Annotated in this window: 57 protein-coding genes and 6 pseudogenes (2 of these 63 cut by a window edge); 49 read left to right on the top strand and 14 right to left on the bottom strand. The window is 40.3% G+C overall.

All coding sequences use genetic code 11. The features are described from left to right. From NDM98_RS17995 to ald, 23 genes and pseudogenes are all read left to right on the top strand, one after another. Positions 1-122 carry the 3' portion of an AAA family ATPase gene (locus NDM98_RS17995; protein WP_251610615.1) on the top strand. It extends 997 nt beyond the left edge of the window, so only the last 122 of its 1,119 coding nucleotides appear in the window; the start codon falls outside the window, past its left edge; the stop codon is at positions 120-122. Continuing rightward, positions 115-1,365, top strand: a complete 1,251-nt coding sequence (locus NDM98_RS17990) for a TadA family conjugal transfer-associated ATPase (RefSeq protein WP_251610614.1) — start codon at positions 115-117, stop codon at positions 1,363-1,365. Before NDM98_RS17995 ends, NDM98_RS17990 begins: the two co-directional genes overlap by 8 nt. Next, positions 1,362-2,309: a type II secretion system F family protein gene (locus tag NDM98_RS17985; RefSeq protein ID WP_251610613.1), complete on the top strand. Its 948-nt coding sequence runs from the start codon at positions 1,362-1,364 to the stop codon at positions 2,307-2,309. Before NDM98_RS17990 ends, NDM98_RS17985 begins: the two co-directional genes overlap by 4 nt. A gap of 6 nt (positions 2,310-2,315) precedes the next feature. Then, positions 2,316-3,176, top strand: a complete 861-nt coding sequence (locus NDM98_RS17980) for a type II secretion system F family protein (RefSeq protein WP_251610611.1) — start codon at positions 2,316-2,318, stop codon at positions 3,174-3,176. Between the two features lie 26 nt (positions 3,177-3,202). Then, complete coding sequence (locus tag NDM98_RS17975) at positions 3,203-3,397, top strand: Flp1 family type IVb pilin (protein ID WP_251610609.1); 195 nt, start codon at positions 3,203-3,205, stop codon at positions 3,395-3,397. Continuing rightward, positions 3,398-4,024 (top strand): TadE/TadG family type IV pilus assembly protein, encoded by a 627-nt coding sequence (locus tag NDM98_RS17970; RefSeq protein WP_251610608.1) that lies wholly within the window; start codon positions 3,398-3,400, stop codon positions 4,022-4,024. Positions 4,025-4,045: 21 nt separating this feature from the next. Then, positions 4,046-4,729, top strand: coding sequence for a TadE/TadG family type IV pilus assembly protein (locus NDM98_RS17965; RefSeq protein ID WP_251610606.1), 684 nt, complete (start codon positions 4,046-4,048; stop codon positions 4,727-4,729). Between the two features lie 287 nt (positions 4,730-5,016). Beyond that, positions 5,017-6,237, top strand: coding sequence for a DUF5702 domain-containing protein (locus NDM98_RS17960; RefSeq protein ID WP_251610604.1), 1,221 nt, complete (start codon positions 5,017-5,019; stop codon positions 6,235-6,237). 12 nt (positions 6,238-6,249) lie between these two features. Then, positions 6,250-6,996: a hypothetical protein gene (locus NDM98_RS17955; protein ID WP_251610602.1), complete on the top strand. Its 747-nt coding sequence runs from the start codon at positions 6,250-6,252 to the stop codon at positions 6,994-6,996. Positions 6,997-7,095: 99 nt separating this feature from the next. Next, positions 7,096-7,668, top strand: coding sequence for a TadE/TadG family type IV pilus assembly protein (locus NDM98_RS17950; RefSeq protein ID WP_251610600.1), 573 nt, complete (start codon positions 7,096-7,098; stop codon positions 7,666-7,668). A gap of 134 nt (positions 7,669-7,802) precedes the next feature. Continuing rightward, positions 7,803-8,480, top strand: coding sequence for a hypothetical protein (locus NDM98_RS17945; RefSeq protein WP_251610598.1), 678 nt, complete (start codon positions 7,803-7,805; stop codon positions 8,478-8,480). A 43-nt stretch (positions 8,481-8,523) separates the two neighbouring features. Next, entirely contained in the window at positions 8,524-8,661 is a 138-nt protein-coding gene (locus tag NDM98_RS17940) for a hypothetical protein (protein ID WP_251610596.1), read from the top strand. Between the two features lie 294 nt (positions 8,662-8,955). Continuing rightward, positions 8,956-9,189: a hypothetical protein gene (locus NDM98_RS17935; protein ID WP_251610594.1), complete on the top strand. Its 234-nt coding sequence runs from the start codon at positions 8,956-8,958 to the stop codon at positions 9,187-9,189. Between the two features lie 217 nt (positions 9,190-9,406). Then, positions 9,407-9,928, top strand: coding sequence for an A24 family peptidase (locus NDM98_RS17930; RefSeq protein WP_251610592.1), 522 nt, complete (start codon positions 9,407-9,409; stop codon positions 9,926-9,928). Between the two features lie 32 nt (positions 9,929-9,960). Further along, a complete protein-coding gene (locus NDM98_RS17925; RefSeq protein ID WP_251610590.1) occupies positions 9,961-11,613 on the top strand; it encodes a DUF6382 domain-containing protein in 1,653 nt (550 codons plus the stop codon). Positions 11,614-11,619: 6 nt separating this feature from the next. Then, positions 11,620-12,558 carry a PP2C family protein-serine/threonine phosphatase gene (locus NDM98_RS17920; RefSeq protein ID WP_251610588.1) on the top strand — a complete coding sequence of 313 codons (939 nt, stop codon included), beginning with the start codon at positions 11,620-11,622 and terminating at the stop codon, positions 12,556-12,558. Between the two features lie 4 nt (positions 12,559-12,562). Next, positions 12,563-12,883, top strand: a complete 321-nt coding sequence (locus tag NDM98_RS17915; RefSeq protein WP_251610586.1) for a protein kinase domain-containing protein — start codon at positions 12,563-12,565, stop codon at positions 12,881-12,883. After that, entirely contained in the window at positions 12,855-13,304 is a 450-nt protein-coding gene (locus tag NDM98_RS17910) for a serine/threonine protein kinase (protein ID WP_251610584.1), read from the top strand. The genes NDM98_RS17915 and NDM98_RS17910 overlap by 29 nt, the downstream gene beginning before the upstream one ends. 203 nt (positions 13,305-13,507) lie before the next feature. After that, a complete protein-coding gene (locus tag NDM98_RS17905) occupies positions 13,508-14,989 on the top strand; it encodes a type VII secretion protein EssB/YukC (protein ID WP_251610582.1) in 1,482 nt (493 codons plus the stop codon). Positions 14,990-15,088: 99 nt separating this feature from the next. After that, a pseudogene (locus NDM98_RS17900) lies at positions 15,089-16,304 on the top strand (threonine synthase). 299 nt (positions 16,305-16,603) lie between these two features. Then, positions 16,604-18,031 carry a cryptochrome/photolyase family protein gene (locus NDM98_RS17895; RefSeq protein WP_251610580.1) on the top strand — a complete coding sequence of 476 codons (1,428 nt, stop codon included), beginning with the start codon at positions 16,604-16,606 and terminating at the stop codon, positions 18,029-18,031. 74 nt (positions 18,032-18,105) lie between these two features. After that, positions 18,106-19,302, top strand: coding sequence for a PucR family transcriptional regulator (locus NDM98_RS17890; RefSeq protein ID WP_251610578.1), 1,197 nt, complete (start codon positions 18,106-18,108; stop codon positions 19,300-19,302). A 123-nt stretch (positions 19,303-19,425) separates the two neighbouring features. Further along, positions 19,426-20,542: pseudogene (gene ald / locus NDM98_RS17885) on the top strand (alanine dehydrogenase). A gap of 82 nt (positions 20,543-20,624) precedes the next feature. Here ald and NDM98_RS17880 read toward each other — a convergent pair. From NDM98_RS17880 to rarD, 3 genes are all read right to left on the bottom strand, one after another. Next, positions 20,625-21,839, bottom strand: coding sequence for a CynX/NimT family MFS transporter (locus NDM98_RS17880; RefSeq protein ID WP_251610576.1), 1,215 nt, complete (start codon positions 21,837-21,839; stop codon positions 20,625-20,627). Positions 21,840-21,918: 79 nt separating this feature from the next. Continuing rightward, the gene (locus NDM98_RS17875; protein WP_251610574.1) at positions 21,919-22,956 is read right to left on the bottom strand and encodes a lactonase family protein; all 1,038 of its coding nucleotides are present in this window, start codon (positions 22,954-22,956) and stop codon (positions 21,919-21,921) included. Between the two features lie 19 nt (positions 22,957-22,975). Beyond that, on the bottom strand, positions 22,976-23,881 hold the full coding sequence (rarD, locus tag NDM98_RS17870) for an EamA family transporter RarD (RefSeq protein ID WP_251610573.1): 906 nt from the start codon (positions 23,879-23,881) through the stop codon (positions 22,976-22,978). Positions 23,882-24,542: 661 nt separating this feature from the next. On the opposite strand from rarD, the gene solA reads away from it, so the two are divergent. The 10 genes and pseudogenes from solA (at position 24,543) to NDM98_RS17820 (ending at position 34,217) form a co-directional block, all read left to right on the top strand. Further along, positions 24,543-25,676 carry an N-methyl-L-tryptophan oxidase gene (gene solA / locus NDM98_RS17865; protein WP_251610571.1) on the top strand — a complete coding sequence of 378 codons (1,134 nt, stop codon included), beginning with the start codon at positions 24,543-24,545 and terminating at the stop codon, positions 25,674-25,676. 179 nt (positions 25,677-25,855) lie between these two features. Beyond that, positions 25,856-26,680: a D-aminopeptidase DppA gene (gene dppA, locus NDM98_RS17860; RefSeq protein WP_251610569.1), complete on the top strand. Its 825-nt coding sequence runs from the start codon at positions 25,856-25,858 to the stop codon at positions 26,678-26,680. Between the two features lie 16 nt (positions 26,681-26,696). Further along, positions 26,697-27,626 carry an ABC transporter permease gene (locus tag NDM98_RS17855; RefSeq protein WP_251610567.1) on the top strand — a complete coding sequence of 310 codons (930 nt, stop codon included), beginning with the start codon at positions 26,697-26,699 and terminating at the stop codon, positions 27,624-27,626. 4 nt (positions 27,627-27,630) lie between these two features. After that, a complete protein-coding gene (locus tag NDM98_RS17850) occupies positions 27,631-28,563 on the top strand; it encodes an ABC transporter permease (RefSeq protein WP_251610565.1) in 933 nt (310 codons plus the stop codon). 6 nt (positions 28,564-28,569) lie between these two features. Further along, positions 28,570-29,598 carry an ABC transporter ATP-binding protein gene (locus tag NDM98_RS17845; protein ID WP_251610563.1) on the top strand — a complete coding sequence of 343 codons (1,029 nt, stop codon included), beginning with the start codon at positions 28,570-28,572 and terminating at the stop codon, positions 29,596-29,598. Positions 29,599-29,627: 29 nt separating this feature from the next. Further along, a complete protein-coding gene (locus tag NDM98_RS17840; RefSeq protein ID WP_251610561.1) occupies positions 29,628-31,283 on the top strand; it encodes a peptide ABC transporter substrate-binding protein in 1,656 nt (551 codons plus the stop codon). 61 nt (positions 31,284-31,344) lie between these two features. Continuing rightward, positions 31,345-32,272 (top strand): annotated as a pseudogene (locus NDM98_RS17835) (S66 peptidase family protein). Positions 32,273-32,275: 3 nt separating this feature from the next. Then, entirely contained in the window at positions 32,276-32,518 is a 243-nt protein-coding gene (locus tag NDM98_RS17830; protein WP_251610559.1) for a hypothetical protein, read from the top strand. Continuing rightward, positions 32,490-33,179 (top strand): C40 family peptidase, encoded by a 690-nt coding sequence (locus NDM98_RS17825; protein ID WP_251610557.1) that lies wholly within the window; start codon positions 32,490-32,492, stop codon positions 33,177-33,179. Before NDM98_RS17830 ends, NDM98_RS17825 begins: the two co-directional genes overlap by 29 nt. Positions 33,180-33,203: 24 nt before the next feature. Beyond that, on the top strand, positions 33,204-34,217 hold the full coding sequence (locus NDM98_RS17820; protein ID WP_251610555.1) for an ABC transporter ATP-binding protein: 1,014 nt from the start codon (positions 33,204-33,206) through the stop codon (positions 34,215-34,217). On the opposite strand, the gene NDM98_RS17815 is transcribed toward NDM98_RS17820, so the two are convergent. After that, positions 34,208-34,846, bottom strand: coding sequence for an NUDIX hydrolase (locus tag NDM98_RS17815; protein WP_251610553.1), 639 nt, complete (start codon positions 34,844-34,846; stop codon positions 34,208-34,210). The two genes, NDM98_RS17820 and NDM98_RS17815, sit on opposite strands and share 10 nt — an antisense overlap. A 423-nt stretch (positions 34,847-35,269) precedes the next feature. Here NDM98_RS17815 and rsgA (NDM98_RS24270) point away from each other — a divergent pair, with 423 nt between their 5' ends. From rsgA (NDM98_RS24270) to NDM98_RS17795, 6 genes are all read left to right on the top strand, one after another. Beyond that, entirely contained in the window at positions 35,270-35,842 is a 573-nt protein-coding gene (rsgA, locus tag NDM98_RS24270) for a GTPase RsgA (protein ID WP_307728889.1), read from the top strand. Next, entirely contained in the window at positions 35,808-36,206 is a 399-nt protein-coding gene (gene rsgA, locus NDM98_RS24265) for a GTPase RsgA (protein ID WP_308807766.1), read from the top strand. The genes rsgA (NDM98_RS24270) and rsgA (NDM98_RS24265) overlap by 35 nt, the downstream gene beginning before the upstream one ends. Before the next feature lie 40 nt (positions 36,207-36,246). Then, entirely contained in the window at positions 36,247-36,840 is a 594-nt protein-coding gene (locus tag NDM98_RS24260; protein WP_307728887.1) for an MFS transporter, read from the top strand. Beyond that, positions 36,755-37,720 carry an MFS transporter gene (locus tag NDM98_RS24255; RefSeq protein ID WP_308807780.1) on the top strand — a complete coding sequence of 322 codons (966 nt, stop codon included), beginning with the start codon at positions 36,755-36,757 and terminating at the stop codon, positions 37,718-37,720. The genes NDM98_RS24260 and NDM98_RS24255 overlap by 86 nt, the downstream gene beginning before the upstream one ends. A 24-nt stretch (positions 37,721-37,744) precedes the next feature. Continuing rightward, positions 37,745-38,119 (top strand): DoxX family protein, encoded by a 375-nt coding sequence (locus tag NDM98_RS17800; protein ID WP_251610551.1) that lies wholly within the window; start codon positions 37,745-37,747, stop codon positions 38,117-38,119. A 191-nt stretch (positions 38,120-38,310) separates the two neighbouring features. Beyond that, complete coding sequence (locus NDM98_RS17795) at positions 38,311-39,648, top strand: DUF5068 domain-containing protein (RefSeq protein WP_251610549.1); 1,338 nt, start codon at positions 38,311-38,313, stop codon at positions 39,646-39,648. Positions 39,649-39,709: 61 nt separating this feature from the next. Here the strand turns inward: NDM98_RS17795 and NDM98_RS17790 are convergent. Together NDM98_RS17790 and NDM98_RS17785 are read right to left on the bottom strand one after the other, a co-directional pair. Next, positions 39,710-40,715: pseudogene (locus tag NDM98_RS17790) on the bottom strand (Gfo/Idh/MocA family protein). Between the two features lie 161 nt (positions 40,716-40,876). Continuing rightward, entirely contained in the window at positions 40,877-41,227 is a 351-nt protein-coding gene (locus tag NDM98_RS17785) for a winged helix-turn-helix transcriptional regulator (RefSeq protein ID WP_251610541.1), read from the bottom strand. Positions 41,228-41,347: 120 nt separating this feature from the next. Between NDM98_RS17785 and NDM98_RS17780 the strand changes: the two genes are divergently transcribed. Together NDM98_RS17780 and NDM98_RS17775 are read left to right on the top strand one after the other, a co-directional pair. Beyond that, positions 41,348-42,196 carry a VOC family protein gene (locus NDM98_RS17780; RefSeq protein WP_251610539.1) on the top strand — a complete coding sequence of 283 codons (849 nt, stop codon included), beginning with the start codon at positions 41,348-41,350 and terminating at the stop codon, positions 42,194-42,196. Positions 42,197-42,336: 140 nt separating this feature from the next. Next, positions 42,337-42,936, top strand: a complete 600-nt coding sequence (locus NDM98_RS17775; RefSeq protein ID WP_251610537.1) for a nitroreductase family protein — start codon at positions 42,337-42,339, stop codon at positions 42,934-42,936. 549 nt (positions 42,937-43,485) lie between these two features. Here the strand turns inward: NDM98_RS17775 and NDM98_RS17770 are convergent. Further along, positions 43,486-44,184, bottom strand: a complete 699-nt coding sequence (locus tag NDM98_RS17770; RefSeq protein WP_251610535.1) for a universal stress protein — start codon at positions 44,182-44,184, stop codon at positions 43,486-43,488. A gap of 664 nt (positions 44,185-44,848) precedes the next feature. Here NDM98_RS17770 and NDM98_RS17765 point away from each other — a divergent pair. The 7 genes and pseudogenes from NDM98_RS17765 (at position 44,849) to NDM98_RS17735 (ending at position 50,641) form a co-directional block, all read left to right on the top strand. After that, a pseudogene (locus tag NDM98_RS17765) lies at positions 44,849-47,261 on the top strand (Na+/H+ antiporter subunit A). Beyond that, the gene (locus tag NDM98_RS17760; protein WP_251610533.1) at positions 47,248-47,673 is read left to right on the top strand and encodes a Na(+)/H(+) antiporter subunit B; all 426 of its coding nucleotides are present in this window, start codon (positions 47,248-47,250) and stop codon (positions 47,671-47,673) included. Before NDM98_RS17765 ends, NDM98_RS17760 begins: the two are co-directional and overlap by 14 nt. After that, the gene (locus NDM98_RS17755) at positions 47,673-48,011 is read left to right on the top strand and encodes a Na(+)/H(+) antiporter subunit C (protein WP_251610532.1); all 339 of its coding nucleotides are present in this window, start codon (positions 47,673-47,675) and stop codon (positions 48,009-48,011) included. Before NDM98_RS17760 ends, NDM98_RS17755 begins: the two co-directional genes overlap by 1 nt. Continuing rightward, complete coding sequence (locus NDM98_RS17750; RefSeq protein WP_251610530.1) at positions 48,004-49,485, top strand: Na+/H+ antiporter subunit D; 1,482 nt, start codon at positions 48,004-48,006, stop codon at positions 49,483-49,485. Before NDM98_RS17755 ends, NDM98_RS17750 begins: the two co-directional genes overlap by 8 nt. A gap of 31 nt (positions 49,486-49,516) precedes the next feature. Continuing rightward, complete coding sequence (locus NDM98_RS17745) at positions 49,517-49,999, top strand: Na+/H+ antiporter subunit E (RefSeq protein ID WP_251610528.1); 483 nt, start codon at positions 49,517-49,519, stop codon at positions 49,997-49,999. Then, positions 49,999-50,283, top strand: coding sequence for a Na(+)/H(+) antiporter subunit F1 (locus NDM98_RS17740; RefSeq protein ID WP_251610527.1), 285 nt, complete (start codon positions 49,999-50,001; stop codon positions 50,281-50,283). The genes NDM98_RS17745 and NDM98_RS17740 overlap by 1 nt, the downstream gene beginning before the upstream one ends. Next, positions 50,261-50,641, top strand: a complete 381-nt coding sequence (locus NDM98_RS17735; RefSeq protein ID WP_251610525.1) for a Na+/H+ antiporter subunit G — start codon at positions 50,261-50,263, stop codon at positions 50,639-50,641. Before NDM98_RS17740 ends, NDM98_RS17735 begins: the two co-directional genes overlap by 23 nt. Before the next feature lie 40 nt (positions 50,642-50,681). Here the strand turns inward: NDM98_RS17735 and NDM98_RS17730 are convergent, their stop codons facing one another. After that, positions 50,682-51,491, bottom strand: coding sequence for a PRC-barrel domain-containing protein (locus tag NDM98_RS17730; RefSeq protein WP_251610523.1), 810 nt, complete (start codon positions 51,489-51,491; stop codon positions 50,682-50,684). A gap of 187 nt (positions 51,492-51,678) precedes the next feature. On the opposite strand from NDM98_RS17730, the gene NDM98_RS17725 reads away from it, so the two are divergent. Then, positions 51,679-54,474, top strand: coding sequence for a rhamnogalacturonan lyase family protein (locus NDM98_RS17725; protein ID WP_251610521.1), 2,796 nt, complete (start codon positions 51,679-51,681; stop codon positions 54,472-54,474). A 52-nt stretch (positions 54,475-54,526) separates the two neighbouring features. Here NDM98_RS17725 and NDM98_RS24250 read toward each other — a convergent pair whose 3' ends face one another. From NDM98_RS24250 to NDM98_RS17710, 6 genes and pseudogenes are all read right to left on the bottom strand, one after another. Continuing rightward, entirely contained in the window at positions 54,527-54,796 is a 270-nt protein-coding gene (locus NDM98_RS24250; RefSeq protein WP_307728886.1) for a hypothetical protein, read from the bottom strand. Positions 54,797-54,889: 93 nt separating this feature from the next. After that, the gene (locus NDM98_RS17720; RefSeq protein ID WP_307728885.1) at positions 54,890-56,275 is read right to left on the bottom strand and encodes a glycoside hydrolase family 2 protein; all 1,386 of its coding nucleotides are present in this window, start codon (positions 56,273-56,275) and stop codon (positions 54,890-54,892) included. A 25-nt stretch (positions 56,276-56,300) separates the two neighbouring features. Further along, a complete protein-coding gene (locus tag NDM98_RS17715; protein ID WP_251610519.1) occupies positions 56,301-56,615 on the bottom strand; it encodes a hypothetical protein in 315 nt (104 codons plus the stop codon). A gap of 96 nt (positions 56,616-56,711) precedes the next feature. Beyond that, positions 56,712-56,804, bottom strand: a pseudogene (locus NDM98_RS24735) (hypothetical protein); the annotation flags it as partial. A gap of 2 nt (positions 56,805-56,806) precedes the next feature. Then, on the bottom strand, positions 56,807-56,935 hold the full coding sequence (locus tag NDM98_RS23610) for a hypothetical protein (protein ID WP_285804060.1): 129 nt from the start codon (positions 56,933-56,935) through the stop codon (positions 56,807-56,809). 28 nt (positions 56,936-56,963) lie between these two features. Continuing rightward, positions 56,964-57,671: the 3' portion of a carbohydrate ABC transporter permease gene (locus tag NDM98_RS17710; RefSeq protein WP_251610517.1), read on the bottom strand. 141 nt of this gene lie beyond the right edge of the window; only the last 708 of its 849 coding nucleotides appear in the window; its start codon lies beyond the right edge, outside the window; it ends in the stop codon at positions 56,964-56,966.

Below are 57,671 nucleotides of genomic sequence, written 5' to 3'. Positions count from 1 at the left end.
AAGAATGGAATCCATTGGTAGACCGGGATCAGATGCTCTCTCATCCACATTACACACAAGAGTTACTTGCCATTATCCGTGGACTTGTGGAAACGAGTAAAGAAGGTGCTTCCAATGGTTGATGATAAAGTCATACGCGAGTTAATTAGTAGACTCAGAGAAACACTTGATCTGATGCACTCCATTCCAAATGATAAGTTGATGGAGCACGTGGAGAACGCTGTTTTTGAATATGCACAGGAGCATAGCTTAAAGTCTGCAGAAATGAAATGGCTTGTTGATCGCATTTATCATTCCTTCCGAGGGTATGACGTCTTACAGCCCCTAATCGAAGACAAGTCGATTACGGAGATTATGGTGAACAGCCACAAAGAAGTCTTTATTGAGCGCAACGGGAAGGTCTCCCAGATGGAAGTGGAATTTGAGAGTCAGCAAAAGCTTGAGGATATTATCCAGGCGATTGTTTCAAAAGTCGACCGAGTGGTTAATGAATCCTCACCCATAGTAGATGCGAGACTACAAGATGGCTCCAGGGTAAACGTTGTACTCCCACCGATTGCCTTAAAGGGACCGGTTATCACCATTCGGAAATTCCCAGAGCGTCCGCTGATGATTGAAGACTTAATTGCCTATGAAGCGATCACGCAGGAAGCAGCTGATTTCCTCAACAATCTCGTTAAGGCTAAGTACAACATCTTTATCGGTGGCGGGACAGGATCAGGGAAAACAACATTTCTTAACGTGCTGTCTAATTTCATTCCGCCGAATGAGCGCATTATTACTCTGGAAGATTCAGCCGAATTACAAATTCACAAAATTCCAAACTTGGTTAGTCTCGAAACCCGAAACGCCAACACAGAAGGTAAAGGTGAAATCTCCATACGAGAACTCATCAAAACATCCCTGCGGATGCGCCCTAACCGAATCATCGTTGGGGAGGTACGTGGAGCAGAAGCACTTGATATGCTTCAAGCCATGAACACTGGACATGACGGCTCCTTATCAACAGGTCACGCCAACTCGACAACAGATATGCTCAGTCGTTTAGAAACAATGGTCTTAAGTGGAGCAAACCTACCAGTTGAGGTGATTCGAAAACAAATCAGCTCAGCCATTGAAATTATGGTTCACCTTTCAAGACTACGAGATCACTCACGTAAAGTCGTTTCAATTAGTGAGTTACTCGACCTGGAAAACGGCGAGATCCAAGTCAATCCACTCTTTGAATTTGTAGAAGAAGAGGAAGGGCCAAAAGGAGAAGTCATTGGAAGACTAAAACCAACCGGCAACAAGCTCCAATCCGTTGCCAAGCTAAAACAAGCCGGAATCTACGAGGAAACGATTAAAGTAGGTGAGACGAATTGAATGCGGATTTGCTACCTTTAATACTCGTTCCGATATTAGTGGGGTTTTATATTTACGTTGTGGTTAGTCGGAAGAAAAAAGAGAAGGAAGAAGCAGCTAAGATCGATACCATACCCGAACCCAGTGCCTTTGCAAAACGAGTAAAAGCGCTCAGGTCTTTGTCTCCTAAGGAATTTAGAAATGCAACAGAGAGTCATTTGACTAACTATGGTGATTATAGGTTAAGCCTCAAGCAATATTTATTTTATGCGATTTTAGCTGGAGCTGTTCTATATTTTATTGGCTTTCTATTCTACGAGAATATTATTCTAGCTGGAATAGTAGCATCAGGTGGACTATTCTATCCAAAAATTCAACGGAAGATCTTACTGTCTAAACGAAAAGAAAAGCTATCTCTACAGTTTAAAGAAGCCATTGCCTCATTGTCCTCTTCTTTAGCAGCTGGACGATCAATTGAAAATAGTTTTCGTGAAGTAGTTAACGATTTAAAGCTTCTATATCCAGATCCAAATACGTACATCATCAAGGAATTTGAGATCATTAACCGTCGCGTTGAGAATGGCGAAACCATTGAACGAGCTATAGAAGATTTTGCGATTCGTTCAGATATTGAGGACGTCATTAATTTTGCTGATGTATTCCTTACGTGTAAGCGAACGGGTGGAAATCTAGTTGAGGTTATCAGAAGAACATCTGATGTTATTAGTGAAAAAATTGAAATTCAGCAGGAAGTACAAGTAATGATTGCGCAAAAGAAATTCGAATCGAGAATCTTAGCTGTTGCTCCTTTAGGGATGATTGCTTTGCTTAAATATTCTGCAGCGGATTATCTTAATCCTATGTACACATGGCCAGGTGCAGGACCGCTAATAATGACCATCTGTTTAGGAATTCTTGTGTTCTCATTTTGGCTCAGTCAAAAAATAATGAATGTAAAGGTGTGATGACCTTTGATTGTTTATGGTGCATTTCTTGCGGTTCTAATTGTGACCTACTTTTTATTATCGATTGCCTCAAGAAATAAGTACACTCACTTGGTTGAGGAGTTTGACGGCAAATACTCGTTAATGTTTATGGCACCTGTCTCACTACATGTTTTATTTAAGTTGCAGGTAATGGAGAGATTTCACAGCCAGGTAGCTCATATCCAGCAAAAAATGATTAGTTTATATGGTACAAAAGATGCTCTGCAGCATACGCGAATGTTTATTGCACAATTAGTTTCAATTGTGTTGGTTGGTCTTCTTGGATCTTTTTTACTTGCTATGTTGCAAAACGATCATGTCATGCTAATGGTAGGATTAATGTTTTCTATTCTTTTGCCAACCGTCATGATCAATCAGTTGAACAACAAAGAGAAGGAAAGAAAAAATCAGATTCTTATGGAGCTACCTGAAGTTGTAAATAAGATCATTTTGTTAGTTAATGCGGGGGAAACAGTTCAACAAGCAATTGTACGATGTGTTGAATTAAAACAAGATAGTGAATCGCCTCTCTATCTAGAATTAAAGGTCGCTGTAAATAAGTTAACAAGTAATGAACCTTTTCCAAATGTTTTAAATGAATTTAGTAAAAAGTGCTCCATTCAGGAAGTTTCCATCTTCACTACAACAGTCCTCTTAAACTATCGTAAGGGCGGGCAGGATCTTATTCTATCTCTCAGAGAGCTTTCCCACACATTGTGGGAGAAGCGTAAGAACGTTTCAAAAACAAAAGGTGAAGAAGCATCATCAAAACTTGTTTTTCCGTTAATTCTAATTTTTGTTGCAGTAATGATTATTGTTGGGTACCCAGCATTAACCATTTTGTAAATATAAAAAAACCTGGAGGTAATACAATGTCTAATATCACAAGTTTTTTCAAAAAATTCTGGAATGAAGAAGAAGGCCTACAAACTTTAGAAATCTTATTGATTATTGCTGTCATTGTTGTTATAGCGCTAACTTTTAGAAAACAGATCATGGATTGGGTAGATGGATTAGTTGAATTTGGAGGAACTCAAGTGAAAAGCTTCCAAGAAGGTGGGGATTGATTGAATATGAAATCTCATTTTAGAGATTTCAAAGATGACGAAGATGGTGTCATGACTCTAGAAGCTAGCATGTTGTTTCCAGCAATCTTAATTGCAACCATGATGATGATTTTCTTCAGTATGGTGATATTCTATAAATCTGTTTTGCAATTCGAAGCCAATCGGATTGCAGATCAGGTTGCATATGTTTGGAATAATAGCTCCAAGGATGTAGAGACGGGAGAGTTCGAACAGTACACAACTGATAATGGAGATGGTCTTTACTGGAGACTTACCTCGAATAATTTCTTTGAGCAATTTGGATTTGATGCTCCAGGAAATGATTTAGTAGGAGCTAAAGAACGAAATGAATTAGTTTCTGATATACCTGGGGTCTCAAGTGGATCAGTAACGTACTCAAATGGTTTAATCGGTAGTCAAATACAAGTTGAATTAACACAACCAATACCTATGCCATCATCCGTAACAAGTTTGTTAGGTACGGATGTCTTAACTGCTAAGGCATCTAGAGCTGTAACAGAGCCAGTCGAATTAGTTCGTGATACACAATTTGCGATGTACTTTTTTAAAAAAGCAGGCGGGTACGGAACATATGTTAAAAAATTCTTTGGTAAATCAGGCAGTTGATATTAAAAAGGGGAGAAGAGTATGAAAAAGTGGCTAAGAAAAGCATTCCATAAATTTATAATCAGTGAAAATGGAGCTGTCTCTATTTATGCCATCATGATTACGCTTCTCCTTTTTATTTTTAATGCGGTACTCATTGATTATATTCGAATCATGACAGCAGAACGTAAGGTAGATCAGGCGGTAAAAGCTGCAGCGAGATCCACTATGTCTAGCTTTGATAAATCAATGATGGGTAGCTATGGGTTATTCGGATTTAAAGGCGATGAAGCAGATATTTTTGAAAAAGTGGTCAGAGAACATTTAGATACCGGGGAAGGCGATTACTTTAGGTTTGCTGATACGCGGCTAGTGGATGATTCTGCAAGTGTAAGCTTTAACGAAGATATGATGGTAGCTTCTAAGGATACCTTTGAATATCAAATTCTTGAGGACATGAAATATAAGGCGCCATTAGAAATTGGATCAGCTATTCTTGAAGGTTTTTTATCGGTCTCTAATGAAATGGAAGAAGCATCTAACTTCGTTGACGTTGCAGCAGAGGTTCAAAAGTTAATTGATGATCGGGAAGAAGCACTTGAAAAAGTAAGAGAAGAAGTAACAAAAGCACAAGAAAAAAGTAAAACCTTAGAGACTAACTTTGAAGGAAGTAGCTCTAGACTTTTTCCTGAGGCTAATAGTCTTGCTGTATTGCAAACAGTATAAAGGATTTTGAAGAGGCTAAAAAAGAATTAGAGAAAGAGCTTGATGAAGATGCAAGTGATGAAGAAAAAGAAGAAAGAGATAAGCTAAAAGAACAGATTGAATCTTTTAAAAAAGAAGCAGAGAATGTTATTAAAAAGCTAAATACTGATTTACAAGCATTAAATAAGCATTTAATAGAAGCTGAGAAGAAATTAAAAGAAGCAAAGGATCTAAATGAAAAAGCAGCTAAAAAAATTAATGAACATAATGAAAAAGATGATTATAATAATGCCAAAGAAGCTCAAGGTATGGCTGAGAATCAAGCTGTTGATGCTTCAGGTGCTGCAGAAGGTTTGAATGGAGCGATTGAGGCTTTAGAGGAGTTAATCTTGGAAGACGAATATTTTACTAATGTAGAGGAACCGCTTGACGCTGCTATTTATCTAACTTTAACTGACCGAGGTGGAGATGCCTTAGATAAATTTTTAAAGGAAAAATTACAAGAAATCCAAAGTGGTAGATTAGAACAGACTTTATTGTCTGCTCTACATATCTCAACAATTGATGGGAAAGTTGAAGATTTTATCAAGGCTAAAGATTTCATGGAGGATGTCATTACTGCAACGAACAATATTCCCGAATTAAAAGAAGAAGAAGGGGTAGAGGCAAAAGAAAATGAAGCTAAAACTGAATTTAATAAAGCAAAAAAACAAATTGAGGAATTCACTGGGTTAGTTGTTGACTTTAATAATTATGCACAGTTAAAAGAAAGAGAAAGTAGATACATTGAATTTGCAGAGAACGAAATTGAACAAAAAGAGTTAAAAACAGAAACAAAAGAAGATCTAGCAGATAGTTCTATGAACATTGTAGATCTAATATTCGGGTCAATAGGTGATGTTTTAATTAACGGGAGAGACAGAGCTTATATTAATGAGTACATTATGATGCGCTTTAATCATCATAAGTTTACATCAAGAGGTTTAAAAGCTGGTGGGTCTACAGAATCAGAAATAGAATATATCCTTTATGGCCAACCCACTCCTCAATTAAATGTTGGTGCGGCGCTAGGTGAATTATATGCTTTCAGATTTGCTGTGAATTTTATTGAAGCATTTACAGATGATTTTGTAAGGAAATCAGGAAAATTCATTTTGTTATTTGCTACAGCGTATGCATTAATTGAAACGACGAGAGATTTCGCGGAAATTATGAATGACAGACCAATTAATTTTATTGATGTTGGTAAGGGTCGAGACTTTATGACTGGATATGGGGATTATTTAAGATTATTTCTTTTTGTTCATCCAAATGGTAACAAAATGCAAAGGACACTTGCTAGAATTGACCAAAAAACAGGAAATGATCTGACGAAAACTGCAACTTATATAGAAGGCGAGGTAGAAGCAAGTGTTGAATTATGGTTTCTACCTGGAGTAGCAGATATGTTAGGAAAAACAGGGATCTTAGATGGACAAATGAACGGAAATGAATTCAGGATTAGGAAAAAAGCAATATATTCATATTAAGGAGAATGAGAGATGAAAAAAACTAAACTATTAATTTCTAGTCTATTCGTTGCTAGCATGTTAGCTGCCTGCAATACAGAAGATACCAAGGATAATACAGAATCACAAGGTACAGGATCTAATAACTCTAGCGGTGTAGAAGAAAATGATAATGATAATGATCAAAATGATATGGATGATGCCGATTCGGATTCGGATTCAGATTCAGATTCAGATGGCGATGCAGATGGCGATGCAGATGGCGATGCAGATGGCGATGCAGATGGCGATGCAGATGGCGATGCAGATGGCGATGCAGATGGCATTTTTGCAGAAGGGAATTTTGATGACCAACTTGATCTAGGCATTGGTGATACGGGAACTGTAGAAACTCTTGGTGGAATATTTGAGTTTACAGTTAATGATGTTGAAATTATGGAAGATGTTAATGGCGAATTGTCTGATTTAGACTTTTTCTTATTTGTGAATTTTACTGTTAAGAATGTTGGTGAAGAAGAAGTAGATGCAAGAGATGCCATAAATATTTTAGAGGCTACAGATTTCCTTGAAGGAACAGGTTTCTCTGATAATGCTGAGTACTATGAAGGTTTAGATTCAATTGAAGGCTTATTAACTACAGGAGACGAAGTAACTGGTGATGCTCTATATAATGCACATGATGCTGATGAATACTATCTAAGAGTTACTGAGGGACTTGTAGGCTCTGGGGCAGCTAAGAATCAAATTCGATTTACTTTCCAAAAAAGCGAAATCGAGTAATAGATCTAGGGAATCTGTTTTAAACAGATTCCCTTCTAAATCAATACGAAGTACGGTGCGTAATTCGTATTGATTTGGAATCAAAAAGGGAGTGAAGATATGATTAAAAATTTCATCCGTGATGAACGAGGTAGCTTAACTCTCGAAGCAGCTATGGTCATGCCATTCTTTTTATTATTTGTTGTTTTTCTTGCCACAATTATACGCATCTCGGTTGCTGATATGGCTTTAAAACAAGCAGTAAGTGAAACAACGGAGATCTTTGCTACTTCTGCTTACCCAATTGCAGTAGCTTCAGGGGCAGCAGAGACTAAAGCCAACTCCAAAATAGAAGAGTATACAAACAATAAGGTTCAATTAGGTGATGTTAAAACACTATTAAATTTTGTATTCGATTCCGTTGGTTTTGATCCAACTTCCTATTTTCAAGATGCAGCAGAGAGTGCATCTACTGAAGTAGTTAAAACAAAATATAAAGAATCAAATGCAGATTTGTTTTTTAGTGGGGATAATATTCAAGTAGAAATAACAGATTTGCCTGATCCAAACAGCACAACCTCTCTTTATTTAGGTATGATTGCAACGTATGAATTAGAAATTACAGCGCCTTTTGTGAATAAAACGATTGTGTTAAAAGAGAAGGCTTATGAACGAATTTGGGTAGGTTCATAGAGTAAAACACCGAATCATAGATAAGCAATGAACTTAATGCTCGAAGTTTAAAGATAGGCTTTGATTTTAAATGGAAAATAAAAACTAATATAGAATTATGATCAAATTTATTTGCTGGGTGGGGAGATGAGACTGTGAAAAAGTACATAAAAATAAGCGCGAGTATGTTGGTGAGTATTGGAATTCTCACAGCGTGTGGAGGTAGTGACAAGCAGGCGTCAGAATTAAGTACTGCTAATGAATCAGAAGAAAGCAGCGTGGATAATGAACCAGAGATTACAGAACAAGAGAACTCTACTAATGAAGAAGAAAATAATGAAGACATTAGTTCTGAGCAGGACAAAGAGGATAATCAAGATGAGAAAAATTCTGCTGAGGATCAGATGAATTTAGAAATCGGAGATACAGCTATAATTGAATCAACAATTGGAATGTATAAGGTCACTCTTAATAATGTGCAGTTCAAAGAAGAAATTGAAGGTGAGAGTTCACAGCTCGAAGCATATTTATTAGTAGAGTATACACTCGAGAATGTTGGAGAGGAATCTATAGAAGTATGGGAGTCTATGAGAACTGTAGAGGCTACGGACTGGTTAGAAGGTTCAGGACAATCAGATGTCTCAGGTCAATTTGATAGTTTGGAATCATTTGAAGATAACATATTAGACCCAGGAGAAAAAGCTAAAGGCGAAGTTCTTTACAATATATATGACGCTGATGAATTTTATGTGCGTGCTCATCAAGGACTTATTGCATCAGGAGGATTAAAAAATGATATTCTGTTTACCTTTCAAAAAAGCGAAATAGAATAGAAAACATTCACAATTAAACTTATACAAGGAGGCATCTATTTAAATGAAGAAACAGATAAAACTGAGTACGCTCACTATAGCTACTTTTACAGTATTAGTTGCATGTAATAATGATGAGCCTTCTGCTTCAGAGGAAACGAACCTACAAAGTAATGAATCTGAGGGAACTACAGCGAAGTGAATGAAGAAACGAGTGAAGAGGATGAAGCTACAGATGATGAATCTGATAGTGTACTAGCTAGTGGAAGCTTTGAGGACCAAGCTAGATCTTTCTATTGGGGACACTGGAACGGTTGAAACTACTATTGGAACCTATTCAATTACCGTAAATTAAGTCGAGATACTAAATGACATTGAAGATGAATTGAAGATGAATTGAAGATGAATTGCCAGAACATGATTACTTTATACTGGTTAATTACACGGTGAAAAATGAAGGGGAAGAAGATATAGACGCTGAGATTCAATTGGGGTAATGGAGTTTACTGATGATCTGGAGGTGTCGGGATTCCCGGATGACTCTCAGTACTTTGACAGTTTAGATAATATTGAAGGAACATTAGCTCCAGGTGAAGAATTGACTGGCCAAGTAATATACGAAGCATATGAAAATCAAGAAAACTATCTACGAATAACTGGAGGCCTAGTAGCGTCAGGTGCCGCAAAAAATCATATTCGATTTACTTTTGAAAAAAGCGAAATAGAATAGAAAACTCTCTTTCCCGATGACACTTCATATCTGAACAAACAAGCTTTATACATTCTTGTTAATTAAGCTAAGCCGTGTCATTCGTCATTAAAAAATTCTCGTCCAATAGGATTAGGTTTTTGGAAAGAGGGAATGAGAAATACAGGAAATACTATGAATATATTTGAAAATCAAGAGTATTCATTGCATTTGTGGATGGAAGGAGGGGAAAAGGCGTTTGTTGCAATTTCATGATTATGTCTTAGTGGTTTTGATGTTGGTTGCTCTTTATACAGATATTCGTTATCACAAGTTGCCGAACTGGTTGACGGTAAGTGGCGTGGCGTTTGGGTTGGTGTATCATCTGATTTCTGGTGGCATCGATGGGTTGATCTTCTCTGGCATTGGATTTTTAGTGGCTACTGGTATTTTTCTTCTATTATATGTGTTTCGTGTGTTAAGTGCTGGTGATGTGAAGTTGTTCGCTGCGTTTGGGGCTATTGCTGGGACGGAGGTAGTGCTTCATCTCATGATGTATTCGATTGTATTCGGGGGCGTTATTGGCATCATTATTTTACTATTTACGAGAACCTTCCTTAGTCGAATGACTGGGGGGCTATTCGCATTAATTGGTTCCATTACATCTAAGGATTTGTCTCATCTAGAGGATTATAAGGTGAATCGTAGTACACGTATTCCGTTTATGTATGCGGTGGCGCCGGCTGTGTTCACTGCTTATTACTTTTTAGTGTTTGCTTAAATTATGGGTCTATGGAAAGAGGAGGAGAACGAATGGGTCATTCCATTTATGGATTACAGTATGAGTTTCAGCAAAAGAATGGTCGTCATATGATTGTTGGGGAAAAAGGGGAACGTCGTCTGCAGGGTGATGATTTAATTCCGCTTCAATTAAAGATGATGCAGTCGAATCAGATTCCGAATCTTCTGCCCTTATCTGTGGAAGAAGTTGATTTTAATGTTCGTCTTTATTTTGATGTGACGGCGAAACAACCACTTTCCGAATACTTAGAACAGAAATCATTGACGTCTCATGAATTTTATCACTTATTTTTATCAATCATTAATACGCTTGAACAAAGTAAATTGTACATGCTGAATGAGCATCAATATGTCTTGCAAGAGGACTACATTTATATTGGAAAGAACCTTCAGCATCTCTACGTCACGTATCTGCCTGTTCAAGAGCTTGAGAAGGAGCATACAGCAACCGAGGAGTTAAAGTCATTACTACTTCGTGTAGGTAAAAAGGTAAATGGTCTTCAAGGAACGGAGTTTAATCATCTGGCTTCGTATACAGAGGATGTTTCTTTTAGTTTCGCTGGTTTAAAGGAGTTACTATTACGGCAACAACAACTCCGCCCTCAAGCTGGTTTTGCACAAGGCTATACTCAGCAGCAAGACCAACATTCAGGTCAACCATCTATCCAGCAAGAGCAACAGCAGCAATCATACTCACCTTCCTACTCGCAACAATCTGGAACGAATCAATATGCTAACTCGCAACAAAAGTCATCAGACCAGTCTGCTGAGCCAAAGTCAAAGAAACCGAAAAAAGAGAAAGCTAAAAAGCCAGCTAGTACTGGGAAAAAGGAACAGGTATTGACTGGTAAAAACAAACTCTATACAGCGGTTTTTGGACTCCTTGGAATTGTGATTGTTTGGCAGCTATTAGGCTTTAATTATGGCGGAGTGGCGTTCCTTTCAAGTATCGCATTAACAGTAGTTATTATCGCTGCTGTAATCTTTCTATGCTTTTTCTATAAGAAAGCAACGGGTGCAAAAGAAGAACAACCGAAAAAGGAAGTGGCAGCCGGTCGCGATTTGAATCAGCAACAATCTGTTAATGGTGGCTACACAAGTTATAATCAATCACCAAGCTATAACCAGGGTGTGTATCAAACGCCATCAACACCTACGCCGGTAATGAATCAGCCTGTTTCTATGCCAGAACCACAGGCTAGTCCGGTTGCAGCAACTCCTGTTACGCAGACAGCTACTGCGGTAGCTCCTGAGCCAGCTCCAAGTGTTCCTGCAGAGCCATCTTATGGTGTGGATACGAGCTTATTATCAGATGATACGGTTTTACTTGAAGAGGAGGAGGAACAAGCTGTAGAAGAAGTGATGACGTGGCCAACCTTACACATTGAGCGTGAAAACGGTCCTGAGGAACTGACGATATCTGAGAGCAACTTTGTGATTGGACGTAATTCTGACTCCTCCCAATATGTGGAGCAGAGTACGGGTGTTTCTCGGATGCATATAGAGTTTGTTCGGATTGAAAATAGCTACAGTGTCAAAGACCTAGGATCAAAAAATGGCACCAAAGTGAATGATCAGGTTTTGGTTCCTTATAAGCTCCACTCACTTGAGGTTGGTGACAAGATTCAAATTGGAAAAGCGACGTATGAATTTAAGTGGGAGTAGACATCTATGGACGCACAACCCAATTGGCAGATAGGTCTGTCTACGGACACTGGTCCGGTAAAAATAGAAAATGAAGATGCCTATATTTGGCGTGTGTTTGAGGATGATCAAAGGCGGCAGGTGTTGATGATTGCTGTGGCTGATGGTATGGGTGGATCAGAGAATGGGGCGGCGGCTAGTCAGCTAGCCAAAAGAGTACTTGAGCAGTGGTGGGATAAGCGCATAAAACGCACGATGCGAAGTGAGCAACCCCTACAGCAACTCATGAGTGAGGTTGAACCATTACTTGAAACGATTGATCAAAAACTGTTAGCGAATGGTTCTAAAAATGGAACCACGCTATCGATACTGTTTATGTTTCAAGGTCAATATGCCGTAGCACATATTGGTGACAGCAGAATTTATCAGCTAACAGGCAACCAATCGGGATTACAAAACTACTTTAGGCAAAATCAACCACTTGATTTAAAGGAACAGGATACGGAATCTCTTGAAAGCGAATCGGATTTGATTCAGCTGACGGAGGACCATTCATGGGTAGAGCAGCAGATTAAAAGAGGGCTGCTAACCAGGGAACAGGCCAGAACTCATCATAAACGTAATGTGTTAACACAGTGTTTGGGCATTGAGAAGGGCATAAAAGTAAATGAGCAGCTTGGTGTGTATCAAGCGAGTGATTTGTTTCTACTTTGTAGTGATGGGTTTTATTCCTTATTTTCAGATGAGGAGATGACTCAAACTCTACGTGGTCTGGAAAATGAATATACCGATCTACAATCGATGTCCGACTACCTTGTAAAATTAGCTAATTATTCAGGTGCGTACGATAATATCACGGTGCTGCTGGTCCGTCATATGCCTGTTGACTCACAAGCTCCTTTTGTGGAGGAACGGTCTCTTACTTCTTGGCTCTCTCCTTTTCTGAAGCGAAAGAAAGCTAGGTGAGGACATGGCAAAACATGATATTCATCTAGAAGCTGGAGAGATTTTACGCGAGAGATACAAAATCATACGGCATATTGGCTCAGGCGGTATGGCCATTGTGTACCTAGCTGCAGATTTGCAGGATGAGTCCAAGCAATGGGCAGTAAAAATAGCGGATATGGACAAAAAAATGGCACGCAGATTGTCATCAGAGGGACGAGTGCTGAGTGAATTACAGCATGAAAACCTGCCGCAGATTGCAGACTTTTTTTACTCAAATGATAAACGCTATGTCTATCTTGTTCAAGAGTATATAGATGGCGAGTCCTTACTCCAAGCTGTTTGAGAATCGTACCAAACCTTTTTCACAGCTGTTTGTGCTTGATCTAGCTATTCAATTGACTGAGATCCTTGAATATCTTCATGCACAAAAGCCTGCGATCATTTATCGTGATCTAAAGCCGGGTAATCTGATGCTGACGAAGGATGGAAGGCTTAAGCTGATTGATTTTGGTATTGCACGACGGTATGACGTGCACAAAGTAAAGGATACGTTGCAAATTGGTACGGTTGGTTTTGCAGCACCAGAGCAGTTTGAGAAACGGCAATCTGATACAAGAACTGATTTATTTTCACTTGGTTCCTTAATGTACTTTTTCTTATCAGGTGGGAAGTTTGTGTACATCACTCAAAAGCCTCTTCGAACGTTTCGAAAGGGCTTAAGCAGAGACGTTGCTAAAATCATTCACCAGCTTGTCCAGGCATGAACCAGAGAAACGAATTCAATCAGCACAAGATTTAAAACAGCGATTGGAAAAGGCTAAATCACAGCTGGTTAGACAAATGGAGAGGCAAGCTAAAAAAGGCTGGTTGATTACATCCTATATTGCTTCATCCGTCTTTTTACTTGCTGTTATACTCTATATTTTTATCGACCAATTTTAAAAACACAATGGTAGGAGGGATCAAGGTGGCTCGTCATTCATTACCTAAAGGTACAATAATCGAAGGAATAGAAGAGATTTTGGTGGAACTACCGGTTAAAGAAACTCGTGTACAAGCGGAGGAACAGCTGGAAGAGCTAAGCCGTGCAGATGAAATTTTTCTAGAGTGTTCTTCATATGGCATTGAAGAAGAGATCTTAACGATCCGTTATCATTTACCTAAAGGGTATAAAGGTTTAAGTAGTTGGACTGGGTTAAGTCAGGAGCAAAAACAAGAGATAGCCAAGAATATTCTTCGGATTCGCCGGATTGAAGGTAGTCAATTCACTACATATGTGGATCCTGTAAATATTTATGCGGATGAGAGTGGGGATGTCAAATTTGCTCATCGAGGCATACGTGCTGTCCTGCCACCAGAGCAACACGAAAGCAAAGTATTTGTGTATCGTTTAAAATGCTTAATTATCTCACTTTTTACGACTCACACCTTTGAAGATTTGATCGAAAGAGGATTGGGTGAGCTTCAATCGGATGAAGGCTTAACTGGTGCACTTTTTGCAGCAAAATCACTTGATGAGTTAGAGGCTGCGTTAGCGGAAATCTATCCAGCACCTGTACCAGTGAAAAAGCCAGAACCAGAAGCACTGGTACAACAAGAGGCACCAATTCAGCCAGCTACACCAGTTTACCAACAAGCACCCCAAGCTCCACAGCAGGCTCAAGCAAAGACTCAAGAAGCTCCTAAAAAGCCGGCGAAGAAAAGCTATATGACATTAATTGGTTCGATTGTGGCCGGCCTTCTAATTGGCGTTATCTTAACCTATAGTGTCTTGGCCGATCGAGCGAGCTCACAAGTGAGTCAGGTAACTGCACAATCAAGTGATGAAGTGGCAGCACTCGAAACGGAGAAAGAAGAACTGCAGACAACGGTGAGTTCTCAAGATCAAAGCTTAGAAGCGTATCGCCTATTGGGAGTTGGTGAACGGGACCAAGCGATCGAAGCCTTCGAATCGATGGGAGATCTTACTGATCAAGATAAGGAATCATTAAAACGATTGTATATTGGTCATGATAATCCAGAAGTGGTGGTCAAAGCAGCAAGCTTAGATGGAGCGTATGCAGCTGATACAGCATCAAGACTTGTGGCACTCAATTCTGATGCTGCTAGAGAGACACTTATGACCATTGAGTCTAAGTCACCATATGTTCAGCTTGAGCAAGCATGGAATGATCGTCAATTTGAACGAGTCCATGAACTTGCAAATGGGGAATTGAGTGATAGCGAGCGAGCGCAAAAGCTTTCGGCTGAGAGTTATTACCAAGAAGATAACCTGGATGAAGCATGGAAAAAGTCGAATGAACTAGAAGACATAGGTCTGAAGATCCGAATTAAAGAGAAAGACATTAAAAAGGTTGAAGATGATGATGATTTAGACGATGATGAGAAGAAGGATGAAATTGATAAACTAAATGATGATATTAGTGATCTCAAAGATCAACAAGATTAATAGAATCATTTTGAGTTCATTGCTGTACCTAGTGTCCTTGTGACTGGTACAGCTTTTTTTTGAAGGGGAAAGTAGACGAGTATTGAGGGAGGATTAGGCATGAGATACAGCTATGTTTCACATCTAGAATGTCCAAAATGTGATCTAACTTATCACAAAGATGAGGTGCACCATCTGTGTGAGTGTGGATCTCCTTTATTAGTGAGATATGATTTAGAGACATTATCACAAGAGCTCGACCCAAGTGTTTTTACAGATCGAGAAAACACGTTATGGAGGTATCATGAGTTATTACCGGTTGAAGAGACGGCACATGTTGTTAGTCTTGGAGAAGGCATGACACCACTGGTACCCATGACAAAGCTTGGGAAAGAGATGGGTTTGTTTCATTTATATATGAAGGATGAGGGCATGGTGCCAAGCGGTTCCTTTAAAGCCAGAGGAGCAGCTGTTGGAATCTCAAAAGCCAAGGAGTTAGGTATCAAAGAAATTGCGATGCCGACCAATGGGAATGCTTGGAGCAGCCTGGTCCCTTTATGCAGCTCGTGCTGATATAAAAGCAACAATTGTCATGCCAGTTGATGCACCGGAGATTACACGTAGAGAATGTGTGGTAGCAGGTGCAAATCTTCATTTAATTGATGGACTAATTAGTGATGCGGGTAAGGTTGTCGCTCAAGCTGTAGCGGATTATGGATTGTACGATGCATCTACATTAAAAGAACCTTACCGGATAGAAGGCAAAAAAACAATGGGGCTTGAGCTTGCTGAGCAGATGAATTGGTCGATGCCAAACGTGATCTTATACCCAACTGGTGGCGGAGTTGGTTTGATCGGCATTTATAAGGCCTTACTGGAACTAAAGGAAATGGGTTGGGTTGAAGGCAATCTTCCAAGATTAGTGGCGGTACAAGCTACAGGTTGCGCACCAATTGTACAAGCTTGGCAGGATAAAAAGACGTCCTCCGAATTTTGGGAGAACTCAACAACACAAGCCTTTGGAATTAATGTACCAAAAGCACTTGGAGACTTCCTTGTGCTAGATGCAATCTACAAAACAAATGGTTGTGCCATCGCGATTGATGATGAAACCATGCTGAAGGAACTCCAAAGAGTTGGAGAACTAGAAGGAGCCTTTATCTGCCCAGAGGGTGCCGCTGCCTTTGCTGCTGCTCGAGAGCTGAAGCAGAAGGCATGGATAGGGGAAGAAGAAACGGTGGTTATCCTAAACACAGGACAAGGCATCAAATACCCAGAAACCATCACACTCGATCCTCCTGTGTTAAAAAAGGGAGAATATCTAACACGGTCGTAAATAAACAAAAGCTGCCCCAACCACTTGGGACAGCTTCTTTTTGATGTATAATTGCGACAACCTTTTATTAAAATACAAATGAAAGGACAGCACCTATTACTACAATTGCACCAATAATCATTAATATTGTACGTACCATGTTTTTATCATCCTCTCACGTTTTGTTACTTCTACAATTCCTTATTTCACAGAATTGAAACATGTTAATTAATTCCACTATCTGAGTTAAGTCTAGATCTGTTTAGATTGTGTAAAAGAAGGAAATAGAAAAGAATTGAGTTAATAAAGGCGGGGGAAAAATGGGTACAACTGTTGTTTGGTTTAGAAGAGATCTGCGTTTGCATGATCATACCGCACTATCGAAGGCGGTAGCTTCATTAGGCAAGGAGGATGCACTACTTGCCTTATTTTATATTCAGCCTACTTTAAATGAGACCTTTACAGCTAGGCACGATTATTATTATGAGACATTAATGAAACATGTGGAAAAATGTGAAGAAAAAGGCTTGCCGATTCATTTTGTGACGGGGAGCATGGAGCAAGCGTTTAGTCACTTGCAAGATCAGGTGTCAGATCTCGATCAGTTCTTTTTTAACGTGGATGAGACAGGTGGAGGTGCCAAAAGAGATCAAGAGGTGAAGGATTTCTTTGAATCAACCTCAGTTGCGATCTACCCTTGTATCGATCATACGATTCATGGAGCAGAAGAAGTGAAGAAGCAGGATGGGCAGTTATACAAGGTGTTCTCTTCTTACTATAAGCAATGGCAGCAGCTACAAAAGCCGTCTATCCAAAAAATTGATCTAAAAAAAATGAAAGAATACGCAATTGATCAACGAGATCTTTTTAAAAGAGGGACAAACGCTTATCAAAAATTAATGGAGACAAAAACCGGTAAGTGGAAGTATGCAGGAGAGGATTATGGACTTAATCGATTAGAGGAGTTTACTCATAGCAGGATGTATGATTATAAGAAAAATCGTGACTTTCCTGCGTTAACAGGTACAAGCATGTTATCGCCATATTTGCGAACAGGTGCCGTCTCAGCTCGAACCGTTTATCATACGATTGTGGATGAGCTTGCAGATCAAGCCAATGCCCAAGGACCAGATACATATATCCAGGAACTTGCATGGCGAGATTTTTATAATATGATCTATTTTCAGTTTCCAGAGAGCAAAGATCAAGAGCTTATTGAAAAGTATCGAGGTATGGAGTGGAATGTAGACGCAGAACTACTTGAATCCTGGAAAAAAGGCGAAACGGGTTTTCCGGTCATTGATGCAGCCATGAGGCAATTAAATCAGATTGGGTGGATGCACAACCGATTGCGCATGGCGGTAGCCTCCTTCCTCACAAAGGACTTGTTGATGGACTGGCGAGAGGGTGAGCGTTATTTTGAAGAGATGCTAATAGATTACGAACCAGCATCTAATATTGGTGGTTGGCAGTGGGCTTCATCAACGGGAACGGATGCGGCTCCATACTTTCGTATCTTTAACCCCACTCGTCAATCCGAACGTTTTGATGCAGAAGGAGATTTTATCCGTAAGTATGTGCCAGAACTAAAGAATGTACCAACAAAATATATTCACGCCCCGGAAAAAATGCCAGAAGACACTCAAGAAGAAGCAGGATGTATCATAGGTAAGCATTATCCGAAGCCAATTGTAGACCACTCTACGATGCGTAAGCGTGCACTTGAGCTTTATAAAGAGAAGGGCTAATAGCTATAGTCAATCTGATTGTCTGCTTGCTATAATGGAAAAAAAGCTTGAGCACGATGATTGCGAGGAATGCTATGACACGTACAACATCTCACGCTTTTCGCCAACCCTTTAGATCCCTTGAGGAATTTGCCGAGATGATTAGCTTTTATCTACATTGTCCGGTGACTATTGAAGATGCAAACCATCAACTACTTGCATATAGTACGCATGGTGATGGCGCAGACGAAGCCAGAATCTCAACCATTATATCAAGACGAGTTCCGGAAAAACTCATTAATCGTTTTTGGAAGGACGGCATTATTCCTGCGCTTAATCAAACAAGGGAACCCGTTCGAGTGCCAGAAATTCAAGAGTTTGGTCTTGGGAGCCGGGTGGCTGTTTCGATTTGGAAGCATGACGAGGTCCTGGGTTATATTTGGGTATCGGATCATCAGCAAAAGCTGTTAGACACTGAAATTGAATTGTTAAAAGATGCAGCAGCAACAGCGAAACAAGAACTTCTGAAGCTTAGTAGGCAACGAAAGCAAACGCATAAAAGCCGTCAAGAATTATTGTGGCAGCTGTTGCTGGGTGATTATTCAGATAGGATCCATTCGGAGCTGTATCTTGCCCAAATCCAATCTAATGATCCTGTTTTTATAAGCATTTTAGTCTTTGAAGAGCAGGATGAAGAATCAAAACGCCACATTGAGTACATGCTACAAGCTTCTTATCAAGACACCATTCCATTATTTTTATGGGACGATCGCAAGCTCATTTGTTTAGTGAAGGCAAAGGATGTACAAGATCGCCGTCTGTTTTTGCAGAAGCTTACAGGGCAGCTTCAGGAGCGCTTTGTCATCAAACAGAAGGAGAGCTGCTGTGGTTCATTTGTAAATGGGTATGATAGCATTTCGAAAAGTTATCAAGAGGCGATACACATTCTTTCCCTTAAAAAAAGGTACCCTGAAGAGCTTGATACAGCCCACATCTACCAAGATCTTGGTGTTTTTAAATACGTTGATCAGTTATCAGAGGCAATATGTATACATCCAGGTATTGAATTAATAAAAGATTATGATACGAAGCAAGGCACACAATTGTTTGAGACATTGGTTTTACTTTTAAAACGAGACGGCAATATGAACGAGGTAGCCAAGCAACTTCATGTACATGTTAATACCTTAACCTATAGAGTCAAACGCCTTGAAAGTATCGGCAACTTTTCACTAAAGGATCCAAGCGATCGTATGGGTCTTTACCTAGATCTAATCATGATGGACAAATAAAAACGTTCTGTTTGTTAAAATAAACAAATAGAGCGTTTTTCGTTTTGGAAATATCACGATGTCAGACAGGTCTTCTTTTACTATACTAAAAAAAGGGAATAGTAGAGTGTAGGAGGAATGGATATGATTATTGCGATACCAAAAGAAATCAAAAACAATGAGAACCGAGTGGCTATCACACCAAGCTGGAGTGTCTACACTTGTTGATGGAGGACATCAGCTATTTATTGAAGTTGGAGCAGGAGAAGGGAGTGGCTTCTCCGACTATGAATATGAAATCGCTGGTGCGACGATTGTACAAACAGCAAAAGAAACGTGGCAAACAGCAGAGATGGTCATTAAGGTAAAGGAGCCTTTAGAATCAGAGTATCTTTATTTTCGCGAGGGACTGATTCTCTTTACGTATCTTCACCTTGCAGCTGAACCAAAACTTGCAAAAGCATTGGCTGATAGTGGTGTAACAGCAATTGCCTACGAAACGGTTGAAGTGAACAGGACCCTTCCGTTGTTAACGCCAATGAGTGAAGTGGCAGGGCGTATGGCAACGCAGATCGGCGCACAGTTTTTAGAAAAACCTAAAGGCGGCAAAGGCATTCTTCTCGGCGGTGTACCAGGAGTGAAGCGTGGCAAAGTGGCGATTATTGGAGCTGGTGTAGTAGGCACAAATGCGGCCAAAATCGCTGTAGGTCTTGGGGCAGATGTGACAATGCTTGATTTAAGTGCAGAACGATTAAGACAGATTGATGATCAATTCGGAAGAGATGTGCACACAATTATGTCTAACCCATTGAACATTGCTGAGGCCGTTCAAGAGGCTGATCTTGTTATTGGAGCTGTGCTGATACCTGGAGCAAAAGCACCAAAATTGGTTTCAGAGCAAATGATTCAATCAATGAAACCAGGCAGTGTAGTGGTTGATGTCGCCATTGACCAAGGTGGAATTATTGAAACAGCGGATACGATCACAACACATGATGATCCGACGTATACAAAGCACAGTATTATCCACTACGCTGTTGCCAACATGCCCGGTGCTGTGCCACGTACATCAACAATCGCACTAACAAACGTGACCATACCGTACGCAAAACAAATTGCCGATAAAGGACCAAAACAGGCGATGCTTGATAACCCATCACTTGCTCTTGGGTTAAATGTGGCAAACGGTAGAATAACCTATGAAGCCGTTGCACGTGATCTCGGATATACGTATGCGACGCTTGAAGAGGCGTTAAGCTGATCTTTTAACAGGACAAGAACATAATAAAATAAAAAACAAGCGAACTGGACAACGTGTCTGTTTCGCTTGTTTTTTAATTATTTTAGTTGCCGGCTTCTAATTCACGTACTGCATATTGATTCCGTCCAGCTCCAAGTCCTGTAATGACCATCGCAGCTAGGATCACGATGAATAAGAGCAATGGCGCTGTCCATGTATGAAAGAAGTCAAAGACCAATCCGATGACAATTGGACCTGACGCAGCAAGAAGATAGCCGAGGGATTGAGACATTCCTGATAGTTTGGATGCTTGTTTGGCGTTTGCACTTCGTAATCCAATTAACGTCAAAGCAAGACTAATACTAGATCCAGAAGCAAGTCCCATTAGAATGATTGAGATCACAAGAAACGTTGTACTTCCTCCAATAATTAATCCGCAAACTCCCAATGTGTAAAAAATACTGATAACAATGACAATCGCACGTTGATCTTTCATTTTGCCTGCAATAATTGGTGCTAGAAAGTTGCCTGGAAGTCCAGCGAACTGCATCAATGAGAGCATCCATCCGGCAGCCGCAATATTCATACCGTGGCTTTGCATGATTTCCGGTAACCAAGCAACGGATGAGTAAAAAAGGAATGACTGCAAACCCATAAAAAGTGTGACCTGCCAGGCGATTGGCGATTTCCATAGTGAACTCGATAAGGGTTGAACTTCTTCTGGCCGTGGTTCACTATTTTTTCCGCGTAGCTGCGGCACCCAAACAGCAAGCCCAAGCAGAACGAGTCCACCCCATAAAAAGAGTGTGGTGTTCCATCCAAGTCCAGCTCCTTCAGCAAGAGGTACAGTAATACCGGATGCTAGGGCAGCAAAAACAGACATCAAGGTGGAATAAACACTTGTAATTAAGCCAACTTTTAAAGGGAAATGTAGCTTGGCAAGCCCGGGTAATAGCACATTACAAATAGCAATACCGACTCCAACTAAAGCTGTTCCAATAAATAAAAAGGATAAGAACCCAGTGGCACGCAACACAATGCCCAGTAAAAGCACACATAGGCCGGCTACAATGGCGCCTTCAAACCCAAGTTTTTGACCAATCCTTGGGGCAATGGGAGAAAGAATAGCAAATGATAACAAAGGAAGAGTTGTAATAAGGCCAGCAGCTCCATTTGATAATCCAAAGTCTGTACGAATGGATCCAATGACTGGTCCAACGGATGTGATAGCTGGACGCAAGTTAAACGCAATAACGGCAATTCCAAGTATAAGTAATAGGTTCTTTTTGTTCGAAAAAAAATGGCTGTGTTGATTCATGATGCAGTAGCTCCTTTATAATCAGACCAAAAAACGGGCTTCTATACAGATAACCTGCATAGAAGCCGTTTATACTCGTTTACTTTAAAAACTTGATACATACTGGCTTGGACACATTAATGGATGAATCGAGCTGTGTAATCGTTCCATCCTCTTGATTTCGTTCAAATAAAACAACATTACCCGTTTCTTCATTAGAAACAATGACAAAATCTTCGGTTGGATCAAGGACAAAATCTCTTGGCCAGTTACCCGCTGAAGGCACACGTTGGATAAGGGAAAGCTCACCTGAATATGGATTCACTTCATAAACAACAATGCTGTCATGTCCTCTGTTAGCCGCATAAACAAATCGTCCATCTGAAGAAATGTGAATCGCACTACCTTGACTATTTTCTAGAAAATCATCAGGAAGGGTAGAAACAACTTGTACCTCTTTGAATGCGTTTGGTACATCATCATAAGCAAGGGTAACTATTTCATTGCTAATCTCAGTGAACACATACACATATTTTTCCTTTGGATGGAACGCAAGATGTCTAGGTCCAGATCCAGGATTAAAGGTATAACTACCGACTTCCGTTAACTTTTGATTTTCATATGAATAAGTGACGAGCTGATCTGTTCCTAGATCAACGGCAACAACATATTGGTTATCTGGAGTGAATCCGGCATAATGCGCATGTGGTTTTTCTTGACGCTCATGTGGACCAGTTCCTACATGCTGGGCATAAGAAGCTGCTGGAGTAACGCCACCATCTGCTTGAAGTGGGAAAAGCGTAATTCTACCACTGTGGTAGTTGGCCGTGACTGCTGCCCCTTCGTTTACACTTACGTGGCAAGGTGATCCATCATCCGTTAATTCGGTAGTAAGATGAGTCAGTTTACCAGTCTCTTTGTCAATTTTAAATGAAGCGACTCCACCTTCTGATCCGTCCTTTACTACTGAATACAAGTGAGTTTGATCCTCATCCAGATTAACGTATGTAGGATTTCCTAACTCCGCTGCTACCTCAAGATTTTGTAAGGCTTTCTTTTCAGTATCAAGAGTGAAAGTATAAATTCCTTTACTATCCTCTTTTGTGTAGGTTCCAATATATCCTCGAAATAAACTCATTGAACAGTCTCCTTTCAATTTAAAGACCTAAGCTTGGTTGTTGTGTATTTGCTAATTTTTTCGAACGTCTTCTTGTATTTAACTTTGAATACGTGAAGAGACCTAAAGCAATCCAAATACAGATAAAGGCTGCTAGTTGAATGCTTGAAAATGGTTCATGATAAATAAAGACTCCAATAATCAGCATAAACGTCGGCGCAATATACTGCAAGAATCCAATCACCGTAAAGCTGAGCTTCTGAGCAGCAGCTGCAAACAGAAGGAGCGGAATAGCGGTAATAACTCCAGTTCCCGCGAGTACAAGCATGGTTGATGCAGACTCTGAAAAATATGATGCATCAGGAAGCAAAATCAGAAAAAGAAGAGCAAAGGGAGCCATTAAAAGTGTTTCAACAGTTAATCCAGTCCACGGTCGAATGGGGACAGATCGTTTAATGAACCCATAAGAACAAAATGATATCGCTAGTAGAATTGATGCCCACGGAACATGGCCATAATAAATCGTTAAGATTAAAACCCCAACAAACGCTAACACGACCGAATATTTCTCAAGCCTCGTTAATTGTTCCTTTAGAATAACAGTTGCTAAAAGCACATTCATTAACGGATTAATATAATATCCAAGACTTGCATCAATAATTCGGTCACTATTCACCGCAAAAATAAAGATAAACCAATTCGCTGTAATGAGCACAGATGCTGCAGAGATTGCAATCAGACTTTTTTTGTTTTGCCAAACAACCTTCATTTCACGCAACACTTCCATAAGCTTACCCATTATAACTAGGGCAATCACCATAAAAATAAATGCCCAAATAATGCGATACGCTAACACCTCTGCAGACGATACATCACCTGCCATCTTCCAATAAAGAGGCATCACACCCCATAGCACATATGCCCCGGCTCCCAATAAAACAGCCATAGTAGCCTCATTTTGCCTATTCATTCATTCACCTGATTCACTCTAAATTTTATAACCTATAATCACTAATCATACCTCAACTATTTAGAGAAAAGAAAGAAATGAATCTTGGGTAAATATTTGAAGGAGATGGTTTCGGCGTGACCCGTTGGGGGAGTGCGGAGGAAACAAGCAAGGACAAGGGAAATAAGGAATAAAAATGTCCGTTTTTATGAAGTGAAATTGAATTTGAGGGTGGGAGCAAGATGGATAGACCGTCGCGCGCGGAGGGGAGGACGCCGTGAGTGGAAAGGATGGTGCCGCATGTAGAAAGGAGGATCTCGCGTGTGGGAGGAGGCCGCCGCATGTAGAAAGGAGGATCTCGCATGTGGGAAGAGGCCACCGCATGTAGAAAGGAGGGTCTTGCGTGTGGGAAGAGGCCGCCGCGTGTAGAAAGAGTCGCCAGTAACCAAGCCAGCACACCACAAACCAAGCCAGCACACCACAAACCAAGCCAGTCAACCAAAATAACTTCATAAAAATGGTCATTTTTATGAAGTGCATTTGAATTTTGGAGGTGGGAGCAAGAGCCCAAGCCCTCATACCAAACCCCTCCCCCCTTTCATCCTCTATTCATACAAACGCAAATCCGCTACACTACTAAAAAAGGAAGTGAACAGAGATGGAGTATGAATATGATGTGATAGTTGTTGGTGGGGGATCGATGGGGGTGGCTGCGGCTTATTATTTGGCGAAAGCGAATCAAAGAGTAGCCGTCATTGATAGGGAGACCGTTCCGAATGAAAAGGGTAGTCATCATGGTCAAACACGGATGCTGCGTTTTGGTTATAGTGAGGGGCAAAGTTATGTGCCACTTGTGAAATGTGCGTATGAACTTTGGCGAGAGTTAGAGCAGGAATCGAAGCGAACGCTTTATATTCAGTCTGGTGCGCTGTTGATGGGCAGAGAGGGTTCGAATTTTATAGATGAGGTTCTACATAGTTCAACGACTCATGATTTGCCGCATGAGGTGTTAACATCTGAGGAAATTATGACACGATGGCCAGAAATCAAGCTCACAAAAGAGTACATGGGTGTTTTGGATACGTTGGCGGGATTTTTATTGAGTGAGGAGTGTGTACGAGCTTATAAGGAGCTAGCTCAAAAGCATGGTGCTGTTTTCTTTGAAAATGAACTGGTTCTTGATGTTGATGCAAAAAATGATGAGGTATCGGTTACGTCTGCTACACACAATTTTAGAGCAAAGAAACTCATTGTGACAGCTGGTGCCTGGACTCATGAGCTGCTTCCACAAATCAATATGCCTATCGAGCCGATCCGCAAAACGTTTGCTTGGTTCAAGCCGAAGCGAGAGAATCTGTATAATGATTTGCAGTTTCCTTGTGTTGTGTTTGATACTTCATTTGGTTTGTATTATGGATTCCCAGATTATAAGGGGGCTGGATTTAAGCTTGGTCGGCATGATGGGGGGCAACTGACTACTCCTGATCAGTTGAATCGAACGTTTGGTGCGTACGAGGAGGATGAGGCAGAGTTACGACTATTACTAGATGCCTACCTTTCTCAAGCGTCAGGCGAACTCATTAGAGGTGGCGTTTGTATCTATGATCAATCTCCAGACGAAGATTTTATCGTAGATTGGCATCCTGATCACCCTCACATTATGTTTGCGGGTGGTTTCTCGGGGCACGGGTTTAAGTTTGCGAGTGTCATTGGCAAACTTTTAAGTCAGATGGCGTTAGAACAACCATTGCTTCACCCAATTGATTTGTTTAAACTGAGTCGTTTTCGCTGACGGCTCAGAAAGAGGTTGAAATCCAAATAAAGGAACAGGTATACTTATTGAAGTAAACGCTTTCAATCGAATTCTATCTGCTAGTTTATGTCATATTTCCTCACGAAAGACTTTCAAATTTGTCTGATTTCTTTGATAATGAGGAAACGTACTGGAAGTTATTTAACAGGGAGGATGCTATGAAACTCTATTTATCTATTGATATGGAAGGAATATCTGGCTTTGCTGATGAACAGTTTGTTGATTCGTCCAAGCGGCATTATAGACGAGGGCAATCACTAATGACGGAGGAAGCAAATCATGTGATAGAGGAGGCTCTGCAATTAGGCGGTAAGGAAATCATTGTGAATGATAGTCATTCAAAGATGAACAATTTATTAATTGAAGAGATACATACAGAAGCAAAACTGATTTCAGGAGATGTAAAACCATATTCAATGGTACAAGGTCTAAATGAAGAATATAGTGGTGCTTTTTTTCTTGGTTATCATGCGAGAGCCTCTCAAAAAGGAGTTATGAGCCATACGATGATCTTTGGTGTTCGCACGATGTACATTAACGATCATGAAATAGGTGAGATGGGGTTTAACGCCTATGTGGCAGGTTATTATGGTGTACCTGTTCTTATGGTCAGTGGGGATGATGAGACAGCGAAGGAGGCAGAGGCACTCATTCCAAATGTCACTACAGCTATTGTGAAGGAGCAGCAGTCAAGGTCATCAGCTATTTGTTTGACTCCTCAAAAGGCAGGAGAACTGCTTAAGCAGAAAACAAAGGAGGCTTTGCACAAACGAAATAAGGTCAAACCTCTCATTCCACCGGAAAAGCCACTGCTACGAATTGAGTTTACGAATTATGGACAGGCGGAGTGGGCCGCGTTAATGCCAGGGGCTGAAATTGAGGATGGAACAACAACGGTTCGTTTTCAAGCGAAAGATATTCTTGAAGCTTATCGAGCGATGCTTGTTATGACGGAGCTAGCGATGAGGACAGCTTTCTGCTGAAAAAGGTGGTTGAATCATGCTCAAATATATAGGAAAAAGGGTGCTTGGGATGATTGTGACGATGTGGGTCATTATCACATTAACGTTTATCCTGATGCATGCGGTACCGGGATCTCCCCTTAACACGGAGCAGACAACAAATGCTGCTGTTCAAGCAAATATGGCGGAGCATTTTGGTCTAAATGATCCACTATACATAAGATATTTTGATTATTTGAAATCGTTGGCACAGTTTGATTTTGGTCCTTCGATTAAGCAATCTCCTACGACTGTGAATGAGTTAATTTCACGCGGTTTTCCTGTTTCACTTGAACTTGGTATTGCAGCGTTGATTGTGGCGATTATTTCTGGTATCACATTGGGCATTCTCGCAGCCCTTAGGCGGAATGGAGTCATCGATTATGGCATGATGACGTTTGCGGTTATTGGCATTTCAGTTCCAAATTTTATTTTAGCAACACTCTTAATCTATCAAGTTGCTGGCCAGTGGAGGTTGCTGCCAGTTGGAACGTGGGCGAGTTGGAAGCATATGATTTTGCCAGCCTTGGCTCTCGGCACAACTCCGATGGCAATTATCGCTCGTTTAACACGTTCAAGTATGGTGGAGGTGCTGACGCAGGATTATATTCGAACGGCAAAAGCGAAGGGCATTTCTCCTTTTAAAATTGTAGTGAAGCATGCATTGCGAAATGCATTGCTGCCCGTTGTCACGATACTAGGCACACTAGTAGCTTCGATCTTAACAGGTAGCTTTGTGATTGAGAAAATTTTTGCGATACCAGGTATGGGACGTTACTTCGTAGAGAGCATTAACAGCAGAGATTATCCGGTCATTATGGGTACAACGATTTTTTATAGTGGCATATTGATGATTATGCTACTGATTGTTGATGTTCTGTACGGAATTCTTGATCCGCGAATTAAGCTCCACAAGAAGGAGGAGTGAGCTGATGCAGCGTACTGAACAATCAATTCCTGATGAGTTATTTCAAAAAAGAAAGCAAGATAGCACAAAAGCAGAACGAGTGGTTCGTCCATCGGTCAGCTATTGGCAAGCCGCATGGATGAGCTTAAGAAAAAATAAGTTGGCGATGACCGGACTCATTGTCATGATTTTATTAATTGTAATGGCAATTATCGGACCGATGATCAGTCCTCATAGTGTCACGACTCAGCTCCGTACCAATGCCAATCAACCACCATCGATGGATCACTGGTTTGGAACCGATAGTCTGGGGCGCGATATGTTTGCACGAACCTGGTACGGTGCGAGAATTAGTTTGTTTGTAGGATTTATGGCTGCGTTAATTGACTGTGTCATTGGCATTATCTACGGAGGAATCTCGGGATATAAGGGAGGTCGCACTGATAATGCCATGATGAGAGTGGTAGAAGTGCTGTATGGACTTCCGTATCTATTAGTTGTCATCCTGTTAATGGTTGTGATGGGACCAGGTTTGTTCACGATTATAGTCGCGTTAACAGTAACGGGTTGGGTAGGTATGGCACGTATTGTCCGCGGACAAGTTCTTCAAATAAAGACCAATGAGTATGTCCTAGCATCAAGAACGTTGGGAGGCAAGGCAAGTCATATTATCCGAAAAGCATTACTTCCAAATGCCGTTGGAGCCATTATTGTACAAATGACATTAACGGTACCAACCGCTATTTTTGCCGAGGCTTTTCTTAGCTTCCTTGGATTAGGTGTGCAAGCTCCATTTGCCAGTTGGGGAGTGATGGCTGAGGACGCACTTGGAACCTTAACATCTGGCACGTGGTGGAGGTTGTTTTTCCCGGCTTTCTTCATATCCATTACGATGTTTGCGTTTAATGTGCTTGGAGATGGGCTCCAGGATGCGCTAGATCCTAAGTTAAGGAGGTAAGATTCAATGAGCGAAAAATTGCTAGATGTGAGAAATCTACATGTTTCATTTGATACATATGGGGGACGTGTACATGCTGTTCGAGGTGTGAATCTATCGATCGAAAAAGGAGAGACTCTGGCTATTGTTGGGGAGAGTGGCTGCGGTAAAAGTGTGACAGCTCAAAGCATCATGCGATTAATCGCGGAACCTCCCGGCAAGATCCTAAGTGGAGAGATTCTTTTTAAAGGTGAAAATATGCTCTCGTATTCTCAGAAAAAGATGCGCTCAATACGTGGGAGGGAGATCTCGATGATTTTTCAGGATCCAATGACGTCATTGAATCCAACTTTAACGATTGGTGATCAATTAACGGAAGGGCTAATTAGACATCAGAAGCTGTCTCAAAAGGAAGCGGGAAAAAGAGCACTGTCTATGCTTGATTTAGTTGGGATTTCAAATGCAAAAGAACGACTAAAACAGTTTCCTCACCAATTCAGTGGAGGAATGAGGCAGAGGATTATGATTGCGATGGCCTTAATGTGCGATCCGGAGATTTTGATTGCTGATGAACCAACAACCGCCCTTGATGTCACGATTCAAGCTCAGATTCTCGATTTGTTTAAAGATATTCAAAAGAAAATGGGTGTAGCGATTATTATGATCACCCATGACTTAGGAGTGGTGGCTCAGCTTGCTGATCGTATTCAAGTGATGTACGCGGGTAAGGTGGTGGAAGAAGGCAATCGCAGAGATTTATTTTATCAGGCGCAGCATCCTTATACGCGAGGTTTGTTGCATTCTGTTCCTCGAATGGATGCGGATCGCCATGTTCCGTTAGTTCCGATTGCGGGCACACCACCAGATCTATTTTCCCCACCAACTGGTTGTGCGTTTGCTGATCGGTGTGAATATGCAATGGATGTTTGTACGGAATATGATCCTGCTCGAGTTGAAGCTAACACGCAGCACTATGTAGCTTGCTGGTTACAGGATGCTCGCGCAAGACAAGCGTTTGGTGATGAGGAACTACCGATGCTTCGAAAATCGGTCTAAATAAACCATCTTTTAAAGGAGGCAGTGTTATGAAAAAATCGTTACTAATGTTGATCGTCATGTTTGGACTTATGGTGATGCTTGCAGCCTGTACAACAACAGGTGGTACTGATTCAGACAGTGGGACAGACGACGGAGAAACCACAGATGAAGGAACGGCCGAGGGTGGTGGCTCTAGTGACAATATCCTGCGCTTGAATAATGAGAACGAACCGACGTCACTCGATTCAACGAAGGCATTTGACAATGTTTCATATAACATCTTGAATAACTTGATGGAAGGCTTGACGAGATTAGGTGATACACATGAGCCAGAAGAGGCAACTGCAGAGAGCTTGGAAGTGTCTGATGACGGACTTACCTACACATTTACCATTCGTGAAGATGCAAACTGGTCCAATGGTGAACCGGTAACCGCAAATGATTTTGAATTTGCCTGGAAGCGATTAGCGGATCCTGAAACGGCAGCAGACGCAGCCTTTTTAACGGACTTAATCGAAGGAGCTAGCGCATATAATAGTGGAGAAGGTTCCGCTGATGATATGGCTGTTTCAGCAGTAGATGATAAGACACTTGAAGTCACTCTAAACAGCCCACAGGCATATTTCCTAAGTATCATTTCCAATCCTGCCTTTTTCCCAGTGCATCAGGCAACCGTTGAAGAGGATGATAGCTTGGCAGCCGAAGCGGATACATTTGTCGGAAATGGTCCGTTTGCCTTGACGGGTTGGAACCATAATTCAAATTTAACAATGGATAAAAATGAAGAGTATTGGGATGTTGATTCAGTCCAATTAGATGGTGTTGTTTGGGAAATGGTAAGTGACCGCAACACAGAATATCAAATGTTCGAAACGGGTGATCTCCACACCTCATCTATTCCTACTGAACTTGCAGAGCAGTTGATTGCGGATGGAGATGTTCATTTTGAGGATCAGTCTGGTACGTATTTCTATCGTTTTAATGTAGAGATGGAACCGTTCCAAAATGAAAAGATTCGTAAAGCCTTCTCAATGGCTGTAGATCAACAGGAAATTGTGGATTACGTGACAAAACGAAACGAAAATGCAGCGCATGGATTTGTGGCTAATGGGTTCCCTGAACCATCAGGAGAAGATTTCCGAGATGTTGGTGGAGACCTGCTAAGCTTTGATCCAGAAGAAGCCAATTCATTACTTGAAGAAGGTATGGAGGAAGAAGGATATTCAGAGCTTCCTGATATCACATTGTCTTATAACACAAGTGATGAGCATAAGTTAATTGCAGAGGTTCTTCAAGATATGTTCAAAACGAATCTTGATGTAGATGTTACCCTTGCTAACACCGAATGGAATGTGTTTCTTGAAGCTCAACAGAATTTAGAAATGCAGTTCTCTCGTTCGTCCTTTATTGCGGACTTTGCCGATCCAATTAACTATTTGGAGAGCTTTGTTACAGGTAGCTCTATGAATCGAACAGGGTGGAGCAATGATGAGTATGATGATCTTATTGCCGCTGCAAAATCAGAAGCTGACGAGCAAACACGCTTTGAAATGATGCATCAGGCTGAAGAGATCTTAATGAAAGAAGCACCTATTTTCCCGATCTACTTTTATAATCAGCCTTTATTACAAGCTGATGAAGTCAGTGGGATCATCCGTCATCCAGTTGGTTACATTGAATTAAAATGGGCGAGTATCCAATAGGTTAAACAGGAGGGTCTGGGAAACTGGACCCTTTTGACTATCTAACCGGGAGGAAGAGAAGATGAAACAAGCTCCACTAAAGCAAGGCGATACGATTGGAATCATTGCTCCTTCAAGTCCACCAGATCCAATTCGGTTACAGCAAGGTATCAGCCATTATAAAAAATACGGATTGAATATTAAGGTCGGAGACTCTGTATCAAATGAATATGGATATTTGGCTGGTACAGATTTAGCACGAGCTCAGGACCTCCTACATATGTTTCAAGATGAAGAAATAAAAGGTGTTTTTTGTGCATATGGAGGGTATGGTTCAGCAAGAGTTGTTGAACATCTTGATTTTGAGATTATACGAAAAAACCCGAAGATTTTCTGGGGATATAGTGATGCAACGTTTTTACATCAAACCATTTATCAGCAAACGGGACTTGTCACATTTCATGGTCCAATGATGAGTAGTGATTTGGGTGGGGACATTCATCCTTTTACAGAACGATTTCTACATCAAGTCTTTAAACCGATGACGATCACCTATGATGAGAGTGTTTCAACACTTCAGGTTATAGGTCAAGTACAGGATGAGGTGACAGCACCTATTATTGGAGGCAACCTTACCCTGTTAACCAGTACACTCGGCACAGATTTTGAAATAGATACAACGGATAAAATTTTGTTTATTGAAGATGTAGGTGAGGAGCCCTACCGCTTGGATCGCATGTTAAACCAACTAAGAATGGCTTGGAAAACTACAAGAAGCTAAGGCGATTCTTGTTGGAGATTTTCATCAGTGTACACCAGTAAAAAGGCAGAATTCGCTCTCCATTACCGACGTGTTAACTCACCACATTACATTAGCAGATACACCTGCCATAACAGGTCTTCAAATAGGACATTGTACTCCAACCGTTTCCATTCCACTAGGAGTAAATGGAACGATAAGCTTTAATCAAAAGAGGATCGTAATAGAACCTGGAGTAAAAGGAGGTTAAAAAATGGAACGATGTGCTGTACGTACGGCGGTAGCAACCATTTGGACGAATCCAAACTCTATTCGGGAGATCGATCAACCAACGCTGAGATACCCAGTTGAGATACGTGACTGGCTAAAAAATCTAACCTATGATCAACGACTAGATTTGTGCACATCAAATCGGGCCCAGACACAAGTCCTATTTGGTCAAGAGGTCGTAAAAAAGAGTGAAAGGGATGGCTTGGGCAGAAGTGCGTGTCATTGATCAGCCTACTATAAAATCAGAGCTTGGATATCCCGGATGGATACCCGTCAAGCAGCTTGAGGCAGTCCCGCAAATGTATGAAACTGCACCACTTGCCTTTGTTGTGTCACAGACAGCCTGGCTCTATCATATGGATCATGAGAAATGTATGGAAATTAGTTTTCAAACACGCCTTCCGATTATTGATTCAGATGCTACATGGGTAGTCGTTCAGACTCCGATTGGTAAAGGTAGGCTGAAAAATGAGGATATTCGTGTGGTCTACCCGAATGAATGTATTTCACCAGAGTCAGGTGAAGAGCTTGTTCAAATGGGCAGACAATTTCTTACATTGCCTTATCTTTGGGCAGGCATGAGTGGCTTTGGCTTCGATTGTTCTGGTTTTGTTTATCAATTGCATCGAGCATTTGGGCTGACCATACCTAGAGATGCATCGGAGCAAGCACTGCAAGGAGTAGAGGTTCAACCAGAGGATTTACAACCAGGTGATTTACTTTATTTTGCCTATGAAGAAGGAGCAGGCCGTGTCCATCATGTTGCGATGTATGCAGGTAATGGGAGTATGATTCATGCACCAAAAACCGGAAAAAGTGTTGAAGAGGTTGAGATTACTGGAACATATAAAAAAGAACATTGCCTCTCAAGAAGGTACTGGACTTAATTTAGAGTAGGAGTGTGAGTTGAGGTGTCTGAGAGGAAAACAGAAGATTTGCTTGTTGTATCTCATTTAAAGAAACACTTTTCTGTTGGCAAAGGTCAGACATTAAAAGCAGTGAACGACGTTTCCTTCTCAATTAAAAAAGGAGAGACCTTTGGATTAGTTGGAGAATCAGGATGCGGGAAGTCTACCTTAGGAAGAACGCTGATCCGTCTATATCAGAAAACAGCAGGTGAAGTCACGTTTAATGGTCTGAACGTTTTTGAAGCAACGGAGAATGAAAAGAAGCAACTAACCCGTCAAATGCAGATGATCTTTCAGGATCCATATGCCTCATTAAACCCGCGTGCGACAGTACTGGACAGTATTGCAGAGGGGATGGATATACAGGGCTTAAATAAAGGAAAAAAAAGAAAAGAGCGAGTGCATGAGCTATTGCGCACGGTTGGTCTAAATGAAGAGCATGCCGGGCGTTACCCACATGAATTTAGTGGTGGGCAAAGACAGCGAATAGGCATTGCCCGCGCACTAGCACTTGAGCCTGAGTTCATCATCGCTGATGAACCAATATCTGCCCTAGATGTTTCTATCCAAGCACAGGTGGTCAATTTATTAAAAAAGCTACAAAAAGAAAGAGGACTAACTTATTTATTCATAGCGCATGATTTATCGATGGTCAAACACATCAGTGATCGAATTGCTGTTATGTACCTCGGACAAATTGTTGAACTAACAGATAGTGACTCACTATATGCGGATCCGCTTCATCCATATACACAGGCGTTACTTTCTGCTATTCCGATCCCTGATCCTGACGTAGAGGATAGTCGAGAACGGATTATTCTAAAAGGAGAGCTGCCGAGTCCCATTGATCCTCCTAGTGGCTGTGTGTTCCGTACGCGCTGTGCCTATGCCATGGATGTTTGCGCTGAATCAATACCATCGCTAAAAGAGTGGAAGCAGGGTCATTTCGCAGCGTGTCATTTGTTAGAAGAATCGGGAGCGGCAAAAGAAACTGCGGCTGGTTCACTTCACTCTTGAGAAGTGGCAATATATAGATCTACTGCTTTGATTAACGTTTGAAAGTATGAATCACTATGTGGGACGAGATTATTTTTAGTTAATGGCTGAGTTGAGAATTGAATCGTTTGATCTGTTTTGATTAAAAATCCATCTGTAACGACTGAGTATTCTGGGTCGTTAAGCACTTTCTTAAAGGTGGACCAGGGCACGCGAAACATGCCACCAACTTCTTCTGTTTGTACCTGATACTCATCCATTCTTTTTGGGAGCTCACTGTAGAGAAAAACGTGGCAAAACTCGTTATCTATCATAGTCGCAGTTGTAATCGTATCTGATAGAGTGCCTACGCTTATTAACTCATCAAAGGTTGCTTTTATACCAATCTCTTCATGTAACTCTCGGACACCATCTTTTTTTGATTCATGACTAAGTAAGTGACCAGCTGCAGAAATATCAAATTTTGACGGAAAGTCTTTTTTATCCGGACTTCTAAATTGTAAATCTACATAGTATGTATTGTTTATCGAACCAATCATCCAGCAATGGAATGTTTCATGCCAAAAACCATGCTCGTGCACAATAGATCTAGGTTTAACCCCAATTGTTTCACCTTGCTTGTTAAATATACGTAATTCTTCGGTCTCCATACCCTGAGACCTCCTTTCATTATTAAATTAGCATAAATTTAATTGTTCTGCTTGTCGAGTACGTAAAAATACAGTATGATATTAAAAACAACTGAGGAGGGGATGCTTTATGACAAACTTAATGGTAATTAACGGTAACTTCATAAAGCAGCCCATGTAAGCTTCAGGACAAATCGGACCTTTTTATAAAGATGATTTTTCATGTATGCGATGGGCTGCAACTTGTCCGTAGCTACACGTAAAACGAAGACTGCGGTTAACCGCGGTCTTTTTTTGATTAATCAAAAATAAAAGGGGACGATTAAACTGAATATTCATCAATTTGGTTGGACAAACGAAAGACAACAGGAATGGGATCAACTTCAACTATCAGAATGCTTACCTGGAAGAGTTGTTCTAGAACATAAACGGATGTACCGAGTCATGACAAGTGACGGTGAGTTGCTCAGTGAGGTCTCGGGGAAATTTGCGTTTGAAGCGTTAGAACGGGCTGATTATCCTGCAGTTGGCGATTGGGTAGCCGTATCAGCAAGAGTCGATGAAGGGAAAGCCATTATTCATAAAGTACTTAGTAGAACGAGCCAGTTTAGTCGGAAGGCAGCAGGCTTAACTTACGAAGAGCAATTGGTCGCTGTAAATGTAGATACACTTATGATTGTTACGGCCTTAACTAAAGACTTTAACCCACGAAGAATCGAACGATATGTGTTATTAGCCTATGAGAGTGGAGCAAGCCCAGTTGTACTGTTAAGTAAAAAAGATCTATGTCATGATCTTGATTCCTATATCCAGGAAGTTGCTGCGGCTTGTCCTGGGGTCGCGATACATGCATTAAGCTCTATTACCGGGGATGGTATGGAACAGCTAACAGATTATTTAATTGAAGGAAAAACGATTGCGCTATTAGGTTCATCTGGTGCAGGGAAATCCAGGCATAACCAATGCATTAATGAGCGAGCAAGTGCAAAAGGTAAACGAAACAAGAGCGACAGATGATCGTGGCAAGCACACAACCACACATCGAGAACTTTTTTTAATGCCCAATGGAGCAGCCATTATTGATACACCTGGAATGCGTGAGATTCAGTTGCTTGGAGCAGACGATGGGATTGAACAAAGCTATGAAGATATCTACAAACTAGCTGAACATTGTAAGTTTAATGATTGTTCCCATAAACAAGAGCCAGGGTGCAGTGTTCAAGAAGCCATTGAGACAGGTGAATTAAGTGAATCACGCTTTCGTGGTTATCTAAAGCTTTTACGGGAGCAGGCTTTTGCTCAAAGGCAAGTAGACAAAAGAGCGATGTTACAAGAAAAGAAACGATGGAAGAAGGTAACGAAAAGCAGTCGAAAAAGGTGAAGCACCTTTCGTTACTAAGAAATAGGAGTGAGAGAAAGAGATGGATGTAACATCAAATACAGATACACAAAAAACAAAAGAAGCAGCAAACGTGAAAGTAATCCCACTTATAGCCGTTCTACTTTCAGGTGCATTTGTGGCCATTTTAAATGAAACGGTTCTAAACGTAGCCTTGCAGGCTATTATGGCAGACCTCAATGTAGCAGCAAGTCATGCCCAATGGCTTGTAACAGGTTATATGCTTATTATAGGAACGCTAATCCCTATATCTGCATTTTTTATTCAACGATTTTCAACAAGGCAGCTGTTTATCACTGCAATGGGGCTATTTACGTTCGGAACACTTGTAGCCGGTTTTAGTCCCACTTTTTCTGTTCTACTTATTGGACGAATGATTCAAGCAGTTGGAACAGCGATTATGATTCCTCTGTTAATGAACGTGATTTTGGTTATCATACCAATTGAACGTAGAGGGGCAGCAATGGGTATGATTGGCTTGGTGATTATGTTTGCACCAAGCTATCGGTCCAACTGTATCTGGTCTAATCGTGCAAAACTTAACGTGGAGATGGTTGTTCTTTCTTGTGTTCCCTATTTCGACGTTGTCATTAGTGTGTGGCCTTTATTTCCTTAAAAATGTAACCAAACTCACAAAACCGAAGCTTGATATCTTATCATTTATTTTATCTACACTTGGTTTTGGTGGGATCGTACTTGGGTTTAGTATGGCAGGTGAAGGTGAAGCAACGTGGATGGACATTGAAGTCATGGGTTCACTTATCATTGGTTTTGTTTCATTGATTTTATTTGCATGGAGACAATTAAAAATGGAAACACCGCAACTTGATGTTCGTGTGTTCCGTTATCCAATGTTTACTCTAGGTCTCGTCATGATTATTACAGTCATGATGACACTCTTTGCAATGATGCTAGTGCTACCGATCTATATGCAATCGGTTCTAGCCTTTACCGCTGTTACCACAGGTTTAGTGATGTTACCTGGAGGAATTATAAACGGAGCCATGTCACCTATTATGGGTAAGTTTTTCGATAAATATGGTCCGCGAGCTCTCTTGATTCCAGGAGCAATTCTAATGGTGGGAAGTGTGTTCTCCTATCGATTTATCGATGCTGGAACACCTATCACTTTTGTTATTATTCAGCATACGGTCTTGATGATTTCCGTTGCGATGGTGATGATGCCGTCGCAAACCAATGGCTTAAACCAACTGCCGGCACCTTTATACCCACATGGGGCCGCCATTGCAAATACCCTGATGCAAGTATCGGGAGCAATTGGAGCCGCACTGTTTATTTCCATTATGGAGAATGGACAGCATCGTGCACTTGAAGGAATACAAAATCCAACACCAGCTCAGGAGTTAGACGCCCTTGCAGTTGGAGCTCAGCAAAGCTTTTCGACTGGTTTTTTCCTAGCTTGCATTGTGCTAGTTGTCTCTTTATTTATCAAATCAAGTTTGAAACATGGTCAAAAAGAGGAATCCTTTCAATAACTACAAGTTGAGAGGAGTAACAAAGTGTTTAAACAAATAGCACGATACGCGTTTGTTTTATTATTTATCATTGCGGGTATTGGCCACTTTACGATGGCTGATGGTTTTGCACAAATGTTCCCTGAGTGGGTTCCTTTTAAATATCCAATCGTCTATATTACAGGGATAATTGAATGGATTCTGGCTATTTTACTTCTCATTAAGAAAACACGTCGTTTGGCAGGAGTATGGACAGCGATCTATTTGGTTCTCATCTTCCCTGCGAATATTTACATGGCAATCGCAGAAATTCCAGCCCCATGGGACGATCAGACGGATCCGGTTATTTTGTGGGTACGATTATTGTTCCAACCTTTATTAATCTGGTGGGTATTAGCTATATCTAAAGATAAGAAATAAGCAAGGAAGAGTACAATTCAATATTGTGCTCTTTTTTTGTTTTTATTGGTTTTATTATCAAGAAAAAGGGAAATGACATATTGGAATCCAAAGTTTGTCATAGAAGTCAGATTAAAGAGAGGACTTGTCATCATTATTTCTGTTATACGCGTTAGTATCATAAACTACTATTCAAAAAGGATCGTGACAAAATGAAAAAAGTAAAGGTTATGGCATCTCTTGTGGCAGTATCAGCTCTAGTGTTAACAGCTTGTGGAAGTAACGAAGAAGCAACAGGTAATGAGCCGGAGGAGCAAGAAGAGCAACCTGTAGCAGAAGAAACAAACGAAGATGAAAAACAACAAGAAGAAGAACAGATTGATGATGAGGTTGAGGTTGAAGTAGAAGAAGAAAATGATGATGATCAAGATAAGGATACAGAGGAAAATTCTTCTGATGTGTCAACGGAATCAATGTCTGGTGATGATGTATGGAATCCTCAAATTGCTGAAGACACTGAAGGAGACGTTGAGGTCGTTTACACAGCAGAAAATCTCGGTTATGAAACGGATTTGGATGGATATCATGTTAAGGTTGATGGTTATCAAATTACACGAGTGACGGATATGCATAAAAGAGAGGAGATCTCATTTGATGGTTCGACCGATGGGTATATCATAACTGTCGATGCAACATACGAAAACCAACGAGATGAGGGTGTTTTTACAAACAGTGTTATTCATCTGCAAATGAAGGACCAATTTGATTATGCGCCATCAGATAGCAGCAGTTATATAGCAGATGATAAGAAGATGCATTCTAAAGATCCAGATAATTTTTTATATTTTGAGCCAGATGAGAGTGTAACTGGATTTGTAATCCTGAGATTAACAGATGATGAATACGAACAATTAGATTCCATTAATCCAAAGTTAATAGTCGGCGGGGCTGCTGGTCCAAACGAAGACTTTTCAGATAGCTACCGTGAAGAAGTTGCCTATGACTTTATTCTTAGTGATGAGCAGGGTGAACAAAGTGAGTCTAGTTCTTCCTTTTATCAAGATAAGCTTGTAACAAATAATATGGCAGACAAAGAAATGATTTATGAAGAAGAAGGCATTGGTCAATCAGAAACAATAGATGATGTGACAGTAACTTTAGAAGGTGTTCAATATACCGAAATTACTCCGACTGAGTCTTATGAACAATCGTTCGATGATTTTGGTGATAAAGGTATTGTTGCTTTAACGGCTAAACTGACTATAGACAATCAATCGGATGAAGATATCCCCTTATTAAGCACGGGGATCTTTCTAGATACGGATGATGGAAGAAGCAGATACATGGATCAAGGAATGCTATCACCTGATCACCCAAAAGACATTTCAGCAGGAGAGACAGACGAGGTTTATCATGTCTTTTTATTTCGAAAAGATGAGTTTGGCCTTTACGAAACATTTAGCTTAGAGTACGGACCGTTTCGTGGTGAGGATGGTAAAGATTTATTTAAGGGTCATCAAGCCGTTTTTGATGTTCCTGCACCTGAATAACTTGTTTCAGAAGTGAAAAAGACGGGATGGAGACTCAGTCCATTCCGTCTTTTTATTGTTATTATTCAAATGGATATTTTAAGCCCCACTCGTCTCGTACTTTGTCTAGCAAACGAATAATATCTAAAGACTCCTCAAGTGTGATGACGGAGCTTTCTTTTTTGCCTTCAAGCAATGCCCGGCCGACTTCTTCCGCTTCAAATTTATATCCGGAGATCCCATGATCGCCACGAGAATCCTTAAAAGTGACTGGCTCTTCTCCATTAATATGAAGGGTTGCTTGATCAGCAAAGAGGAATTGAGGGATATGAATGTATCCCTTTGTTCCATGAATATAGGCATCATTAGGTAGGTGTAGTCTTACTCCACCATGAAGGGAAGCCGTTTTTCCTTGACCGTAATCAAGTAGGATGGAGAAATGTTCATCCACACCTGTTTCACCAATATGAGCAGTTGTCCAAACGCGTTCTGGTTTAGGACCAAATACCATGGAAGCAAAGGAGACAGGGTAGATACCTGCGTCAAGTAAAGCTCCTCCTCCAAGAGCAGGATTTAGGAGACGTCCTTCTGGATCCCAAGCCAATATGGAAACCGAATTCTGCTTTGACGACCTTAACCTCTCCAATTTTTCCTTCATCTAGCCACTCACGTACCTTAACGAGTGCCGGTAAAAAGCGGGACCACATAGCTTCCATTAAAAATAGATTCTTATCACGAGCAGTAGCCACTAACTCTTCAAGTTCTCCTGCATTAACAGTCATTGGCTTCTCACATAAAACAGCCTTACCAGCATGAAGAGCTGTCAGTACATTTTCCTTATGAAATGGATGAGGTGTTGCGACATAGATCGCATCGACCTCAGGGTCTCCTACTAATTCATCGTAGCTTCCGTACGCGTGTGGAATAGAGTACTTGTCCGCAAACTTGGTTGCATTCTCGATCGTACGCGAGCCAGCTGCATATAGTTCACCATTCTCTGCATGAGTTAAATCAGCTGCAAATTTCTCAGCGATTCCACCGGTTCCAAGTATTCCCCACTTGATTTTTCCTGTTGGTGTCTTTGCCAATTCATACGCCTCCTTAAGTTGTCCATATAAGTTTATTGTAAACGCTTCATTCCTTTTTAGTTTATCAGATCTTCTCTTACTATAGGTAGTTTTAACACATATAATCGCAACAAAAAAAGACTGCTTCTTTTGTTAGTTTCAAAAAGACAGTCTTTTTTCTGTTAAGCATTATTTGGTTTTAGCGCTTCCTCAGCTTCTAATTCTTTTAAGTGTTGTGCGTGCTTGCTACCCCACTCATGCATGGCGCCTAAAAGCGGCTGAAGACTGTTACCATATTCAGTCATTGAATACTCAACCTTAGGAGGGATTTGAGCATACACTCTTCGGATAACAATGTCATGGTGTTCGAGTTCACGAAGTTGAGCAGTTAGCATTTTTTGAGTAATTCCAGGAATGGCACGTTTTAATTCATTAAAACGCATCACTTCATTATTGGTTAGCTCAAACAAAATTCTGTGCTTCCATTTTCCCATTAAGATCTCAAGTGCAGTATCTACTTTGCACGTTTCCATTGCATAACCTCCTTTAGTTTCCTTAATGACACTATACTACTTTTAAGTGCCTACTTCTATAATAAAGTTTTTTGAAGCATACTAAACGTATCGGAAAAAGGAAATAGAAGGGAGCATATCATGACGATTCATTCGGATACAAAGCTAGGCCATGTAAGGCTAAGAATAGCAAACCTAGAGAAATCGATTCACTTTTATAAAGAAATAATTGGTTTTCCTGTTGTTCAACAACATGGGTCCGAGGCACATCTAAGTGTAGAGGAGGGTGAGCCACTTATCATTCTTGAAGAAATTCCAAATGCTAAAAGATTGCCAGAACGATCGGCTGCAGGGCTGTATCATGTAGCGATCTTACTTCCAGATCGAGCTTCTCTTGCTAGTATTCTTTATCACTTTGCAGATAAACAAGTGCGGATAGGTCAAGCAGACCATTTAGTAAGTGAGGCATTGTATTTATCGGATCCTGACGGAAATGGACTTGAAATCTATCGAGATAGAGATCGATCTGATTGGAATGTGGATTCGAGTGGTGATTATGTTATGGCATCTGATCCAATTAATATTGAGAACTTACTTACAGAGGCCGATGAGCATTCTTGGTCTGGTCTGCCTAAGGGAACGATTATAGGGCACGTCCATATGCACGTAGCGGACTTAGAGGAAACGGAAGCCTTTTATAGAGACGTAATTGGCTTTGAAACTGTAGGAAATTATCGCGCTATGCAGGCGAAGTTTATGGCAGCAGGGCGCTATCATCACCATTTAGGCTTTAACATTTGGGCTGGCAAGGATGTTCCGCCAACTCCAGCTACTGCGGTTGGAATGACTTATTATACGATTAAGCTTGTGAATGAACAGGAACAAAATGACTTAATAGAACGTCTAAAACAAGCAAACCATAACTACAGACAAGAAGGTAATACTCTTTGGGTCATAGATCCAGCAGGCATGACGATCCGTTTTGTGTAAAGCAAAGGTTTCATAAAAGAAACTAAACCACTTAGAAGTGCGTACTTCTTTTAAGGGATACATGGAGTTACAATAATTCTTGTATGGAATGTCTATACTAGGATAGATGACAATTGATTAATTAACTGGAGGAATAGAAAATGAGTAAAGATTTCTATCAAGCAATTGAAGATCGTCGTTCGTATTACGCTGTAAGTAAAGAACAAGTTGTTTCAGATGAGCGAATTGTTGAGGTTGTTGAACATGCAGTAAAGCACGTTCCTTCTGCATTTAATTCTCAATCAACTCGTGTCATTGTTCTTTTGGGAGCACAGCACGATAAATTTTGGAACCTAACAACAGAAACACTTCGTAAAGTTGTTCCAGAAGAAAATTTTGCAGCTACCCAAGAGAAAATGGACTTATTTGGAAATGCATATGGTACAGTACTGTTTTTTGAAGACGAAGAAGTAGTAAAAGGACTTCAAGAACAATTTGCACTTTATGCAGATAATTTCCCTGTTTGGTCAGAGCAAACGTCAGGTATGCACCAGTTTGCGGTATGGACTGGTCTTGAGATTGAAGGATTTGGCGCAACTCTACAGCATTACAATCCACTAGTTGATGATGAAGTGAAAAAAGAGTGGAATGTACCATCTACATGGAAGCTAAGAGCACAGATGCCATTTGGTAAACCTGCTGCACCAGTTGGAGAAAAAGAATTTAGTTCACTAAAAGAGCGTGTGAAAGTATATAAGTAAGAAGTTGGAAGAACCGAGGCAAAAGTGAGTGTGCAACAATAGCGAGATCCCGCAGGAGTATTTCTGTGGGATTTTTGTTGTGTTTATATCTATCGTAAATAAATTAGATACGATGATGAGTTTGATTAATCATGCAAATATAGGAGCGCGGGGGCGGGAATCAAGTATGAGGAGACGGAATCAAGGATGAGAGGATGGAATCAAGGATGAGAGGATGGAATCAAGGATGAGAGGATGGAATCAAGGTTGAGAGGACGGAATCAAGGATGAGAGAGCGGAATCGAGGATGAGAGAGCGGAATCGAGGATGAGAGGACGGAATCGAGGATGAGAGGATGGAATCAAGGATGAGGGAGCGGAATCAAGGATGAGAGGATGGAATCGAGGATGAGAGCAATAAATCGATAAAGAGCCCTCCATATCAGTAAAGAGAGCAGGAAATTGCTCTCACTTAGCAGTCAGGAGGGACGACTCCATCGGGTTTAAAACATATCCACTAATCGACAAAAAGCCTCTGAGGATCAACCCTCAGAGGCTTTTTCTTTTCCAATTACTTATTAATTAATTCTTCTTTAAACTTCTCTGTACAGGACTCTACAACTTCTGGTTCTGTGACACTATCATCCGTTACATGTACTTGCATCATTTGATTGTTATTAATGAATTTAAATACACCATTGTTAAAGTCAGTTCCTTGCTCTTTAAAGAAGATTCCTTCAAATAATGCATCTTTAGGGTGAGAAAAGCTTAAGCGATAAGCACCTTCCTTATCCTTAGTAAGATAAGCACGACATCCTTTTTCGTAATGTCCTTCTTCACCTTTTAATGCACGGTCTACTGATACAACATGAAAATCTACGAATGGAATCTCACGAAGTAATACATTCATGAATGACCCTTTTGTGATTTCTTCCCAACGACTCTTAGCTGTTTGACCGATAATAATTTGAGTGATGTGTTTATCACGAGCAACTTCGGCAATAACTTTCACTGCTGGACGTTTTTCGTTGTCGCGAATCATAAATTCCTCAACGTTATTTTCTTCTGCTAATTGCTTCCAACGATCAATATAGTCAGATTTCTCTGCATCAAGCTCATCATATGGTAAAGCATCAATTGTTAAGATATAGAGTGGACAATCAAGCATACTAGCAATTTTAGCGCCGCGTTTAATTAAACGCTCACCGTTTGGTCCATAATATACACAAACAAGAATGCTTTCATCCATTCTTCCTTTGTTTATCTTCATTGTATATTCACCTCGTTATACTTCCATTTAATTATCTATACAAGCCTTTTAGTAAAGCGTTATTTGTACTTAATATACAGCAGTTTCTTAAAACCAATTCAGTATATAATGAAACAATTTATATTTCAATTCATATTTAAAACTTTTATCAAGAAAGACATTCATATGTGAATAATTGGTCAACAAAAGTGGTTGTAGATGTAAGACCTAAAAATTAGGGGGAAATGTTACGATTTTGAGACATGGCGCAAATCTAGTGTCTATAAAGTGCAATCGGTTGTTTTTTATTATATACTTTCTATTGAAGAGTAATGGTTATGCGTATTGATAATTAAATACCCATTTCACCCAGTATTAAACAAGTGCACAAGCCCCTTGTTTAGGTATTGCTTAGGATGCTCCTACTTCCTAAGAGCAGATCCCTGCTCATTAAAATACCATGGTAATGTAGACTGCGCTTAATTTTGCACAGTCCTCTTGGGATGGCCAAATTCAGAGCTTCCACGTGAATTCCATTATTTGCTTACATCATACACCTATACAACATTCAATTCAAGGACTACTTTATATCCAAAATACATTTTTAGATATGAAGTGTGAAACGATAAAAACGTCAGTATCTGAACATTCAGGTGTCCTGGTCGAAACTCTAGGAGGTCATGCTTTGAGCTGGTTAAATTTCGCCATTTTTCTACCGATTTTGTACGCTGTTTTTATTCCTTTTTTCTATAAGAAAGTACCATCAATACATACAGGTTGGTTTGTTTTTCCGATTCCGCTTGTGTTGTTCATCTACTTAACAACCTCTATCCCAGATATAGCGAACGGCGAAACCTTTGAGCACACGGTTTCTTGGATTCCATCGCTTGGTATTAACTTCACCACACTTCTTGATGGACTCAGTTTGATTTTGGCTCTTTTAATAACAGGTGTAGGAAGCCTAGTTATTGTTTATTCAATCTTTTACCTTTCTATGAAGAGAGAGGCGCTTCACAATTTCTACATCTATTTGCTTTTGTTTATGGGTGCAATGCTAGGTGTTGTATTATCAGATAACTTGATGGTTCTCTATCTGTTTTGGGAATTAACAAGTGTATCTTCTTTCCTATTAATTGCGTTCTGGTACCAACGTGACAAATCACGTTATGGCGCACAGAAGTCAATGTTGATTACAGTAACTGGTGGTATATCCATGCTTGCTGGATTCATCATGCTTCAATCGATGGCAGACACGTGGAGCCTTAGTGAAATTATTGATCAGGCAGGCACTCTAACAGATTCTGCATTATTTATTCCAGCTATGTTACTGATTCTGCTAGGAGCATTCACCAAATCGGCTCAATTCCCGTTTCATATTTGGTTACCAGATGCAATGGAGGCGCCTACACCTGTAAGTGCGTACCTTCACTCTGCAACCATGGTAAAAGCAGGGATCTACCTAGTTGCTCGATTTACACCAGTATTTGGTGGAGATGCAACTTGGTTCTGGGTAGTAAGTACAGTCGGTTTAATTACTCTGTTCTGGGGATCATTCACCGCTGTAAGACAAACGGACTTAAAGGCACTACTAGCGTATTCCACCATTAGTCAACTTGGTATGATTATGAGTATGCTTGGGATGGGGTCAGCAGCTTTCTATTTTGCACCAGACTCCAAATCCTTTGAGTATGCGTCTTTAGCTATACTCGCTGCATTGTTCCATCTGATTAATCACTCTACATTTAAAGGTGCACTATTTATGGTAGTCGGAATTGTCGACCATGAAACCGGTACTCGAGATATTCGTAGGCTTGGTGGTTTAATGACCATTATGCCGATTACGTTTACATTTGCTGCAATAGGAAGCTTTGCAATGGTTGGACTGCCTCCTTTTAATGGGTTCCTGAGTAAGGAGATGTTCTTTTCAGCTGTTCTGCAAACAGCAGATATGGGAATCTTTAATATGGAAACCATGGGTCTTTTGTTCCCAATTGTGGCTTGGGTGGCAAGTGTACTAACATTTGTTTATTGTATGATTCTTGTCTTCCGAACGTTTACCGGAAAATACAATCCGGAGAAACTTGAGAAAAAAGCACATGAAGCACCACTTGGGATGTTAATTCCACCGGGAATCTTGGTTTCATTTGTTGTTGTGATCTTTTTCTTCCCGCAGACCCTGGCTGATTATGTGCTGAATCCGGCTGTTCAAGCGGTATTACCGGTTGAAAACGGGCTTTACTACACTGAAATAAAAGCTTGGCACGGATGGAATTTAGAACTTTGGATGACTATAGCTGTTGTTGTCTTAGGTAGTATACTATTTGTTTTCCTTCGTAGTTGGCAGGGCATATATAGCCTATTTCCACGAGAATGGTCCTTTAATACGGCTTATAATGCGATTCTTACGGGATCAGAAAGAGGCTCAGAGAAACTCACTGGTCGATACATGACGGGCTATCTTCGTCACTATCTACTCTACATCTTTGGATTTCTAATTTTAGCCGTAGCAGGGACGATTTTTGCAACAAACGGATTTGTCATTGATACATCAAACGATGCTCAAGTTAATATCTACGAGCTTATTCTCATTGGTATTATCGCAATAGCTGCTGTATCTATCATTTTTGCTAAATCAAGACTTACTGCGATTATTCTAAATGGTGTGCTTGGATATATGGTTGCGATATTCTTTGTTATATTCCGTGCACCAGATTTGGCTTTAACACAGTTGGTTATTGAAACAGTATCTGCGGTCCTTTTCTTACTGTGCTTCTTCTTCCTTCCTGAGTGGAAAAAGGAAGATGTTACACGTAAAGTTAAAGGTTTTAACCTTGTGATTTCTCTTGGTGTAGGAACCGTGGTTACGCTAGTGATGTTATCCATCCAAGGAAATCGATTCTTTGATAGCATCTCAAGTTTCTTTGAAGACGCGTATAAATTAGCTTGGAGGAAAAAATATCGTTAATGCGATTCTTGCTGACTTCCGTGCATTTGATACGATGCTTGAAATTCTCGTGTTATGTATTGCGGGACTTGGTGTATACACACTGATCAAATTAAAATCGTCAGAGGAGGATGATGAACGTGAAAGTAAATGATGTTATTCTGCAAACTGTTAGTAAAGTAGCCACGTTTATCATTCTGACCTTTGGTGTGTATCTCTTTTTAGCTGGACACCATGAGCCGGGAGGAGGATTTATAGGTGGTTTGGTGCTTGCCTCCGCCTTGGTTCTGCTTTATCTTGCATTTGATATTGAAACCGTACAAAAAGGGATCCCGATAAATTACAGATTAATGGCTAGTATTGGTGTGTTAATCTCTGTATGTGCTGGAATTAGTGCGTTATTCTACGGTGCCTCCTATCTAAATCAAGAGTTTGCTTATTTTGATCTCCCGATATTTGGAGAGACAGAGCTGACAACAGTGACGATTTTTGAAATTGGAGTTTCGTTAGCTGTTATCGGCACGGCATTAACAATTATTCTAAGCATAAGTGAGGATGTTAATTAATGGAGACACTTATGGCGTTATTGGTTGGTTTGTTATTCACCGTTGGAACATATATGGTGCTATCAAAAAACATTGTACGTATTATCCTTGGAACAGCGATATTCTCACATGGATCACATCTATTGCTAATTACAATGGGGGGCCTAAAAGGTGGGTCAGCACCGCTATTAGATCAAGGGAATGATGCTTTTGTCGATTCCCTTCCACAGGCGTTAATTTTAACAGCGATTGTTATTAATTTTGGGGTGACAGCGTTTTTCCTTGTATTGGCTTATAGAGGTTATACAGAACTTGGAACAGACGATATGAACCAGCTAAGGGGGAATAAAGATGAATAATCTTGTCATATTCCCAATGCTTATTCCAGTAGTTGCGGGTCTTATCATGATTGTCTTTAGGCGTCAGATTACATTTCAAAAGGTATTGAGTATCCTCTCCGTTTTAGGAATCGCAGGAGTGACAGCGGTTCTTATTAATCAGGTTGCGAATAATGGGATTCAAACGATTCATCTTGGGGGTTGGGAGCCACCATTTGGTATTGTATTTGTAGGTGATATGTTTGCACTTATCCTTGTATTTACAACAGCTCTTGTCTCAATTGCTTGTCTCTTTTATGCCTTTTCTTCAATAGGAAGCAAACGGGAAAAGTATTATTTCTATGCATTTGTCCAATTTTTAGTGGCGGGTGTTATTGGTTCTTTTCTAACAGGAGATTTATTTAACTTATTTGTGTGCTTTGAGGTTATGTTATTAGCATCCTATGTGTTAATTTCACTTGGTGGAGAGAAGGTTCAGTTACGTGAATCTCTTAAATACGTGCTCATCAATGTACTCTCTTCCATGTTGTTCTTGATTTCTGCAGGATTCCTATATGGTGCGGTAGGAACGCTAAATATGGCTCAAATAGCTGAACGAGTTGCTGCTGTAGAGCAAGGTGGCATTCTAACAACCATTGCGATTCTATTCTTAATTGTATTTGGGTTAAAATCAGCTCTATTCTTATTCTTCTGGCTTCCAGGTTCTTATGGGGCACCGCCAACCGCTGTTGCGGCACTGTTTGGTGCATTGTTAACAAAGGTAGGGATTTACGCGTTATTTAGAACATTTACCTTAATGTTTCCGCATGAACCTGCCATTACCCACACATTACTCGGTATTATGGCCGGAGCGACAATGATACTTGGTGGAATAGGTGCGATTGCTTATCAGGATATCAAACGTATCGTATCGTATAATGTGATTGTAGCTGTTGGGTTTATTATTGCGGGACTAGCAATCTTTTCAACACCTTCGATTGAAGGAGCAATCTATTATCTAATTCATGATATGGTTGCAAAAGCATTGTTATTCTTATTAGCAGGAACAGTCATTTGGCTAACGAGTAATGCTTGGTTGAAAAATATTGGTGGATTAATTAGACATTTTCCTGTACTAGGATGGACGTTCTTTCTTGTGGTGCTTGCATTAGCGGGTATTCCACCGCTAAGTGGTTTTATTGGAAAAGTACTGGTGACTCAAGGTGCGATTTCAGAAGGTTCATATGTTTTGGCTGCTATCGCACTAGGATCAAGTATTCTTGTCCTTTATTCTCTTCTTAAGATCTTTAAGAATTCTTTCTGGGGAGAAGCAGTAATGGGAAAAGAAGAAATGATGCCATTAAAGAAAGGTATGTTGCTACCTTGTGTATTTCTTGCATTTCTAAGCCTTGCGCTTGGACTAGGCGTTGAAGGAATTTCAGGATACGTAACACTGGCTGCTGAGGCACTCATGGATCCTTCTATCTATATTGATGCCGTACTTTACAACCAGTAAGCTCACATTTTAAAAGAAAGAAGGTGAAGAATTGCCTATACAGTTATTATTAAATATACTTATCGCTTTATTGTGGGTGTTTTTACAAGATGAAGATGAATTTAAGTTTACAACCTTTATTGCGGGTTTTATAGTGGGCCTTAGTTTAATTTTCATTATGCGACGCTTTTTCCCTACTCCATTTTATTTGAAGAAAGTGATTTCTATTTTTCATCTATTGTATTTGTTTGTTAAAGAATTGATTTTATCAAGCATCCTAATGATAAGGCAAATTCTGCGTCCGAAATTAAACCTTACACCTGGAATATTTAGTTTTGAAACGGAACTGGAAGGTGATATGGAAATTACTTTTTTAGCTCTTCTACTTACTCTTACTCCGGGGTCTGTAGTACTTGAAATTGCAGAAGGTACGAATGTTTTTTATATTCACGCAATGGATATACCAGAATCTATGGACACGGTACTTAAAGCTAAAGGGACTTTTGAAAGAGCAATCATGGAGGTGACACGATAATGTTAGAGATTATTGGTTATATAGCACTGATTTTCTTATCGATTTCAATTATGATTGGACTTTATCGAGTTATAAAAGGACCATCCATGCCAGATCGAGTGATTGCACTTGATACAATAGGGATTAACTTAATATCTGCTGTTGCTGTCATATCAATTACTCTGGATACCGGAGCTTTTCTTGAAGTTATCTTATTGCTAGGTATTCTTTCTTTTATTACAACAGTGGCCTTTTCTAAATTTTTGGAAAGGGGTGTAGTCATTGAGCGTAAGCGGGATAGGTGAAATCATAGCAGCAATTTTAATTCTTCTTGGAACTTTAATGAATGTTATTAGTGCCTATGGATTAATACGTTTGCCAGATGTATACACTCGATCTCATGCTGGGACTAAAAGTGCAACATTAGGTGTACTGTGCACTCTAATTGGGACGTTTGTTTATTTTTGGACAGTGAATAATTTTGTCAGTGTACGATTGATTCTGGGAATTATATTTGTTTTCTTAACAGCACCTGTAGCCGGGCATCTTATTAGTCGAGCCGCTTATCATTCTGGTGTGCCTATGACAGAAACAAGTGTTCAGGATCAGTTAAAAGAGGATATGGAAAAAAGCAAAACGAAAGAATCTTCGAAAAGTGAATAAAAAATAGCCGTCTGGAAATAATCCAGATGGCTATTTTTAGTTACGCTTGATTTTCCCAATATCCTTTACGTGCATAATGAGCATAGAGCTGAGTTTCATGTTCACGAGTAAAAGCTTCATGAAGCTCATAGTCAGGAGCACTTTCAATCAATTCCTTTTCCACGTTAACCGTAATCGTTTTATCTTGCCATGATATATCTGTGATCCACTCTGCGGCAAGGGGAATAGGCTCTCTTGTGAAAACGCCACCTACATCTACAATAATGTAATTAATCGTCCAGTTTTTTTCGTTTAGGATAAAGTCTAATGCTTTGCCGACTTCACCATTTTTGGCATGTATTTTATAACCACGCAAATCAGTAATACTCTGCAAAAGATTGTTTTCACTGTGGTGACTTAGAGCGTCCTGTTCGTAATCAGTTTTGTTGAGTGCTCGATCTCGTCCTGGAGGAGGCATCATTAAACCAGGTGCTGCTGGATACGCGCCCGGTGTTCCCATTCCAGCGCCAGCTCCACCAATTGGAGCTCCCCAATAATGCGTCCAGCCATAGTGATCGCGTAGCTCGGTTTCATATTGACGTGAAACGGGTTCATGTTCGGAAGGTTTAGGACTATTTTTTATTTGTTCTTTTGTTTCATTAATATTAATTAAATCTTTTTCAAGATCTAAGGATGTAACTGCTTCCGGACTAATTAATACCTTACCACCAAAAAACCAAGTACGTGTATCTCCTACAAAATAGCGCAATGTAAATGTATTTGATTCAAAGTAGAGATCTGCAATTGAACCAAGCTCGCCATCCGTTGCATTCATTGAAAAGCTTTCTAGCGTTTTTGCTTGAACAAACATTTTAATCTCCCTCTCGTTTTTGGATTTTTCTATTTGTAGTATATATAACCGCTTTCTTTCGAGATGAAACACACTAAATTTGTATTGTAACAGGTTGGGAAATTTACGTTATCTGATTCATGCAACATTTAAAGGTAGGATTCATGTATAATGAAAGCGCTTAATTAAATTCAGTGGGAGGTTATTTATGTTCAAAAGGCAGGGGAAAGGAATTCTTTTTGGGTTACTTGTTGTGGTTTTGGTCTGTGCTAACATGTCCGGACAAGCTATTGCTAAAAAACAAGAAAAGAAAGATCTCACTGTAACTGAAGTGACTGATTCAAGTGTGTCATTGTCTTGGAAGCAGGTAAAAGGGGCAGATTCGTATAACGTGTATTGGGCAGATAAAGATACGGAGAATATGGAATATCGACTACTTGATAACGTTTCAGAGACTACCTACACCTACGAACGTTCAACGCATATCCCTCATTATTTTAAGATTGTTCCAGTAACAAATGGAGAAGAAGGTGAATTTTCAAATACTGTTCAAACTGATATTAAAAAAATATTTGACCAACAGCTTGAGGATTTGGACCGTGGAGTGGTCGCTGTCTCAACATCTGAAGGTGTATTTTTAAGCTGGAGGCTGTTAAAGCAGGAAGTAGATGGTCATTCTGAGACAGGCTTAACCGGTGTTGATTTTTATGTTTACCGAGATGGAAGCAAAATTGCAGAAGTGACAGACAGCACAAATTACTTGGACGAAGAAGGAACAGCCAGTTTTGAATATACGATTAGAGCCGTGGATCATGGTAAGGAGCTGGATGAAAGTGAGCCAGTAAGTCCGTGGGCAGACGGTTATTATGATTTGCCGTTGCAAAAACCAGCGGATGGGGTAACTCCAGCTGGCGAGTCCTATACGTACCATGCAAATGATATGAGTGTAGGGGATGTTGATGGCGATGGACAATACGAATTTATCGTTAAATGGGATCCATCAAATTCAAAGGACGTCTCTCAAAAAGGCTACACAGGAAATACGTATATTGACACGTATACGTTTGAAGGAGAGTTACTTTATCGAATTGATTTAGGTGTAAATGTTCGCTCTGGAGCACATTATACTCAATTTTTAGTCTATGACTTTGATGGAGATGGAAAAGCGGAAATCATGTTTAAGACAGCACCTGGAACAAAGATACTAACATTTAATGGTAATGGAGAGATTGAAACCGAAGAGTACATCACGATGCCAGAAGAGGATCTATCTAAAGGCTATAGTCATGAAGATGACTACCGAATGAGTTCAGAGGATTATTATCAGCATATCGTTCAGATGTTTATGGAATGGCATGAACATGAGGAGGTAGTGGATGGTAATTGGCAAGCAACACTTGAAGAGAGTTTTGGTATTGACGTTCAATATGAATATCCACTTTCTAAAGAGGATGCTGAGTCGTTAGCTGATTATTTTATGGACGAGTATGCGCCTTCTCGCAGCGGGCGTAATGACCTACGAGACTTTGAAGGCTTTATTGTTGAAGGACCAGAATATTTAACCGTATTTGAAGGAGAGACAGGCAAGGAGTTAGAAACCATTCATTATAAGCCTGGAAGAAGCGATGATGGATTGATGTGGGGAGATTATGCGATGGCTCGCATTGAGCCTGGAAACCGCGTTGATCGTTTTCTAGCAGGGGTCGCCTACCTAGATGGTGAGAATCCATACGCTGTATTTGCTAGAGGATACTACACAAGAACAACACTTGTTTCATATGATTGGGACGGACAGAGCTTAAATGAACACTGGTACGTAGATAGTGGTTGGACACCAATGTCTAATCCATTTAATGATGGTCCACATGGAGTAGATGGGACTGACGAAGAATTTGGAACAATTACAACACAAGGTGCTCACTCTTTGAGTGTTGCTGATGTTGATGGTGATGGGAAGCACGAAATTATCTACGGTGGAGCTACGATTGACCACGATGGCTCCTTGTTATATAGCTCCTTTGACACAATGCCACCAGGAAGTGCTAACCCTGGAGAAGAAGCAAGACTTGGACACGGGGATGCGCTTCATGTAGCCGATGTGAATCCTGATAGACCAGGTTTGGAGAGCTTTATGGTATTTGAAGGCGGTCAATGGGCGCCTTATGGATATGCCTTACGTGATGCTGAATCTGGAGATGTGTTATATGGCGGGTATACGGGTCGAGATACTGGTCGCGGTATGGTTGGTGATGTGAATCCAGACAAGCGAGGCCTTGAAACATGGGCTGTAGGACTATGGACAGCTGACGGAGAGAAACTCAGTGACAGCATGCCGGGTACAAATTTTAATATTAAATGGTCTGGAGATTTAACCACACAAATAGTGAATGGTTCCATTGATCAAACGCCTTCCATTGATGATTGGCAGAAAGGACGATTACTTACGGCAGAAGGCACTAGAACCAACAATTACACAAAAGGTACACCTTCACTCGTTGCAGATGTGTTTGGGGATTTTAGAGAAGAGTTGCTAGTTAGAACAACAGATAGCTCAGCCATACGTATCTACACAAGTACAGAGGTCACGGAGCATAAGCTTTACACATTGATGCATGATACTCAATATCGAACAGGCATCGCATGGCAAAATGTAACCTACAACCAACCATCCTATCCGGGCTTTTATTATGCATCTGATATGGATTGGGAGTATGTACCTGTTCCAGTTGATCAACAGAAAGATTCATTAACTCAACTAGAAGATCGTTTAACCGCTTTTGTTGAATCTGGTGAAGTAGATGAACCACTTTCAAAGACATTGTTTAAAGAGATTGATCGTGCAAAAATTCATGCTGAGCAAGGTTCAGAGAAACAAGTAGTGAGAGGTATGGAGGCCTTTAAAAAGGAACTAAATAAAGAAGAAAATGAACCATATTCATCTCCTGAGGCTAGAGAACAACTAACAAAATGGGTAGACGATGTAATCGAAGACTGGTCAAATTAGATGAAGATAAGCCCCCTGTACAAGGATTAGCTACTGTACAAGGGGCTTTTTCTTATGCTTCGTCTTTTCCAGTTGTGATATGGTGTATTTTCTCAAGAGCTGCTTTGGGTTTTCGATCATAAGTCAATAATCCGTTTATCTCCTGCTCAACATCTGTTAGTTGGGTATAACAAAAGCCTTTAATTAGTGGCGAATGATGGATAGCATCAACCACAGCTTGATAAGCGGATAGGAATTCTTCTTCAGATGAAGCATTGGAATAACCCCAACCATCCCAGTCACTCTGCTTAAAGGAGATTCCGCCAAACTCAGTGACTAACATAGGCTCATCTTGATAATGGTGTCCCGGTGCGTAGATCGTTTTTCCAAGCCGGAAGAAATGCCAGGGCGTTTTCTACTGTTTGATAGCGGGCTTCTAATCGTTCCTGAGAGGCCTCATAGTCATGGATCGTGCATAGATCCGATTTTGTGTGCTCCAGCCATCATTCGACATAACCAGTCTTGTTTGATCAAGTGATTTGGTTAAATAATACATGGTTAAGCTATGGTGCCTTTGTTTTGAGCTCGTTAAAAGGTTTGGCACCCCCAAGCTCTCATTTATAGGTACCCAAGCCACAATACATGGGTGGTTATAATCACGAGCGATGACTTCCTGCCATTCCTTTGAGATCCTTTCTACAGCTACTTCATTAAACGTATAGCTGTTTGCCATTTCGCCCCAGACAAGTAAACCAAGACGATCTGCCCAATAATAATAAAGAGGATCCTCAACCTTTTGATGCTTTCTTGCACCATTAAAGCCTAGTTGCTTAGTGAGCTTAATATCCTGAATTAAATCCTCTTCTGAAGGCGCCGTTAATACTCCATCAGGGAAATATCCCTGATCCAGTACTAGTCTCATGTAATACGGTTTATTATTTAAATGAACTTCACCATTGTGAACAGATATTTTTCTCATTCCAAAATAACTCTGCACTTCATCAATCATTTGATTGTGATGACGCAATGTAAGGGTGACATCAAAAAGGTTCGGGTGCTCTGGACTCCAGAGCCAGTTTTCAAATTCAGTAGCTGCGTGCGTGAGCGAATATTGTCGCGAGCCTTTTTGACTTAGGAGGCCAACAGTATCTTTTATAATGGTTGTTCCTTTAAACGAAATAACAATATCAAGCTGATGGTCCTCTTTTAAGGAATCAATTTGATAATCGATTTTGATTTGCTTTTCATCGATATCTGGTGTGAAGTAAACGTTTGACAGAGACGTTTCTGGTAGCTCTTCTAACCAGACTGACTGCCATATCCCTGTTGTACGTGTATAAAAAATACTTTCAGACTGTTCCTTCCAATATTGTTTACCTCGAGGCTGATCGAGGGCAGTTGAGGAATCATTAGCCTGCACAACCAAGCTGTTTGAACCGGACTTAACTAAATGAGTAATATCAAAGTGGAAGGAGCTATGACCACCCTGATGATATCCAGCAAGCTCTCCATTTATCCAAACCCACGCTTCATAATCAACAGCCCCAAAATGAAGAATGTATCTCGAAGTGCGTTCGGTCTGAAGTAGAAAGGTGCGCTTATACCATACAAGGTCATGAAAGGTCGTATCACCAATACCACTCAAAGCACTTTGATAGGAAAAGGGCACGTGAATCCGTTTAGAAAAAGAATGGTCTTTGTACCACTTTTCTGTCCTTCCTAGATTAGAATCGTCATAATCAAATTCCCACTCACCGTTTAAATTGATCCAATTTTTACGTTGAAACTGAGGGCGGGGGTATTCTGTCCGTAAAATGGTCATGTGGAACACTCCTTGTTTGTTAATGTTAGGTTTGCGGTTCTGTTGCTAGTTGTTTTTGTTCGATACGTTTTATGCCTGAGAGAAACAATTTTACGTTTAGCCATGCTAGTATACTTCCAGAAAAGAAAACAACTGCTGCAGGAATAATGATGAAAAGAGCAAGCAGCAAGGTCGAAGCTAAAATAAAAAGTAAGGCATGAGGGAGCAGTGGAATAGCTAGAGTACTTGTCTTTTTCACTAATTTCCATGTTCCGCCTACAAAATGAACAAATACCGGAAGACTAAAGATCGTCATAAGTAGATAAACAATCAGTAAAGTTGTTAGTATGCTAGCCATCACGTATCCGACAACTGTATTCAAATTTAAAAAGATGATCAGATCAAGGATGAGAACTGTCCCAAAACATATAAATGTATACCCAAATAGGTTGGCGGAACGAAAACAGAGTTTGTACTCCTTCCAAAATTCAGAAGCCAACGAGGAATCTAGTTTTGAATCAGTAAGGTCTCGTCGAATAAGGGTATACATCGCTACTGTGGCTGGAAAAAGCCACAAATGATGAAACCTAGCAAGGAGAATCCAATCCAAAGAATATTCAGGTAAGCTAGTGTCATCAATTGATCACAGAACTGAAGAATTCGTCCTCTTATACCGTCCATTCTTATTCCTCCCTATCTAGGATATTCATTAGCCTTTTATACCAGTAAAACTAATGCCTTTGACAATTTGTTTTTCAAATAATAGAAACGCAATAATGACTGGAAGTGAGGCTAATGCGTTGACAGTCATCGGAAGGATATAGCTTTCTGAGTAGTTGGAATTATACATAGGTATACCAACCGGTAGTGTATATAAGGACTCTGATATGATTGCTAAATACGGCCAAAGGAAGTTATTCCAAGATCCGATAAATGTGAGAATACCAATGGCTGCTAAAGCTGGTTTAGCTAGTGGTAGGACTATGTTCCAGAACAGACGAATGTCACTACATCCATCAATTTGTGCACTCTCAATCACCTCATTAGGCACCCCATCGAAGAAGCTCTTTAATATAATTACACCTAAAGGAGCAGCGATCATCGGTAGAATTAATCCACTATACGTATCTAACAGATTTAAGGCACCAATAATCTCATAGAGGGGAATAATCATTGCTTCCCCTGGAACCATTAAACCAGGAATAAAAAAAACAAAGAGCGCACGGCGATAACGAAATTTCATTTTTGAGAGAGCAAAAGCAGCGAGAGAAGTCAGAACTAACGTTAGCGCTGTTGTGATGATGCCAATTATAAAGCTGTTCCAGACCCACAAGAAGATATCACTTCCGCCGATAATATCGATGTAATTCACAAAGGTATAGGGTGGTAAGAACCACTCAAGCGGTGAGGATGCTGG

The sequence above is a fragment of the Alkalicoccobacillus plakortidis genome (assembly GCF_023703085.1).
GTDB lineage: Bacteria > Bacillota > Bacilli > Bacillales > Bacillaceae_D > Alkalicoccobacillus > Alkalicoccobacillus plakortidis.
This window is presented reverse-complemented; position numbering and strand designations above follow the sequence as displayed.

What these genes read in the sequence shown, in the direction of transcription:
- NDM98_RS17990 (WP_251610614.1), top strand. Translation starts at nt 115, where the DNA reads ATGGTTGATGATAAAGTCATACGCGAGTTAATTAGTAGACTCAGAGAA.
- NDM98_RS17975 (WP_251610609.1), top strand. Translation starts at nt 3,203, where the DNA reads ATGTCTAATATCACAAGTTTTTTCAAAAAATTCTGGAATGAAGAAGAA.
- NDM98_RS17965 (WP_251610606.1), top strand. Translation starts at nt 4,046, where the DNA reads ATGAAAAAGTGGCTAAGAAAAGCATTCCATAAATTTATAATCAGTGAA.
- NDM98_RS17960 (WP_251610604.1), top strand. Translation starts at nt 5,017, where the DNA reads ATGGCTGAGAATCAAGCTGTTGATGCTTCAGGTGCTGCAGAAGGTTTG.
- NDM98_RS17955 (WP_251610602.1), top strand. Translation starts at nt 6,250, where the DNA reads ATGAAAAAAACTAAACTATTAATTTCTAGTCTATTCGTTGCTAGCATG.
- NDM98_RS17950 (WP_251610600.1), top strand. Translation starts at nt 7,096, where the DNA reads ATGATTAAAAATTTCATCCGTGATGAACGAGGTAGCTTAACTCTCGAA.
- NDM98_RS17940 (WP_251610596.1), top strand. Translation starts at nt 8,524, where the DNA reads ATGAAGAAACAGATAAAACTGAGTACGCTCACTATAGCTACTTTTACA.
- NDM98_RS17935 (WP_251610594.1), top strand. Translation starts at nt 8,956, where the DNA reads ATGGAGTTTACTGATGATCTGGAGGTGTCGGGATTCCCGGATGACTCT.
- NDM98_RS17925 (WP_251610590.1), top strand. Translation starts at nt 9,961, where the DNA reads ATGGGTCATTCCATTTATGGATTACAGTATGAGTTTCAGCAAAAGAAT.
- NDM98_RS17920 (WP_251610588.1), top strand. Translation starts at nt 11,620, where the DNA reads ATGGACGCACAACCCAATTGGCAGATAGGTCTGTCTACGGACACTGGT.
- NDM98_RS17915 (WP_251610586.1), top strand. Translation starts at nt 12,563, where the DNA reads ATGGCAAAACATGATATTCATCTAGAAGCTGGAGAGATTTTACGCGAG.
- NDM98_RS17910 (WP_251610584.1), top strand. Translation starts at nt 12,855, where the DNA reads ATGGCGAGTCCTTACTCCAAGCTGTTTGAGAATCGTACCAAACCTTTT.
- NDM98_RS17895 (WP_251610580.1), top strand. Translation starts at nt 16,604, where the DNA reads ATGGGTACAACTGTTGTTTGGTTTAGAAGAGATCTGCGTTTGCATGAT.
- NDM98_RS17890 (WP_251610578.1), top strand. Translation starts at nt 18,106, where the DNA reads ATGACACGTACAACATCTCACGCTTTTCGCCAACCCTTTAGATCCCTT.
- NDM98_RS17880 (WP_251610576.1), bottom strand. Translation starts at nt 21,839, where the DNA reads ATGAATCAACACAGCCATTTTTTTTCGAACAAAAAGAACCTATTACTT.
- NDM98_RS17875 (WP_251610574.1), bottom strand. Translation starts at nt 22,956, where the DNA reads ATGAGTTTATTTCGAGGATATATTGGAACCTACACAAAAGAGGATAGT.
- rarD (WP_251610573.1), bottom strand. Translation starts at nt 23,881, where the DNA reads ATGGCTGTTTTATTGGGAGCCGGGGCATATGTGCTATGGGGTGTGATG.
- solA (WP_251610571.1), top strand. Translation starts at nt 24,543, where the DNA reads ATGGAGTATGAATATGATGTGATAGTTGTTGGTGGGGGATCGATGGGG.
- dppA (WP_251610569.1), top strand. Translation starts at nt 25,856, where the DNA reads ATGAAACTCTATTTATCTATTGATATGGAAGGAATATCTGGCTTTGCT.
- NDM98_RS17855 (WP_251610567.1), top strand. Translation starts at nt 26,697, where the DNA reads ATGCTCAAATATATAGGAAAAAGGGTGCTTGGGATGATTGTGACGATG.
- NDM98_RS17850 (WP_251610565.1), top strand. Translation starts at nt 27,631, where the DNA reads ATGCAGCGTACTGAACAATCAATTCCTGATGAGTTATTTCAAAAAAGA.
- NDM98_RS17845 (WP_251610563.1), top strand. Translation starts at nt 28,570, where the DNA reads ATGAGCGAAAAATTGCTAGATGTGAGAAATCTACATGTTTCATTTGAT.
- NDM98_RS17840 (WP_251610561.1), top strand. Translation starts at nt 29,628, where the DNA reads ATGAAAAAATCGTTACTAATGTTGATCGTCATGTTTGGACTTATGGTG.
- NDM98_RS17830 (WP_251610559.1), top strand. Translation starts at nt 32,276, where the DNA reads ATGGAACGATGTGCTGTACGTACGGCGGTAGCAACCATTTGGACGAAT.
- NDM98_RS17825 (WP_251610557.1), top strand. Translation starts at nt 32,490, where the DNA reads ATGGCTTGGGCAGAAGTGCGTGTCATTGATCAGCCTACTATAAAATCA.
- NDM98_RS17815 (WP_251610553.1), bottom strand. Translation starts at nt 34,846, where the DNA reads ATGGAGACCGAAGAATTACGTATATTTAACAAGCAAGGTGAAACAATT.
- rsgA (WP_307728889.1), top strand. Translation starts at nt 35,270, where the DNA reads ATGACAAGTGACGGTGAGTTGCTCAGTGAGGTCTCGGGGAAATTTGCG.
- NDM98_RS24260 (WP_307728887.1), top strand. Translation starts at nt 36,247, where the DNA reads ATGGATGTAACATCAAATACAGATACACAAAAAACAAAAGAAGCAGCA.
- NDM98_RS17795 (WP_251610549.1), top strand. Translation starts at nt 38,311, where the DNA reads ATGAAAAAAGTAAAGGTTATGGCATCTCTTGTGGCAGTATCAGCTCTA.
- NDM98_RS17785 (WP_251610541.1), bottom strand. Translation starts at nt 41,227, where the DNA reads ATGGAAACGTGCAAAGTAGATACTGCACTTGAGATCTTAATGGGAAAA.
- NDM98_RS17780 (WP_251610539.1), top strand. Translation starts at nt 41,348, where the DNA reads ATGACGATTCATTCGGATACAAAGCTAGGCCATGTAAGGCTAAGAATA.
- NDM98_RS17775 (WP_251610537.1), top strand. Translation starts at nt 42,337, where the DNA reads ATGAGTAAAGATTTCTATCAAGCAATTGAAGATCGTCGTTCGTATTAC.
- NDM98_RS17770 (WP_251610535.1), bottom strand. Translation starts at nt 44,184, where the DNA reads ATGAAGATAAACAAAGGAAGAATGGATGAAAGCATTCTTGTTTGTGTA.
- NDM98_RS17755 (WP_251610532.1), top strand. Translation starts at nt 47,673, where the DNA reads ATGGAGACACTTATGGCGTTATTGGTTGGTTTGTTATTCACCGTTGGA.
- NDM98_RS17750 (WP_251610530.1), top strand. Translation starts at nt 48,004, where the DNA reads ATGAATAATCTTGTCATATTCCCAATGCTTATTCCAGTAGTTGCGGGT.
- NDM98_RS17740 (WP_251610527.1), top strand. Translation starts at nt 49,999, where the DNA reads ATGTTAGAGATTATTGGTTATATAGCACTGATTTTCTTATCGATTTCA.
- NDM98_RS17730 (WP_251610523.1), bottom strand. Translation starts at nt 51,491, where the DNA reads ATGTTTGTTCAAGCAAAAACGCTAGAAAGCTTTTCAATGAATGCAACG.
- NDM98_RS17725 (WP_251610521.1), top strand. Translation starts at nt 51,679, where the DNA reads ATGTTCAAAAGGCAGGGGAAAGGAATTCTTTTTGGGTTACTTGTTGTG.
- NDM98_RS24250 (WP_307728886.1), bottom strand. Translation starts at nt 54,796, where the DNA reads ATGTTAGTCACTGAGTTTGGCGGAATCTCCTTTAAGCAGAGTGACTGG.
- NDM98_RS17720 (WP_307728885.1), bottom strand. Translation starts at nt 56,275, where the DNA reads ATGACCATTTTACGGACAGAATACCCCCGCCCTCAGTTTCAACGTAAA.
- NDM98_RS23610 (WP_285804060.1), bottom strand. Translation starts at nt 56,935, where the DNA reads ATGGACGGTATAAGAGGACGAATTCTTCAGTTCTGTGATCAATTGATG.